The 54,454-nt window shown below is 44.0% G+C and carries 66 protein-coding genes and 1 tRNA gene (1 of these 67 only partly in view); 52 read left to right on the top strand and 15 right to left on the bottom strand.

From position 1 onward, the window contains the following. Positions 1-6: 6 nt before the first annotated feature. The 4 genes from RTL34_RS06945 to gatC all read right to left on the bottom strand — a co-directional run bounded on the left by RTL34_RS06945 (position 7) and on the right by gatC (position 3,494). Positions 7-83: transfer RNA gene (locus tag RTL34_RS06945), tRNA-Pro, on the bottom strand. A 46-nt stretch (positions 84-129) separates the two neighbouring features. Further along, positions 130-1,626, bottom strand: a complete 1,497-nt coding sequence (gene gatB, locus RTL34_RS06940) for an Asp-tRNA(Asn)/Glu-tRNA(Gln) amidotransferase subunit GatB (RefSeq protein WP_159676653.1) — start codon at positions 1,624-1,626, stop codon at positions 130-132. An 11-nt stretch (positions 1,627-1,637) separates the two neighbouring features. After that, a complete protein-coding gene (gene gatA / locus RTL34_RS06935; RefSeq protein WP_312115700.1) occupies positions 1,638-3,134 on the bottom strand; it encodes an Asp-tRNA(Asn)/Glu-tRNA(Gln) amidotransferase subunit GatA in 1,497 nt (498 codons plus the stop codon). Positions 3,135-3,191: 57 nt separating this feature from the next. Next, positions 3,192-3,494 carry an Asp-tRNA(Asn)/Glu-tRNA(Gln) amidotransferase subunit GatC gene (gene gatC / locus RTL34_RS06930; protein ID WP_312115698.1) on the bottom strand — a complete coding sequence of 101 codons (303 nt, stop codon included), beginning with the start codon at positions 3,492-3,494 and terminating at the stop codon, positions 3,192-3,194. A 618-nt stretch (positions 3,495-4,112) separates the two neighbouring features. Here gatC and RTL34_RS06925 point away from each other — a divergent pair. The 4 genes from RTL34_RS06925 (at position 4,113) to RTL34_RS06910 (ending at position 7,278) form a co-directional block, all read left to right on the top strand. After that, on the top strand, positions 4,113-5,144 hold the full coding sequence (locus RTL34_RS06925) for a rod shape-determining protein (RefSeq protein ID WP_312115696.1): 1,032 nt from the start codon (positions 4,113-4,115) through the stop codon (positions 5,142-5,144). Between the two features lie 164 nt (positions 5,145-5,308). Next, positions 5,309-6,136, top strand: a complete 828-nt coding sequence (mreC, locus tag RTL34_RS06920; RefSeq protein WP_309592717.1) for a rod shape-determining protein MreC — start codon at positions 5,309-5,311, stop codon at positions 6,134-6,136. 11 nt (positions 6,137-6,147) lie between these two features. Beyond that, positions 6,148-6,633, top strand: a complete 486-nt coding sequence (mreD, locus tag RTL34_RS06915) for a rod shape-determining protein MreD (protein ID WP_309596543.1) — start codon at positions 6,148-6,150, stop codon at positions 6,631-6,633. A gap of 18 nt (positions 6,634-6,651) precedes the next feature. After that, positions 6,652-7,278, top strand: coding sequence for a Maf family protein (locus tag RTL34_RS06910; protein ID WP_099808461.1), 627 nt, complete (start codon positions 6,652-6,654; stop codon positions 7,276-7,278). 65 nt (positions 7,279-7,343) lie between these two features. Here the strand turns inward: RTL34_RS06910 and RTL34_RS06905 are convergent, their stop codons facing one another. Together RTL34_RS06905 and rpsU are read right to left on the bottom strand one after the other, a co-directional pair. Then, a complete protein-coding gene (locus RTL34_RS06905; protein ID WP_312115691.1) occupies positions 7,344-7,790 on the bottom strand; it encodes a GatB/YqeY domain-containing protein in 447 nt (148 codons plus the stop codon). Positions 7,791-7,920: 130 nt separating this feature from the next. Beyond that, positions 7,921-8,136 carry a 30S ribosomal protein S21 gene (gene rpsU, locus RTL34_RS06900; RefSeq protein WP_007115522.1) on the bottom strand — a complete coding sequence of 72 codons (216 nt, stop codon included), beginning with the start codon at positions 8,134-8,136 and terminating at the stop codon, positions 7,921-7,923. A gap of 524 nt (positions 8,137-8,660) precedes the next feature. Between rpsU and RTL34_RS06895 the strand changes: the two genes are divergently transcribed. The 7 genes from RTL34_RS06895 to RTL34_RS06865 all read left to right on the top strand — a co-directional run bounded on the left by RTL34_RS06895 (position 8,661) and on the right by RTL34_RS06865 (position 16,451). Further along, positions 8,661-9,161 (top strand): c-type cytochrome, encoded by a 501-nt coding sequence (locus tag RTL34_RS06895; protein ID WP_227716811.1) that lies wholly within the window; start codon positions 8,661-8,663, stop codon positions 9,159-9,161. Between the two features lie 208 nt (positions 9,162-9,369). Further along, positions 9,370-9,840: a Cys-tRNA(Pro) deacylase gene (gene ybaK / locus RTL34_RS06890; RefSeq protein ID WP_007115525.1), complete on the top strand. Its 471-nt coding sequence runs from the start codon at positions 9,370-9,372 to the stop codon at positions 9,838-9,840. Between the two features lie 11 nt (positions 9,841-9,851). Then, positions 9,852-10,223 (top strand): 5-carboxymethyl-2-hydroxymuconate Delta-isomerase, encoded by a 372-nt coding sequence (locus tag RTL34_RS06885; protein ID WP_312115686.1) that lies wholly within the window; start codon positions 9,852-9,854, stop codon positions 10,221-10,223. 324 nt (positions 10,224-10,547) lie between these two features. Then, a complete protein-coding gene (fadB, locus tag RTL34_RS06880) occupies positions 10,548-12,704 on the top strand; it encodes a fatty acid oxidation complex subunit alpha FadB (protein WP_312115683.1) in 2,157 nt (718 codons plus the stop codon). A gap of 30 nt (positions 12,705-12,734) precedes the next feature. After that, positions 12,735-13,907, top strand: a complete 1,173-nt coding sequence (gene fadA / locus RTL34_RS06875; protein ID WP_062331903.1) for an acetyl-CoA C-acyltransferase FadA — start codon at positions 12,735-12,737, stop codon at positions 13,905-13,907. Positions 13,908-14,073: 166 nt separating this feature from the next. Continuing rightward, the gene (gene paeA / locus RTL34_RS06870) at positions 14,074-15,396 is read left to right on the top strand and encodes a polyamine export protein PaeA (RefSeq protein ID WP_312115678.1); all 1,323 of its coding nucleotides are present in this window, start codon (positions 14,074-14,076) and stop codon (positions 15,394-15,396) included. A 137-nt stretch (positions 15,397-15,533) separates the two neighbouring features. Beyond that, positions 15,534-16,451 carry a LysR family transcriptional regulator gene (locus RTL34_RS06865; protein WP_099808455.1) on the top strand — a complete coding sequence of 306 codons (918 nt, stop codon included), beginning with the start codon at positions 15,534-15,536 and terminating at the stop codon, positions 16,449-16,451. A gap of 171 nt (positions 16,452-16,622) precedes the next feature. Here the strand turns inward: RTL34_RS06865 and RTL34_RS06860 are convergent, their stop codons facing one another. Then, complete coding sequence (locus RTL34_RS06860; protein WP_099808651.1) at positions 16,623-17,186, bottom strand: DUF2382 domain-containing protein; 564 nt, start codon at positions 17,184-17,186, stop codon at positions 16,623-16,625. A 172-nt stretch (positions 17,187-17,358) separates the two neighbouring features. Beyond that, on the bottom strand, positions 17,359-18,192 hold the full coding sequence (locus RTL34_RS06855) for a DUF2382 domain-containing protein (protein WP_050324662.1): 834 nt from the start codon (positions 18,190-18,192) through the stop codon (positions 17,359-17,361). Positions 18,193-18,688: 496 nt separating this feature from the next. Between RTL34_RS06855 and RTL34_RS06850 the strand changes: the two genes are divergently transcribed. Continuing rightward, complete coding sequence (locus tag RTL34_RS06850; protein ID WP_312115674.1) at positions 18,689-19,330, top strand: DUF1294 domain-containing protein; 642 nt, start codon at positions 18,689-18,691, stop codon at positions 19,328-19,330. 65 nt (positions 19,331-19,395) lie between these two features. Here the strand turns inward: RTL34_RS06850 and RTL34_RS06845 are convergent, their stop codons facing one another. The 3 genes from RTL34_RS06845 to RTL34_RS06835 all read right to left on the bottom strand — a co-directional run bounded on the left by RTL34_RS06845 (position 19,396) and on the right by RTL34_RS06835 (position 23,145). Further along, the gene (locus RTL34_RS06845; protein ID WP_312115672.1) at positions 19,396-20,574 is read right to left on the bottom strand and encodes a thiolase family protein; all 1,179 of its coding nucleotides are present in this window, start codon (positions 20,572-20,574) and stop codon (positions 19,396-19,398) included. A gap of 214 nt (positions 20,575-20,788) precedes the next feature. Continuing rightward, entirely contained in the window at positions 20,789-22,126 is a 1,338-nt protein-coding gene (locus RTL34_RS06840; protein ID WP_099808453.1) for a homoserine dehydrogenase, read from the bottom strand. A gap of 176 nt (positions 22,127-22,302) precedes the next feature. After that, a complete protein-coding gene (locus RTL34_RS06835; protein ID WP_312115669.1) occupies positions 22,303-23,145 on the bottom strand; it encodes a DsbC family protein in 843 nt (280 codons plus the stop codon). Between the two features lie 416 nt (positions 23,146-23,561). Between RTL34_RS06835 and RTL34_RS06830 the strand changes: the two genes are divergently transcribed. Continuing rightward, positions 23,562-24,479 carry a DUF808 domain-containing protein gene (locus RTL34_RS06830; protein ID WP_312115667.1) on the top strand — a complete coding sequence of 306 codons (918 nt, stop codon included), beginning with the start codon at positions 23,562-23,564 and terminating at the stop codon, positions 24,477-24,479. Positions 24,480-24,623: 144 nt separating this feature from the next. Here the strand turns inward: RTL34_RS06830 and RTL34_RS06825 are convergent, their stop codons facing one another. After that, the gene (locus RTL34_RS06825; protein ID WP_312115665.1) at positions 24,624-28,412 is read right to left on the bottom strand and encodes an Rne/Rng family ribonuclease; all 3,789 of its coding nucleotides are present in this window, start codon (positions 28,410-28,412) and stop codon (positions 24,624-24,626) included. 834 nt (positions 28,413-29,246) lie between these two features. Here RTL34_RS06825 and RTL34_RS06820 point away from each other — a divergent pair. The 33 genes from RTL34_RS06820 to RTL34_RS06660 all read left to right on the top strand — a co-directional run bounded on the left by RTL34_RS06820 (position 29,247) and on the right by RTL34_RS06660 (position 48,156). Further along, positions 29,247-30,329, top strand: a complete 1,083-nt coding sequence (locus tag RTL34_RS06820; protein WP_409455447.1) for an RluA family pseudouridine synthase — start codon at positions 29,247-29,249, stop codon at positions 30,327-30,329. After that, the gene (locus tag RTL34_RS06815; protein ID WP_312115663.1) at positions 30,322-30,969 is read left to right on the top strand and encodes an HAD family hydrolase; all 648 of its coding nucleotides are present in this window, start codon (positions 30,322-30,324) and stop codon (positions 30,967-30,969) included. The genes RTL34_RS06820 and RTL34_RS06815 overlap by 8 nt, the downstream gene beginning before the upstream one ends. Positions 30,970-31,039: 70 nt before the next feature. Further along, positions 31,040-32,605 carry an Rne/Rng family ribonuclease gene (locus RTL34_RS06810; RefSeq protein WP_312115660.1) on the top strand — a complete coding sequence of 522 codons (1,566 nt, stop codon included), beginning with the start codon at positions 31,040-31,042 and terminating at the stop codon, positions 32,603-32,605. Positions 32,606-32,939: 334 nt separating this feature from the next. Continuing rightward, a complete protein-coding gene (rpsJ, locus tag RTL34_RS06805) occupies positions 32,940-33,251 on the top strand; it encodes a 30S ribosomal protein S10 (protein WP_007115544.1) in 312 nt (103 codons plus the stop codon). A 54-nt stretch (positions 33,252-33,305) separates the two neighbouring features. Beyond that, on the top strand, positions 33,306-33,944 hold the full coding sequence (gene rplC / locus RTL34_RS06800) for a 50S ribosomal protein L3 (RefSeq protein WP_007115545.1): 639 nt from the start codon (positions 33,306-33,308) through the stop codon (positions 33,942-33,944). 14 nt (positions 33,945-33,958) lie between these two features. Then, positions 33,959-34,561 carry a 50S ribosomal protein L4 gene (gene rplD / locus RTL34_RS06795; RefSeq protein ID WP_007115546.1) on the top strand — a complete coding sequence of 201 codons (603 nt, stop codon included), beginning with the start codon at positions 33,959-33,961 and terminating at the stop codon, positions 34,559-34,561. Continuing rightward, complete coding sequence (gene rplW / locus RTL34_RS06790) at positions 34,558-34,881, top strand: 50S ribosomal protein L23 (protein ID WP_007115547.1); 324 nt, start codon at positions 34,558-34,560, stop codon at positions 34,879-34,881. Before rplD ends, rplW begins: the two co-directional genes overlap by 4 nt. A 10-nt stretch (positions 34,882-34,891) precedes the next feature. After that, complete coding sequence (gene rplB / locus RTL34_RS06785) at positions 34,892-35,722, top strand: 50S ribosomal protein L2 (RefSeq protein ID WP_007115548.1); 831 nt, start codon at positions 34,892-34,894, stop codon at positions 35,720-35,722. Positions 35,723-35,733: 11 nt separating this feature from the next. Continuing rightward, entirely contained in the window at positions 35,734-36,009 is a 276-nt protein-coding gene (gene rpsS / locus RTL34_RS06780) for a 30S ribosomal protein S19 (RefSeq protein WP_007115549.1), read from the top strand. Between the two features lie 10 nt (positions 36,010-36,019). Further along, positions 36,020-36,349 (top strand): 50S ribosomal protein L22, encoded by a 330-nt coding sequence (gene rplV / locus RTL34_RS06775; protein ID WP_007115550.1) that lies wholly within the window; start codon positions 36,020-36,022, stop codon positions 36,347-36,349. Position 36,350: 1 nt separating this feature from the next. Beyond that, on the top strand, positions 36,351-37,103 hold the full coding sequence (rpsC, locus tag RTL34_RS06770) for a 30S ribosomal protein S3 (protein WP_007115551.1): 753 nt from the start codon (positions 36,351-36,353) through the stop codon (positions 37,101-37,103). A 5-nt stretch (positions 37,104-37,108) separates the two neighbouring features. Next, on the top strand, positions 37,109-37,522 hold the full coding sequence (gene rplP / locus RTL34_RS06765; RefSeq protein ID WP_007115552.1) for a 50S ribosomal protein L16: 414 nt from the start codon (positions 37,109-37,111) through the stop codon (positions 37,520-37,522). Then, positions 37,522-37,728 carry a 50S ribosomal protein L29 gene (gene rpmC, locus RTL34_RS06760; RefSeq protein WP_007115553.1) on the top strand — a complete coding sequence of 69 codons (207 nt, stop codon included), beginning with the start codon at positions 37,522-37,524 and terminating at the stop codon, positions 37,726-37,728. The genes rplP and rpmC overlap by 1 nt, the downstream gene beginning before the upstream one ends. Positions 37,729-37,730: 2 nt before the next feature. Further along, positions 37,731-38,015, top strand: coding sequence for a 30S ribosomal protein S17 (rpsQ, locus tag RTL34_RS06755; RefSeq protein WP_007115554.1), 285 nt, complete (start codon positions 37,731-37,733; stop codon positions 38,013-38,015). Positions 38,016-38,131: 116 nt separating this feature from the next. Then, complete coding sequence (rplN, locus tag RTL34_RS06750; RefSeq protein ID WP_007115555.1) at positions 38,132-38,500, top strand: 50S ribosomal protein L14; 369 nt, start codon at positions 38,132-38,134, stop codon at positions 38,498-38,500. 7 nt (positions 38,501-38,507) lie between these two features. Further along, positions 38,508-38,825 (top strand): 50S ribosomal protein L24, encoded by a 318-nt coding sequence (gene rplX, locus RTL34_RS06745; RefSeq protein WP_248107135.1) that lies wholly within the window; start codon positions 38,508-38,510, stop codon positions 38,823-38,825. A gap of 19 nt (positions 38,826-38,844) precedes the next feature. Then, complete coding sequence (gene rplE, locus RTL34_RS06740) at positions 38,845-39,384, top strand: 50S ribosomal protein L5 (RefSeq protein WP_007115557.1); 540 nt, start codon at positions 38,845-38,847, stop codon at positions 39,382-39,384. Between the two features lie 18 nt (positions 39,385-39,402). Beyond that, positions 39,403-39,708: a 30S ribosomal protein S14 gene (rpsN, locus tag RTL34_RS06735; protein WP_007115558.1), complete on the top strand. Its 306-nt coding sequence runs from the start codon at positions 39,403-39,405 to the stop codon at positions 39,706-39,708. A gap of 11 nt (positions 39,709-39,719) precedes the next feature. Beyond that, positions 39,720-40,118 (top strand): 30S ribosomal protein S8, encoded by a 399-nt coding sequence (rpsH, locus tag RTL34_RS06730; RefSeq protein WP_312115643.1) that lies wholly within the window; start codon positions 39,720-39,722, stop codon positions 40,116-40,118. Between the two features lie 73 nt (positions 40,119-40,191). After that, positions 40,192-40,725, top strand: a complete 534-nt coding sequence (rplF, locus tag RTL34_RS06725) for a 50S ribosomal protein L6 (RefSeq protein ID WP_219331651.1) — start codon at positions 40,192-40,194, stop codon at positions 40,723-40,725. Positions 40,726-40,736: 11 nt separating this feature from the next. After that, positions 40,737-41,087, top strand: coding sequence for a 50S ribosomal protein L18 (gene rplR / locus RTL34_RS06720; protein ID WP_007115561.1), 351 nt, complete (start codon positions 40,737-40,739; stop codon positions 41,085-41,087). Positions 41,088-41,089: 2 nt separating this feature from the next. Further along, entirely contained in the window at positions 41,090-41,587 is a 498-nt protein-coding gene (rpsE, locus tag RTL34_RS06715) for a 30S ribosomal protein S5 (protein ID WP_007115562.1), read from the top strand. A gap of 14 nt (positions 41,588-41,601) precedes the next feature. Next, positions 41,602-41,781, top strand: a complete 180-nt coding sequence (gene rpmD, locus RTL34_RS06710; protein WP_007115563.1) for a 50S ribosomal protein L30 — start codon at positions 41,602-41,604, stop codon at positions 41,779-41,781. Continuing rightward, positions 41,781-42,221 carry a 50S ribosomal protein L15 gene (gene rplO, locus RTL34_RS06705; RefSeq protein ID WP_007115564.1) on the top strand — a complete coding sequence of 147 codons (441 nt, stop codon included), beginning with the start codon at positions 41,781-41,783 and terminating at the stop codon, positions 42,219-42,221. Before rpmD ends, rplO begins: the two co-directional genes overlap by 1 nt. A 6-nt stretch (positions 42,222-42,227) precedes the next feature. Further along, positions 42,228-43,565, top strand: coding sequence for a preprotein translocase subunit SecY (gene secY, locus RTL34_RS06700; protein ID WP_065253363.1), 1,338 nt, complete (start codon positions 42,228-42,230; stop codon positions 43,563-43,565). A 19-nt stretch (positions 43,566-43,584) separates the two neighbouring features. After that, complete coding sequence (gene rpmJ / locus RTL34_RS06695; protein WP_040403280.1) at positions 43,585-43,701, top strand: 50S ribosomal protein L36; 117 nt, start codon at positions 43,585-43,587, stop codon at positions 43,699-43,701. A 155-nt stretch (positions 43,702-43,856) separates the two neighbouring features. Further along, a complete protein-coding gene (rpsM, locus tag RTL34_RS06690) occupies positions 43,857-44,213 on the top strand; it encodes a 30S ribosomal protein S13 (protein WP_007115566.1) in 357 nt (118 codons plus the stop codon). A 20-nt stretch (positions 44,214-44,233) separates the two neighbouring features. After that, on the top strand, positions 44,234-44,623 hold the full coding sequence (gene rpsK / locus RTL34_RS06685; protein ID WP_007115567.1) for a 30S ribosomal protein S11: 390 nt from the start codon (positions 44,234-44,236) through the stop codon (positions 44,621-44,623). Between the two features lie 10 nt (positions 44,624-44,633). Then, positions 44,634-45,275 (top strand): 30S ribosomal protein S4, encoded by a 642-nt coding sequence (rpsD, locus tag RTL34_RS06680; protein ID WP_007115568.1) that lies wholly within the window; start codon positions 44,634-44,636, stop codon positions 45,273-45,275. A 29-nt stretch (positions 45,276-45,304) separates the two neighbouring features. After that, on the top strand, positions 45,305-46,312 hold the full coding sequence (locus RTL34_RS06675) for a DNA-directed RNA polymerase subunit alpha (RefSeq protein WP_007115569.1): 1,008 nt from the start codon (positions 45,305-45,307) through the stop codon (positions 46,310-46,312). A 20-nt stretch (positions 46,313-46,332) separates the two neighbouring features. After that, positions 46,333-46,692: a 50S ribosomal protein L17 gene (gene rplQ, locus RTL34_RS06670; RefSeq protein ID WP_036593417.1), complete on the top strand. Its 360-nt coding sequence runs from the start codon at positions 46,333-46,335 to the stop codon at positions 46,690-46,692. 88 nt (positions 46,693-46,780) lie between these two features. Continuing rightward, complete coding sequence (locus RTL34_RS06665) at positions 46,781-47,533, top strand: TSUP family transporter (protein ID WP_312115634.1); 753 nt, start codon at positions 46,781-46,783, stop codon at positions 47,531-47,533. A gap of 53 nt (positions 47,534-47,586) precedes the next feature. Continuing rightward, positions 47,587-48,156 (top strand): DUF4126 domain-containing protein, encoded by a 570-nt coding sequence (locus RTL34_RS06660; protein WP_007115572.1) that lies wholly within the window; start codon positions 47,587-47,589, stop codon positions 48,154-48,156. Here RTL34_RS06660 and radC read toward each other — a convergent pair. Further along, positions 48,153-48,830 (bottom strand): RadC family protein, encoded by a 678-nt coding sequence (gene radC, locus RTL34_RS06655; protein ID WP_007115573.1) that lies wholly within the window; start codon positions 48,828-48,830, stop codon positions 48,153-48,155. The genes RTL34_RS06660 and radC overlap by 4 nt on opposite strands. Positions 48,831-48,917: 87 nt before the next feature. Between radC and coaBC the strand changes: the two genes are divergently transcribed. Both coaBC and RTL34_RS06645 read left to right on the top strand, forming a co-directional pair. Then, positions 48,918-50,249 (top strand): bifunctional phosphopantothenoylcysteine decarboxylase/phosphopantothenate--cysteine ligase CoaBC, encoded by a 1,332-nt coding sequence (gene coaBC, locus RTL34_RS06650; protein WP_312115630.1) that lies wholly within the window; start codon positions 48,918-48,920, stop codon positions 50,247-50,249. A gap of 45 nt (positions 50,250-50,294) precedes the next feature. After that, positions 50,295-51,044 carry a TSUP family transporter gene (locus RTL34_RS06645; protein WP_286130584.1) on the top strand — a complete coding sequence of 250 codons (750 nt, stop codon included), beginning with the start codon at positions 50,295-50,297 and terminating at the stop codon, positions 51,042-51,044. On the opposite strand, the gene rsmI is transcribed toward RTL34_RS06645, so the two are convergent. Together rsmI and RTL34_RS06635 are read right to left on the bottom strand one after the other, a co-directional pair. Then, on the bottom strand, positions 51,041-51,889 hold the full coding sequence (rsmI, locus tag RTL34_RS06640) for a 16S rRNA (cytidine(1402)-2'-O)-methyltransferase (RefSeq protein WP_312115626.1): 849 nt from the start codon (positions 51,887-51,889) through the stop codon (positions 51,041-51,043). The two genes, RTL34_RS06645 and rsmI, sit on opposite strands and share 4 nt — an antisense overlap. A 24-nt stretch (positions 51,890-51,913) precedes the next feature. Further along, the gene (locus tag RTL34_RS06635; RefSeq protein ID WP_007115576.1) at positions 51,914-52,324 is read right to left on the bottom strand and encodes a hypothetical protein; all 411 of its coding nucleotides are present in this window, start codon (positions 52,322-52,324) and stop codon (positions 51,914-51,916) included. Between the two features lie 57 nt (positions 52,325-52,381). Here RTL34_RS06635 and RTL34_RS06630 point away from each other — a divergent pair, with 57 nt between their 5' ends. The 4 genes from RTL34_RS06630 to hisG form a co-directional block, all read left to right on the top strand. Further along, on the top strand, positions 52,382-52,786 hold the full coding sequence (locus RTL34_RS06630) for a YraN family protein (RefSeq protein ID WP_312115624.1): 405 nt from the start codon (positions 52,382-52,384) through the stop codon (positions 52,784-52,786). A gap of 92 nt (positions 52,787-52,878) precedes the next feature. After that, positions 52,879-53,136 carry a BolA/IbaG family iron-sulfur metabolism protein gene (locus RTL34_RS06625; protein ID WP_065263076.1) on the top strand — a complete coding sequence of 86 codons (258 nt, stop codon included), beginning with the start codon at positions 52,879-52,881 and terminating at the stop codon, positions 53,134-53,136. 20 nt (positions 53,137-53,156) lie between these two features. Next, positions 53,157-54,422, top strand: coding sequence for a UDP-N-acetylglucosamine 1-carboxyvinyltransferase (gene murA, locus RTL34_RS06620; protein WP_239743073.1), 1,266 nt, complete (start codon positions 53,157-53,159; stop codon positions 54,420-54,422). Positions 54,423-54,435: 13 nt separating this feature from the next. Beyond that, positions 54,436-54,454 carry the beginning of an ATP phosphoribosyltransferase gene (hisG, locus tag RTL34_RS06615; protein WP_312115616.1) on the top strand. Its footprint extends 644 nt past the window's final position, so the window shows 19 of its 663 coding nt (coding positions 1-19); it begins with the start codon at positions 54,436-54,438; its stop codon lies off the right edge, out of view.

The following is a 54,454-nucleotide window of genomic DNA, read 5'->3' as shown; positions in this document are numbered from 1 at the left end:
TTAATTTGGTCGGAACGGCGGGATTCGAACTCGCGACCCCTTGCACCCCATGCAAGTGCGCTACCAGACTGCGCTACGCCCCGAAAGGTGTACTATTCTACCAAAAATGACAGAATTTGCAATACCAACTTATCCAATTAGTTCTTTTAACAGCTGATTAACTTGAGCCGGGTTGGCTTTACCTTTGGAGGCTTTCATCACTTGACCGACAAGACCGTTAAAGGCTTTTTCCTTGCCTGACTTGTACTCATCGACCATCGCTTGGTTGTTTTTCAACACGTCTTCGACAATGGCTTTAATCGCGCCTGTATCGGTTTCTTGTTTTAAGCCTTTATCAGCAATGATTTTATCCACGGCTGTTTCATCGTCACCGCCTTCGCCAGCGAATAGGGCGATAAAGGCTTGTTTGGCCAGCTTGCCTGATAGCGTATTGTCTTTGATACGCTCGAGCAGTTTGGCAAATTGGCTCACTGAAATCGGGCTTTGCTCAATGGTTTTTTCATCTTTGTTGAGCGCGCCTAGCAGGTCACCCATTATCCAGTTGGCAGCCAGTTTGGCGTTATCATGACCGACTTTTGCCACTACTTGCTCAAAGTAATCAGCGAGCGAACGGCTAGCGGTTAAAATACGGCTATCGTATTCAGGTAAGCCAAGCGCCGATTGAAAACGCTCACGACGTGCCACTGGCAATTCTGGCATGGCGTTTTTGATTTGTTCAAAAGTTGCGGTATCAATATGCACAGGTAAAAGGTCAGGGTCTGGGAAGTAGCGGTAATCATTGGCTTCTTCCTTAGTACGCATTGAGCGCGTTTCATCTTTGTCGGGATCATATAGGCGAGTGGCTTGTATGACTTTGCCACCGTCTTCAATCAAGTCAATTTGACGCTCGATTTCCACCGTGATGGCACGCTCAATAAAGCGAAACGAGTTAAGGTTCTTAATCTCACAGCGAGTACCCAAGTCGGCGCCGGGTTTTCGCACGGAGACGTTACAGTCGGCACGGAATGAGCCTTCCGCCATAATGGCATCAGAAATACCGAGCCAAGTGACCAACTGGTGAATGGCTTTAACATAGGCAACCGCCTCAGCAGCTGAGCGCATATCAGGCTCCGAGACGATTTCAATCAGCGGCGTACCGGCACGGTTTAAATCCACGCCTGTCATTTGTGGCACCGCATCATGCACCGATTTGCCCGCATCTTCTTCTAAGTGAGCACGGGTAATGTGAATACGTTTGGGGTATTCGTTTTTTTCACCTTCATTGACCACAATGTCGATATAGCCTGTACCGACAATCGGGTGCGCCATTTGGCTGATTTGGTAGCCTTTTGGCAAGTCGGGATAAAAATAATTTTTACGGTCAAAGGCGTTCATCATACCGATTTCAGCATTGACGCCAAGCCCAAACATCACCGCTTTTTCTACCACATCTTTGTTGAGTACAGGCAGCGCCCCTGGCATGGCTAGGTCAACGATATTGGCTTGGGTGTTGGGCTCTTGCCCAAATAGGGTGGAAGCCGATGAGAAAATTTTGGTGTTGGTATTGAGTTGGCAGTGGATTTCGATACCGATAACCACTTCATAGCCATCCACTAAAGGCGCTTGCGGTTTATTTTCGTTTGTCATAACAAGGCTCCTTAGGCTTTGGCGATGGGTGATAGTTGTTGGTGAAAATCAGTGACTTGCTGATACGCATCGGCAGTTTTCAGTAGTGTCTCTTCGTCCCATGCCTTTGCAATCAGCTGTAAGCCCACAGGCAGATTGTCACCATCAAAACCCACCGGATGGCTTAATGAAGGTAAACCAGCTAAATTCACGCCAATGGTATAAACATCTCCCATATAAATTTCGGCAGGGCTAAGGCTTGCACCGATTTTATAAGCCGTCGTTGGCGCAGTTGGGGTGGCAATGACATCACAGCTTTCAAAGGCTTTGGCAAAATCTTGGCTGATGAGGCGGCGCACTTTTTGCGCTTTGACATAATAGGCATCAAAATAACCCGCTGATAGCGCATAGGTACCCATCAAAATACGGCGCTGTACTTCGGCCCCAAAGCCTTCAGAACGTGAGCGGGTGTATAAATCTTCCAAGTTTTTTGGGCTATCACAGCGGTAGCCATAACGCACCCCATCATAACGCGATAAGTTAGATGAAGCTTCGGCAGGGGCGAGCAAATAATAAGTGGCAAGGGTGATTTCAGGTTTGGTCAAATTCACATCCACCAAGCTTGCACCCAAGGCTTGGTATTGTTTTAATGCCGCTTCTATGCCAGCTTTAACCTCGCTATTTAAGCCATCAGCAAAATACTCGGTTGGGATACCGATGCGTAACCCTTGAAGCGGTTTATCATGGCTGGCATTGGCTTGGCGTTTGCTGGTCAAACTCGCGACAAAATCGGGCACATCTTTGTTGGCAGATGTTGAGTCTTTACTGTCATGACCTGACAACACTTTGAGCAAATAAGCACAATCCTCTGCGGTTTTACCAAAACTGCCAGCTTGGTCAAAACTTGACGCATACGCCACCATCCCATAACGTGAAACACGCCCGTAAGTTGGCTTAATCCCTGTTAAGCCACAAAATGACGCAGGTTGACGAATCGAGCCGCCGGTATCCGAGCCTGTGGCAAAGGGCGCAAAACCTGCCGCAACCGCTGCTGCGCTACCGCCCGATGAACCGCCTGGTACACGGCTGATATCCCAAGGGTTGTGCACGGCGCCAAAGTATGATGACTCATTGTCCGAGCCCATCGCAAACTCATCCATGCTGGTTTTGCCAAGCATAACTAAGCCTGCATTTTGGCAGTTTTCAACGATGGTGGCGTTGTAAGGCGCCACAAAGTTTTCTAGCATTTTTGAGCCACAAGTGGTTAAAACGCCTTGAGTACAAAAAATATCTTTATGAGCCAGTGGCACGCCCGTCAAGTCTGCGCCTTTGCCTTCTGCCAATAATTTATCGGCGGCGGCAGCTTGCGCTAACGCTTGTTCAGGCGTGACCGTGATAAAGCTGTTGATGGCTTTATCATGCTGGGTAATCCGATTAAGAAAGTGCTTGGTAAGTTCGGTACTGCTAAAGTCTTTATTTTTTAGACCTGCTGCCAATTGGGCAACCGAAAACGTATGTAGTTCAGACATAATTTTCACTTATAATTAATTAACAAAAATTTGACGAGGTATTCGATGAGCGGTGGCTTATTCAATGACCTGTGGCACAAGGTATAAGCCATTGGCAACGCTTGGCGCAATGGATTGGTAAAGCTCACGATTGACTTCAACCCCATCACCGCCAATAATATCTTCACGCAGTGGTTGGGTCATATCATGGACATTGGTAAGCGGTGCGATATTGTCAGTGTTGACCTCTGCCAAAATATCCATCATCGATAGGATTTTGCTTAGGTCATTGGCATAACTATCTGCCTGCTCAGCGGTCACGCCAAGCCGAGCAAGTTTGGCGATGTTCATAATTTCATCAGTTGAAAGCGTCTGCGACATGATGAGTTCCTTAAGTACAAACAAAAATAAAACGGACAAACAAGGCAAATGTTCGATGCGATTTTAAACCAGCCAATTATAGCAACAGGCTATAATAAAAGAGGATAAAACCTGATAAAAACAGTTGCTTTAGTTTAGTTACTTTTAATAACAAATTTGAAAAAATAGGGTGATGTGACCTAAATAATTTGTCACAAAAAATTCGTGAATAAAGATAGAATGTGATTAAATCACTATATTTTGCGATATTTTACCGCTATAATCTAGCACTATTCTTACTAAACGCAAATTAATCGCATTAAAGTCACTATCGCCTAAACTTCTTTAAAATCATCGTCAGCTTTTTTTATGTAAAAAGATAGCCTTTTAACTGTTAATCGTTAAGAGTTTCTTGCTATTTTTTAGGTAAAATACAGGGGCTATAAGCAGCTTGTTTCAGATTTTTTGTTAGTGGGCACGATAGGGCGGTTTTAAAACATCGGCATTAGAAACATCGGCATTAAAAGCTTTTAAATAAACGCTTTTAAAAAATGCGTCGTTGACTCGATGTGCGATTAAACACCCCGCTAATTTCTGCTTTGCTTGCAGTGTAGTTTTGTTATCACTGGGAAATGATACATGAGCCTTTTCGGATTTTTATCAAGTAATATCGCCATCGACCTTGGCACTGCCAACACGTTAATTTTCACCCCAGGTAAAGGTGTGGTCCTCAATGAACCAACGGTTGTTGCGCTTCGTAGTAACCGTACCCAAAATCCTACCGTTGCGGCCGTCGGTCTTGATGCCAAACAAATGCTAGGTCGTACCCCAGATAATATCACTGCGATTCGTCCACTCAAAGACGGTGTGATTGCCGATTTTGAAGTGACCCAAAAAATGCTCAAGCATTTTATCAACAAAGTGAAAGTGAAACGTTTTTTGGCCAATCCAAACGTGATTGTTTGTGTGCCTTGTAAATCTACCTTGGTAGAACGTCGTGCGATTCGTGAAGCGGTTGAATCGGCAGGCGCAAACAAAGCCTTATTGCTTGAAGAGCCTATGGCAGCTGCGATTGGCGCAGGATTACCCGTTCATGAAGCCAGTGGTTCGATGGTGGTGGATATTGGTGGCGGTACCACAGAGATTGCGGTGATTGCACTATCAGGCTGTGTGTATGCCGACTCCATCCGTATCGGCGGTGATGTGTTCGATGAAGCGATTATTACTCATGTCCGCCGTACCCATGGCTGTGTGATTGGTGAAACCACGGCTGAACGCATCAAAACTGAAGTAGGGACGGCAATTGAAGATCCTGAAAACCCCTTGGAAGTGGAAGTGCGTGGTCGTAGTATGGCAGAAGGGGTGCCTAAATCATTTGTGGTGACATCCGCCGAAATCCAAAAAGCCTTAAGCGACCCTATTGCTGGTATTATCTCAGGTGTCAAAGCGGCGCTTGAGCAAACCCCGCCTGAATTATCAGCCGATATCGCAGAGCGTGGTATTGTATTAACCGGTGGTGGTGCACTATTACGCAATCTTGATGAGCTGATTTCGCGCGAGACAGGCTTGCCTGTCACGGTAGCCGAAGACCCTTTGACTTGTGTCAGCCGAGGTGGTGGTAAAGCGTTAGAGTTTATCAATAACAGAGCATTGAATATGATTTTTGTCTGATGTTAACTGATGTGTTACCGTTAACCGCTATTTTTTAATAGCGGTTTTATTGCTTTATTGACAAGATGATTTTACGATAGCTTTGTTTAAAAGATTTTTGCTATCCTGATGGCTTGTTATCGCGCGCTGTATTGGCCGTCACGGATTTTGCTTGGATGTTACTTATGTCACTTACTATTTTTACCCAACAACCGCTCGCCATTCGCAAGACCATTATTGTGGTGTTTGCGGCGATTGTGCTGATGTTATTGGATAGTAAAAATAGCAGTTGGTTTCAGCCAGTACGTACCGCGACCCATGCCGCCATGCAGCCCATCTATCAAGTATCGGCTTATCCAAGTTTTTTTGCAGGCTGGCTTGATAGTACTATGACCGAAAAAGAAGCGTTACGCCGTGAGAATGTCCAGTTAAAAGCTGAGCTTGTGCATGCCAAAGCGCAATTACAGCAGCAAGATTATCTTGTTGCGCAAAATGCCCGACTGCAAGGGATTTTATCCGCCACCACGCCAGACCAGTTTAATTTGCTGTTGTCGCACGTGATTGGTACCGATAGCAATCCACTGCGGCAAATGGTGGTCATCAATAAAGGCAGCAAAGACGGAGTGATTGTCGGGCAAACGGTGATTGATGAAAACGGCATTCTTGGACAAGTCGTCAATGTTTATCCCGATACCTGCCGTGTGGTGCTAATCAGCGATGACCAACAATCGGTTGCCGTGACTATCAAACGTACCGGGCAAAAAGCCATCGTGTCGGGCAAAGGTAATCCACAGTATTTGGTGCTAGATTATATCTTTAAGGCATCGGATGTACGCATTGGTGATGAGCTAATTTCATCGGGGCTTGGTGGTCGTATTCCTGCCGGATTTCCTGTTGGGCGGGTGGCAAAAGTAGAGGCCGAGCAAGCGGGGGGCTATGCCAAGATTATGGTGAAACCCGCTGCCAATTTTATCAATACGTCTTATGTTTTACTGCTTCAGCAAAAGGTTTAAAATCACTGATTATGGTCGTCGTTCAGCGCAAAAAAACCAAACAGCATTTATATATTGTGATGGCAATCAGTTTTATCATCGCATCGCTACTTAGTGTGTATCCGCTGTCGGCAGAGATTGCGCTATTTCGTCCGATGTGGATGATTATGATGCTGATTTTTTGGCTGATATTTCAACCGACTTTGATTGGCATGGGATTGGCGTTTGTGGTTGGTCTGTTTGCTGATTTACTCACAGATAGCCGAATCGGTCAGCAAGCCTTATGTGCGGTGCTGGTGGCATTTTTTATCAAATTTGTCAGTGGTTATTTACGCCAACTGTCCTCAAACTTGGTATGGCTGCTTGCTGGCGCCTGTTTGCTGATTTATCAACTTGCGTTAATTTTTCTGCATTTATTTACCCAAGGGGTGTTTGCACCCCAATTACTTTATACCGTTGCCGTCAGTACCTTAATTTGGCCGCTGTTAGTCGCTGTCATGCTCCGTTATACGCGATAAGCGTATTAAGAAGTTATTATGTATCAATTTAATGCCACTATACCGATTATCTTGGCGTCCACATCACCTAGACGGCGTGAGTTGTTAGATCAAGTTGCGGTGCCACATACTTGTGTGGCAGTCAACATTGATGAAACACGGCGAGCAGAGGAATCGGCGATTGACTATATTGGGCGTATGGTGAGTCAAAAAGCGCAAGCCGCTTTACAAGTTTTGCCAACTGCTATGACCGAGTGTGTGGTGATTACCGCCGATACTATTGGCGTATTGCCGGATGGGTCAGTGCTGCAAAAACCTAACGATTTTGCCGATGCCTGTGCGATGTGGCGGCAAATGAGCAATGCCTCGCACCAAGTATGGACTGCAGTGCAAGTGAGCCGACTGGCGCAGCGTGGCGGTCAATGGCAGATGGATTATGCTGAGCGCACTGTGGTGAGAACTGATGTCAAATTTATCGCACTCACTGACAGCATGATGACGCATTATTGGCATACGGGTGAACCACAAGACAAAGCTGGCGGTTATGCCATTCAAGGGCTGGGCGCTGCGTGGGTCAAAGCGATTGACGGTAGCTATAGCAATGTGGTTGGACTGCCACTGGTAGAAACTTTAGACTTGCTTTCTCAGGTGATGCAAGCCCATTAGTAAAAATAAACTTAAAAAAAGCCATAAGTGCAAATCTTATGGCTTTTTTATCATGTTTTAAAGGGTTAACCCAATGTCGCTTTGACCAACTTTGAGATCAAAGCGGGGTCAGCGCGACCTGCGGTTTTGACTTTTAACGCATTCATCACAGCGCCCATTTGCTGCATTGAAGTGGCACCTTGCTCAGCAATTTCAGCAGCTACCAGATTGGCAATTTCTACTTCACTCATGGGTTGTGGCAAGAATTGACTAATCACATCAATCTCGAATTGTTCTTTTTGTGCCAAGTCTTCCCGACCATTGGCGGCAAAAATCGCGAGCGACTCTTGGCGCTGCTTGGTTTGCTTTTGTAAGATGTCTAGTACACCTGCATCATCGAGCGTTATTTGGCGGTCAATTTCGATTTGTTTTATCACCGCTTGTACGCTGCGTAGCACTTTAACTTTTTCAAGCTCACGCGCTTTCATGGCGGTTTTGACCACATCGGTCAGGGTGTCTTTTATGGTAGTCATGGTTTTAACGCTCCCTAATGTTAGCTAATGGCGTTTTTAAAATTGTGGTTAGCAACATAGCATAAAAAAATCCACTTAACAAAGTGGATTTTATCATTTACTGGTATTGGGTGTCTTGCGACAAATTACCTTAGTAAAGACGAGTCGTGCGTACTGATTCACGTGACATTTTCTTTTTGTAACGTTTTACCGCAGCTGCTTTTTTGCGTTTACGTTCTTGAGTTGGTTTTTCATAGAACTCATGTTTACGTACATCTGCTAAAATACCGGCTTTCTCACAAGCACGTTTAAAGCGGCGAATTGCGATATCTACAGGTTCGTTCTCTTTTACCTTTACTGCTGGCATGTAGACTCCTTAAGTCTGGGCTTATTGATAGACAATGAATGTGCTATCAACAAAGCGGGGTTAGTGGGTCAGGAACATTAATCCGGCTGTATAGGTGATTATTAGCCAACCTACCCATGGTTTGGCATCAGCTCAGATTAGGATAAAAATAGGTGCGAATTTTAACTAAATATTGAATGTAAGTCAATGTAAATTTTAGCTTTTTCATAACCTGTTAAATTAAAAAATCCTCCTCCTAGCCAATTGCCCTATTTTATCTAGCCAGTAAAAAAATTTTTGCCCGTTAGCGTAACAAAATACACAACGATAGTAATGATTTAGCAAGGTGGCTTTAAAATGTTATTTTATTCATACCGCAGTAATGCTAATATAGTCACTAATTCTCATGTGATAACAACATACCGCTAAATGTCGTACTAGCCATTTGCCAGTCGGCATTACCATGCAAAAACAGTTTGTAGGGCTATTAAAAATTTATACATTGATGTGAAATTAGATTTCACCTTATTTGAAAGGAAAAGGTTATGCTACCGATATCAACACGCAATGCCACGCTAGCCAGTCTTATGCTTGCCTTGGGTCTTACCATGAGCGCATGTAGTAAGCATGAGTCAGCCGAAAGCAAACCAACCGAAGAAATTGCCGCACAGCAAGGTGAAATCGCTCGTGCAAACCATCCCATGCCAGTAGCTTCACAGCCTGCTTCATTTGTGCCACCGACAGCCGCCTCAGCCGCTGCCACCACGACGACAGCAACTGCTACCCCAGTTTCTGCTGATGCTGGCGAAAAATTGTTTGGTAGTGTATGTACCACTTGTCACACAGCAGGCTTAATGGGCGCACCAAAACTTGCTGATAAAGCCGCTTGGGCACCTCGCATTGCGCAAGGTAAAGACACGCTTTATAAACACGCCATCGGCGGCTATCAAGGAAAAGCCGGTGTAATGCCAGCCAAAGGTGGTAGTCAAGCCTCGGATGAGGAAGTAAAAGCTGCCGTTGATTATATGGTCTCAAAAGCAAGCTAATAGGTAATGCGCCATTTATAAAATAAAGGCTATATGTTCAAGCCTATGCAACAACTAGTATCTAGCACTTCACTAAATCCAGTCACTAGCAAAATAGTTGGCTGGTTTTTTTTATACGTTTTTTATACCCAATGTGCTTTGTTTTAACCCGCAGTTTGGTTATGATGAATCACTATGTTCAATCACCAAACCCTGTTAAGAAACCGCTATGACACCTGCCGTTAATCTTGCCAAAAAACTAAAAATCAACTTCCAATTACATGAATACCATCATGACGCGCATAGTGAAAGCTATGGGCTTGAAGCGGCAGAAAAACTACAAGTTGAGCCAAAGCGGGTATTCAAAACCTTGGTGGTGCAAGACGACAATGACAAACTCGCTGTTGCGATATTGCCTGTTGAGCATTTGCTAAACCTAAAAAAAATCGCCAAAGCCATCGGTAGTAAAAAAGCACAAATGGCAGATCCCAAATTGGTAGAACGTACCACAGGCTATGTGCTAGGTGGGGTAAGCCCGCTCGGTCAAAAAAAACGCCTGCCCACGGTCATCGATCAGTCGGCACAACACTTTGCAACCATTTATTGTAGTGGCGGTAGACGCGGCTTGGAAATTGAGTTGTCGCCGTCAGATTTAGCAGGCGCAGTAAACGCCAAGTTTGCAGATTTAATTCAAGAATAAAGGAGAACACCATGCCCAATGTCATTATTGAAGTGAGTCACGACCATCTTATTGGTCAGCCCGATAACCTGCTAGCACGGGTCAATGATACGCTATGGCAGTCTGGCAACTTTAAGCTGCAAAGTGATATCAAATCACGTATTTACTACCCAAACCACGTATTGGTGGGACTGAGCGATAGCGGAGATGAAGCTTTTGTTATGGCGCATTTTTATCTGATGCCAGGGCGTGATGACGCTACCATTCAATCATTGGCGCAGCGGATTGCCGATGCTATCAAAGCGCATCTGCAGGAATTCGAAAGTGAGGTGCCTGCTGGCAGTTTACAGATTTGCGTCAATCCCACCACGCTAAGCGCCAATTATGTCAAGCAGTATGTCTAATTCAAATAGAGGGGTTAGGGATAAAAATTGGCTGCTTTAAGGACATTTTTGCTGACTTTTGCCAACTGGTAAGATAGTAAGTTTGGCAACAAAACCCGCAGCAGCGGCCCCGTTGCTAGCCAATGACTAAACAGTCATTTGCGTTATTCTCAACTTATCGCAAACATAGTAAACTAGTCAAGATTTTGTTTTGTCTGCGGTATGTAAAAATTTTAATAAGCATCTTTTCACAAGCATCTTTTAAAGACATCATATAAAGACATCGTGCAAAACATCATTTTTCGGTTTTCCCCGTTGATTTCAACATAACTCAAGGAGTTAGCAATGATTTATCAAGGAAATAGCATCTCGGTATCGCTACTCGAAGACGGTATTGCTAAATTAAACTACGATAATCAAACTGAGAGCGTTAATAAATTTGACCAAGCCACCATCAAAGAATTTGGCGAAGCAGTCACGGCATTAGAACAATCTTCAGACGTTAAAGGTCTAATCGTTACTTCAGGAAAAAAAGTTTTCATAGCTGGTGCAGACATCACTGAATTTGTTGGTAACTTCAAAAAACCAGAAGGCGAGATTGCTTCGTGGGTACTTGACATCAACAAAACATTCAACCGTTTTGAAGACCTGCCTTTCCCAAAAGTTGCGGCAATCAATGGCGCATCCATGGGCGGCGGTACAGAGATGACGTTGGTGTGTGACTACCGTGTCATGAGTGACAAAGCGAGCATCGGTTTACCCGAAGTTAAATTGGGCATCTTCCCAGGCTTTGGTGGTTCAGTGCGCTTGCCACGTATCATCGGTATCGATAACGCGCTTGAAATCATCGCAACTGGCGAAGCACAAAAACCAGCCGCTGCATTGAAAGTCGGTATGGTGGATGCGGTTGTTGCCGCTGACCAGTTAGAAGCTTCAGCGATTGATTTAGTCAAAAAATGTATCGCAGGCGATCTAGATTGGAAAGCACGCCATGACGAAAAAATCAATCCAGTCAAATTAAACGCCTTAGAACAAGCGATGGCATTTAATTCAGCCAAAGGTGCACTGTTCTCAAAAGCCAATCCAGCCCAGTACCCAGCACCAAAAATCGCGTTAGAGTCTATCGAAAAACACGTGAACCTACCCCGTGACAAAGCGTTAGAAATTGAATCTGCAGGTTTTGCAAAAGCAGCAAAAACCCCACAAGCAGAAAGCCTAGTCGGTCTATTCTTAAACGACCAAGCCGTTCGTAAACTCGCTAAAACGCACAGCGCCAAAGCGCATGATATTAAAGAAGCCGCTGTATTGGGCGCAGGTATTATGGGTGGCGGTATTGCTTACCAAGCCGCCTCAAAAGGCTTGCCCATCATCATGAAAGACATCAAGGCAGAGCAGCTTGACTTGGGTATGAGGGAGGCCAGCAAACACCTATCAAGCGGTATGGCACGCGGTAAAGTAACCCCAGCACAAATGGGCGAAACTTTAAGCCGTATCCGTCCTACGCTAAACTACGGTGATTTTGGTGAGACTGACATCGTGATTGAAGCGGTTGTTGAAAATCCAAAAGTTAAACACGCGGTATTAAAAGAAGTTGAAGGGCTAGTTAAAGACAACTGTATTCTAGCATCTAACACTTCGACCATCTCTATCACCTACTTAGCTTCGGTACTAGAGCGCCCAGAAAACTTCGTCGGTATGCACTTCTTTAACCCAGTCCATCGTATGCCGCTGGTTGAAGTAATTCGTGGTGAAAAATCAAGCGAAGAAGCGGTAGCGACTACGGTAGCGTTAGCAGAAAAAATGGGTAAAGTGCCAGTGGTGGTAAATGACTGCCCAGGTTTCTTAGTTAACCGCGTATTATTCCCTTACTTCGGTGCGTTTGACTTATTGATCAAACAAGGTGCTGATTTTGTTCAAATTGACAAAGTCATGGAAAAATTTGGCTGGCCAATGGGTCCTGCCTACTTGATGGACGTTGTGGGTATCGACACAGGGGTTCATGGGGCAGAAGTCATGGCGGAAGGCTTCCCAGACCGTATGAAACCAGACTATAAAGTGAGCGGTCAGATATTGTTTGAAGCCAATCGCTTAGGTCAAAAAAATGGCGTTGGTTTCTACAAATACGAAACGGATAAAAAAGGTAAGCCAGTTAAAACTGCCGATCCACAAACCGTTGAATTATTAAAACCATTTATCGATGCGCCAAAACAGTTTGAAGACCAAGAAATCATCGATCGTCTGATGATTGCATTATGTAATGAAACGGTTCGCTGCTTAGAGGACAACATCGTATCGACGCCTGCAGAAGCAGACATGGCGATGATTATGGGTATTGGTTTCCCGCCATTCCGTGGTGGCCCATGCCGTTACATCGACCAAATCGGTCTACAAAATTACCTAGCCCTTTGCGACAAATACGCAAGCTTAGGTAAAGCCTATGAAGCGCCACAAATGATTCGTGATATGGCGGCAAATGGTAAAACTTTTTACCCACAAGCGTAATCGACGATTATAAATTTTAAGGAGAATAGAATGACTACATTAAGTCCAAAAGATGTCGTGATTGTCGATGGCGTTCGTACCGCAATGGGCAAATCAAAAAATGGTATGTTCCGCAATGTACGCGCTGACAGCATGTCTGCGGAGCTTGTTAAAGCCTTGGTAGCACGTAACCCGTTTGATACCAAACTTGTAGAAGATGTCATCTGGGGCTGTGTCAACCAAACCCTAGAGCAAGGTATGAATATTGGTCGTAACATTGGTTTATTGGCTGAATTACCACGTACTACGGCAGGTCAAACGGTCAACCGTCTATGTGGTTCATCCATGCAAGCGCTTCACACCGCAGCGGCACAAATCATGACCGGTCAAGGTGATGTGTTCATTATCGGCGGTGTTGAGCATATGGGTCACGTGGGCATGATGCACGGTATTGACATCAACCCAGAGGCTTCAAAATATTATGCAAAAGCCTCTAACATGATGGGTTTAACCGCTGAAATGCTCGGACGTATGAATAACATCAGCCGTCAAGAACAAGATGCGTTTGGTGTAGAATCACATCGCCGTGCCTGGGAAGCGACACAGCAAGGTCGTTTCAAGAACGAAATCATCGGCATTGAAGGTCATGACGAAAACGGTAACCTACAACTTTGCACCATCGATGAGGTGATTCGTCCTGATGCCAATATGCAATCATTTGCGGCATTACGCCCCGTATTTGATCCTAAAGGCGGTACCGTAACAGCTGCCACGTCATCAGCCTTATCTGATGGTGCATCTGCGATGCTTATCATGTCTGCACAAAAAGCCAAAGATTTAGGTCTAACACCGCGTGCCCGTATTCGCGGTATGGCAGTTGCAGGCTGTGATGCGGCTATCATGGGTTATGGTCCAGTACCTGCTACCCAAAAAGCCTTAAAACGCGCTGGCATGAGCATCGACGATATGCAAACCATCGAGCTAAACGAAGCATTTGCCGCACAAGGCTTATCGGTTCTTAAGGGCTTAAACCTACAAGACAAGCTAGACATCGTTAACCTAAATGGTGGTGCTATTGCGTTAGGTCACCCTCTAGGCTGTTCTGGTGCGCGTATCACCACCACACTTCTAAATGTGATGGAGCAACAAGACACCCAACTCGGTCTTGCCACTATGTGTATTGGTCTGGGTCAAGGGATTGCCACCATTATTGAACGTGTATAAGCAGTTTGTTGTAACAAAAACCCTTGATTTCAATCAAGGGTTTTTTTACGCGGCCAGTTTTCTTCACCCATGTTTTTTACTAATATTGCTTTACTATAAAGTCTAAGAAATTTTTTACCAAATCTGTTATGTTGTCTAGATAAAAATAGATAAATATAGGTGTATTGTGAGTTTATTCCAAAATCTACTAATTATTTGTATATTAGTGTTGATTTCCAGTTTTTTCTCCATCTCCGAAATTGCCTTGGCAGGTGCTAGACGCATCAAGCTAAAGTTGTTGGCAGAATCGGGTGACAATCGCGCCAATAAAATTTTACATTTACAAGAAAATTCTGCCGAATTTTTTGCTACCTCACAAATAGGGCTAAATGCCGTGGCAATTTTGGGCGGTATTGTCGGTGAGTCTGCGCTTCGTCCCTACTTTATTGACCTTATTTCGCCATTTTATCAAGGTAAAATGCTTGATAATATCGGTTTTATGATGTCATTTTTGCTAGTCACTTTGTTGTTTATTTTGTTTGCCGATTTAATTCCTAAACGCATTGGCATGATTAACCCAGAACGCGTGGCGTTAGCGGTGATTGAGCCTGTCTTGTTGTCAATCAAAGTATTTAAGCCGCTGGCATGGATTATCAACGGGCTGGCAAATCTGATTTTTAGAATTTTCAAAATCAACATGGTAAGAGAAGAAAATATCACCTTTGATGATGTTTCTGCTGTGGTGGATGCAGGAGCGCAAGCGGGGGTATTGCTCAAGCAAGAACATCACTTTATCGAGAACGTTTTTGAGCTTGAAGAACGTAATGTGCCCTCTAGCATGACCACCCGTGAGGATGTGGTGTATTTCACCCTTGGCGAGTCTGAGCAAAGTATCCGCCAAAAAATCGCCAGTTACCCGTATTCAAAATTTTTGGTATGTAAAGATCATATTGATGAAGTGATTGGGTATGTCGATACCAAAGATATTTTGGTAAAACTTCTTAGTAACCAGTCGCAGATTTTGCTCAATGAAACTACGATCCGTAATGTATTAATCATCCCCGATACATTAACCTTATCCGAGCTGTTAGACCGTTTTCGCTCCAGTAAAGAAAAATTTGCTGTGGTGATGAACGAGTATGCGCTTATTGTCGGTGTCATTACGCTATCTGATATCATGATGACAGTGATGGGGGATTGGGTCGCACCGATTGAAGATGAGCAGCAGATTATCCAGCGTGATGAATTCTCATGGCTGATTGAAGGTACCACACCGATTGAAAATGTCAAACATGCGCTCGGTATCGAAGATTTTCCCGATTGGGACAATTATGAAACTTTAGCAGGTTTTATGATGTATAAACTGCGCAAAATTCCTCGCCCTGCGGATTTTGTTGAATATCAAGGTTATAAATTTGAAGTAGTCGATATTGATCATCATAAAATTGACCAATTACTCGTTACCCGTTATATCAAAGATGAAGAAAACCAAATTATCAGCGATAGTTAGTCAAGGTGACTGGGTAATACTGCCGCTTTGACATTGAAACTGATTAACTTTTTTCACGTTTCTTGTTAAAGTAGTTCATGGTTTCACCAAATCGTGAACTTTTTTCTTTTGGGCTTGGCAAATGGTAAAATTATTTTATGCTTGAAATCCGCCACCTTCAATTATTGACCGCACTACGTGAGCAAGGCTCGCTTGCTGCCGCGGCTGAGGACTTGTATGTCACGGCATCAGCAGTCTCCCATCAGCTCAAAGAAATCGAAAATTATTATGGTGTTAGCCTCGTCAATCGCCGCTCAAGACCACTAAGCTTTACCCCGGCGGGCAAAGAAGTACTCAAGCTTGCCGACAGTGTGCTACCGCAATTTAATCGTACCACCGCCAACCTTAAAAGACTGGGTCGTGGTCAAACGGGACAATTACGTTTGGCCTCGGAATGTCATAGCTGTTTTGATTGGTTGATGCCTATTCTTAATCGTTATCGCAGGGAATGGCAAGACGTTGAGCTGGACTTTAGCTCAGGCTTTGAACCTGAGCCCCACCAAATGCTACTCGATGAAGAAATTGATGTGCTTATCACAGCCAGTCGCTTACCCTTGGAGGGAATCAGCTATCTGCCGTTATTCCAATATGAAAGTCGGTTGGTGTTGTCACCGACGCACCCATTAGTCGATAAAAAATCGCCGATTTTGCCAGAAGATTTGATTGATGAAACGCTTATCGTCTATCCTGTGGAAGCCAAGCGGCTCGATATCATCGCGCATTTTTTTGCGCCTGCAGGACTTGCGCCCAAGAAACTAAGAACCACAGAATTGACCGCCATGTTAATTCAGCTAGTTGCGAGCGAACGAGGGGTTGCCTCATTACCGAATTGGGTGGTCAATGAATACGAAAAAAAAGGCTGGGTAATATCAAGGGCATTGGGGGAAGGTGTGTTTTGCCAGCTTTATGCGGCGACCCGTACCACAAGTAAAGAGGTGGCTTATATTCAAGGGTTTTTAGATTTACTGCCAGAGATTACCCATAAACCGATATTACCAGCCCATCATCGAGCCTAATCGATTAAACCTAACCGATTAAAAATGCTGGGTGTGACATTTTGACCTTACTTTTATGTTGATGTATGCCACACCCAAATTACATACTAACACGCGCCATCAAAAGACAAGCCAACAAAAGACACACCAACAGAAGCTAAGGCGAGCTCATCCAAACAAAGTAGAAAGGAATTACTTTGAAACTAGGTTAACCTCTTCAGGGGCGATATGCGTTGTCGCTAATACCGTAGGCTCATCGTATTCAACTTTTTCAGTGACCAATTCTTCATGACGCAATGTCACGGGAATTTGCGTTTCATGACTGACATTTTGGGTCATTAACTGTACTTTTTCCGCCACAATGGTTTCAATATTCACTTTCGCTGTTTGTTGAAGTAGAGGAATCTCAATCGGGGTATCGCCTAAAGTAATCGCTTGCCCATTCACCATCAACTGTGGCACATTGACGTTATTAGTAACCACGCTAACTAAATTATCTTGAGAGGTGCTAGGCTGGGCAAATACATGTTCAATCACCAAAACTTCTTGATTGAGTGTTACAGGAACGTTAACCGTTTGGCTGATGATTTTTTTTGATAATTTAATATTGTCTTTGATAAATCGCTCAATTTGCACTTGGGGGCGTTCAGCCAATAACTCTAAAGTGTTAGTGGTATCTTCACGAAGATCGACGGTTTTAACAATGTTATCATGAGTATGGGTATCATTAGTGTTTAGTTCGGTAGTATTTGTCATCGGTTTTTTCATAAAGTGTTTTCCATTGCAAAGTTATTGTTCCAAAATCCTGTAATAATATATAACAACCACAAAAAAGGCAGATGAAATCATCTGCCTTTTTCAAGCCAATGGCAACACCGTTGGCAGAAGTTAAACTTTATAGTAATCAATTATCTAATGATATTAATTATTAAAGTTTACGGGGCGCATTTGGATCAATTGCAGGTGATACATTACCATCGACGGTATCAACACCTGTTACACGCTCAACGCCATCTTTTTGTACATCTAACTCTTCACGGCGAACGGTTTCATTAAAGGTCTCAGTGCGAGTTTGTGCCACTTTATCTACGTTAACTTCTTCAGTGACATAAGTTTGTTTGTTGACATTTGCACGTTCTGCTTCAAGTTCAACCTCAATAGTAGCATTGTCATTATCACCAATGCTGCGGTCAGTAGGTCTGTTAACTGGCGTACGCTGAATATGCGCTTGTTCTTCAGTTAACTCAACATTGACAGTGCGGGGCTCAGACACAACATGTTTACCAACTTTTAATAAACCCGCTACGATTTTGTCTTTATTGACTGAAATGCGTTCTTCAAGTAACTGTAATGTATTAGGTGATTGGTAATCGTTATCAGTAAGCTTAACAGGTGTGGCCGCACGGTCAAATACGTGACGGTCACGAACCGTTTGTTCTTCAATACTGTAGTTGTAGTCAGGATCGTAGCTATCCATTGTTTCAACAGTATCTCGGCTGAGCGAATCAAAGTATACATTGTCGTCTTGAATACGAGCTAGACCCGCTGGTACTAAAACTTCTTTCGAGCTAAACCAGCCACCTACATCTACAATGAAGTAGCGAATGCGGCCTGTGCTCTCATCAACTAAAGCACCTTGAATACTACCCACTTTGTCGCCATTGGCGCCATAAGCGGTTTTACCAGTTGGATCAAAATAATCGTTACCTAAAAGGTCAACGTGGGTGTCTTGGATATCGCGTAAACGTATTAAACTTGCCATGGAAAAATCTCCTTTAGATATCTTATTGTTTATTTTTTATTAAGGTAGTTAAGTTAAAAACTAAATAAATATAAGATAATTTTTTATAGTTAAATGAAAGTTGTTATAATAAAATTTTTAAAATTCAACAAATTAGATGTTTCACAGCTACTTGGTTGTTGAAACAGATACTTGATTGTTGAAATCGCCGATGAGAAAAACGATGAAAAATGCCATACGCTTAATCGTTCGACTTGCAAACAAGATTACTGAAAAAAGCTCCCATTAAGTAGTAGGATTTGATAAATTTTTGTTTAGAGGGTGTAATTGGCAGTTGTCTTAAGTAACTTTTGCAACCAAGCGTAAAAAAAATTGGCTTTTAGCAATAAATTAAAAACATAGAAAAAAGTCGGGTAGAGTACTTAGCGCGAAACACCATTGCCCGCCCAATAAGGCGTTATAAAAGATAAGTAATAAAAAATAATGAGTTATCAACATATATATTAGGTGATTTTCAATGACAAAATATCAGGGAAAAATAATCCGCTGGAAAGATGACAAAGGCTTTGGATTTATTGAGCAAACCGATAACAATTGGCAAGACCAAGCTATTTTTTTTCATATCAGCGAATACCGAGCGAACCAACGCCCTGTGCTTAATGAAGCGGTAGTTTTTGAAATAGGGCAAGGTAGAGATGGCAAACCCTGTGCTATCAACGTGCAGCAACAGACGTTTGTCAGACAAAAAATTGCCCAGCAACATGCCCGCCAAGTTCGTCAAGCTCAAAATGACCTTAAAAATCAAACATTACTCACGTGGGTGGCTATTGGGGTGCTGTTTTTTGTGTTACTGACCGCTGTTGTACTGGTTAAGCACTTACCCTTATGGATTATTGGTTGGTATTTTGCAATAAGTTTGGCGACCTATCTGCTGTACGCGCATGACAAAAAAGCTGCCAAAAATGGTGATTGGCGTGTGCAAGAAGCGTCACTTCATAAATTGGCTTTTGCTGGGGGCTGGGTAGGGGCGGCGTTTGCCCATTGGTTATTACGCCATAAATCGACCAAGCCAGAATTTCGTAGGGCTTTTTACTTGACAGTCCTAGGGAATCTCTTAGCTTTGGCAATCATAAGTTATATCAACATGAAAATCAGATGATTGCTTGATTGATGCGCAAAAAAAATCCCTAATACAGATTAGGGATTTTTTTTAGCATGAGACAATTAGATTAATTCAATCGCTAAGGCAACCGCTTCACCGCCACCGATACATAGGCTAGCAATGCCTTTTTTACCGCCTGTGCGTTTGAGTGAGTTGATAAGTGTGACTACGATACGCGCACCCGATGCCCCCACGGGATGACCCAATGCACAAGCACCGCCTTCGATATTAACCTTAGCATGATCAAGGTCATTTTCTTGCATAGCAAGCATGGTTACCATAGCGAATGCTTCATTGATTTCCCAAAGATCAACGTCTTCTTTGCTCCAGCCAGCTTTTGCTAAAACTTTTTTCACACACTCGATGGGTGCGATAGTAAATTCGCTTGGGTGTTGTGAATGGGTGGCTTGGGCAACGATACGTGCAAGTGGTTTTAAGCCTTTTTCCTTGGCTTTGTCTTCTGACATCAATACAACGGCGGCTGCACCATCAGAGATTGAGCTTGAGTTAGCGGCAGTGACTGTACCATCTTTTGAGAACGCGGGTTTTAAGGTTGGGATTTTGTCTACATTGGCTTTACCGGGTTGTTCGTCCGTGTCAATGACTACATCGCCTTTACGAGTTTTGACAGTAACCGGAACGATTTCGTTTTTGAAGTGACCTTCATTGATGGCGGTGTTGGCGCGTTTTAGCGATTCGATAGCAAATGCATCCATCGCCTCACGTGTGATACCCCGTTTATCTGCCATTTCTTGCGCAAATGCACCCATTAACTTGCCGGTATCAGCATCTTTAAGACCATCTAAGAACATGGTGTCTTTGATCTCGCCATCTCCCATGCGATAACCACCACGTGCCTTTGGTAGCACATAAGGGGCGTTGGTCATTGATTCCATACCACCTGCTACCACGATATCAAACTCATCACTACGAATTGAGTTGGCACCTAGCATAATGGCTTTCATACCAGAACCACAAAGTTTGTTGACATTGATTGCGCCTGTGGCATCTGGGATACCTGCTTTACGCATCGCTTGACGCGCTGGGCTTTGACCTGCACCCGCGGTTAAAATACAACCCATGATAACTTCGTCAATCTCTTCTGGTTTTACGCCGGCACGGTTGACGGCTTCTTTAATGACGGTTGCACCAAGCTCTGGCATTGATACTTCGTTCAAATCACCTTGGAATCCACCCATTGGGGTGCGAACGCCATCTACGATTACGACTGAATTTTCCATATTAAATTTCCTTTGAGTTAGGGTTTCTGTTGTCACAAGCAAACTACGACCTAAATCACTAGGGTCTATAAACAGGGTTGTAAACGGCAACCATGCCAATCACAATAGATGTTTTAAGTTTTGCTAATGCGATACATTTCATATTATCATAGTTAAAATGTAAATTAAACTACTGAAAATACTGTAAAATATACCAGTCGAGTCTACCTAAATTTTACTGCATTAACTCATCCAACCGAATGCGCACCACCTTATCGGTCACGGTATCTAACGCTTCGATTTTAGCAATCGCTTCATTCATATTGCGCTCAACAACGGGGTCAACCATAATAATGACTGGCAAATCAGTGCTAGTATCATCATGCGCTGGCTGTTGCAAAATTGCATCAATACTAATTTTAGACTCACTTAAAATGCGGGTAACTTCTGCTAGTACACCCAAATCATCTTTGACTTGTAGGCGCAGATAGTAGCCTGTGATCATTTCATCGCTCGATAAAATACGTGTGTTATTGAGTGTCTCAGGCTGGAACGCCAAATGTGGCACCAAATTGGCAGTTGAATCATTGGTCTCTGCAAGGGCGCGTACCATGTCCACCACATCTGCCATCACGGCTGATGCAGTTGCCCCTGCGCCGGCACCCGAACCGTAATACAAGGTTTGTCCAACAGGCTCTGCGTCAACCATGATGGCATTTTTTACCCCATTCACATTGGCAAGTAACACCTGTTTTGGAATCAAAGTCGGATGTACACGTAATTCAATACCTTCTTCGCCACTGTCTAAAATACGACGTTTGGCAAACCCTAAATGCTTGATACGGTAGCCAAGCTCGTTGGCATAACGCACATCTTGCTTGGTGATTTTGGTAATGCCTTCACAGTAAACTTTGTCAAATTGTAGTGGGATACCAAACGCAATTGACGCAAGTAGCGTTAATTTATGCGCAGCATCAATCCCCTCGACGTCAAATGTCGGATCGGCTTCGGCATAACCCAGCGCTTGGGCTTCAGCGAGGACATCTGCAAAGTCCCGCTTTTTATCGCGCATTTCAGTCATGATAAAGTTGCCTGTACCATTGATGATACCTGCAAGCCAATCGATTTTGTTGGCAGCTAAGCCTTCACGTAAGATTTTGATAATCGGAATACCACCTGCAACCGCGGCTTCATACGCCACTTTGACGCCCTTGGCCTCCGCCTTGGCAAAAACCTCATTGCCATGTTCTGCTAGTAAGGCTTTGTTGGCAGTCACAATATGTTTGCCATGCTCGATTGCCGCTAAAATCACCTCTTTAGCCGTGGTGGTACCGCCCATTAATTCCACCACAATATCCACATCATCTTGCTGAACGATATCAAGCAAATCGGCAGATTGTTTGATGTCTGTTGGGATATCGGTACGGTTGCGACGCGTGCCTACGTGGGTAATTTTAATCTCACGTCCTGTGCGACGCGTCATTTCATCAAGGTTGTTTTGTAGTAGTTCAACCACCCCAGTACCCACAGTACCAAGCCCTAAAATCGCTAATTGAATAGGTCGATTATTCATAAAAAAAATTCTCAAATGTCAAAAATATAAAAATAAAAGTTTAAAAATTGGCTAGCTAAATATACCATGCTAACTTGTGATTGGTAAGGTATAAAATCCAATTGCCCAAAAAAATTAAAATAAAAAAACCAGCTAATGAGCACTAGCTGGTTTTTATCCCATCAGGGGTGATGAACTTATTTGAGGTTGAGCGCCTGTGCCAATTCAGCCGGTGGCAGATAACCGCCAAGTTGATGACCTTCTGTGTCAAACACGGCTGGGGTGCCATTGATACCCAAATTTGCGCCTAACTCATAAATTTTACGTACGGGGTTACTGCAAGTCGGTGCATTGATAGGCAGGCCCAATTTGGCATCGGTTAAAGCTTTTTTGCGGTCACTGCTGCACCAGATTTTTTCCATGATAGGCATGGTTTGTTCACTACGTGGCCAAGGTAGATAACGCACTTCGATACCCAGTGCATTTACCTCATCAATTTCACTGTGAAATTTACGGCAATAACCACAATCTGCATCAGTAAACACATAGATTGCTGCTTTCGTCTGCCCCTTGGCAGGGAAGATAATCATGTCTTTTTTATCAATGGTGGCAAGGCTGGCTTTCGCATCTTGCGCTTGCAAGTTCGCTGAGATATGCTCAGGTTTGGCACCACCGACTTTGATGATATCCCCTTGTACCACATATTGACCTGTCGCATCGGTAAAAAACGCCGGTAAACCTTCGGCTTTGACCCAATAGATGTTTGGCATACTGGTCGCTGTCACCGAGGTGATTTTGGCGGTGATACCTGATTTGGCTAAATTTGCCGCCAGCAGTTGCTGTAGCTGTGATTCATTTTTTGCCGCGGGGGCTGAGCTGTTAGTCGCTTCGTGTTTCTGAGTTTCAGAATTGACGGGTGTGCGCGATTGGGCATTATCACAACCTGCCAAACCAACAATGCCAGCCACGGTGATGACACTGGTAATTAAACGGGTAGCTAATGAGGTTTTAGAACGATAAGTTGCAAAACGAATGAGCATGAGAAAACCCACAGAACGTTAATATAGGTTTTTATTTTACCATATTGTTATGGCGTATGAGCGCTACCCCTGTCAACTTATTGTTAATAATCTATCAGGTCTACTAGGTCGGGGCTCACATTTTTGCCCGTTCCAATCTTTCTGCTCGTCTCAATCTTTCCGCTTGTTTCAATCTTTTGGTGCGCTAAAAGCAACCGGCTCAAAGCCAAGTTCTATTAATGGATTAAAAGGTTGTTTAACAAAGTTTGCTTAACTAGGTTTTTTAAAAAAATTCAGCGTTTAAGCAAATAACTTTTGATAAGTTGCAATACAATTTAAACATTGTGTTTGAATGACAAATTTGTAAACTAATAAATCGTCAGCTAGTTATAACTATTATTATTTTTTCATCTTTTACTATTTTTTAGGAATTTATCATGGCAATTGCTAGTTTGTTAACCTTACTCGACGATATTAGCGTCATCCTAGATGATGTATCGGTGATGACAAAAGTCGCTGCCAAAAAAACGGCGGGCGTGTTGGGCGATGATTTGGCACTTAACGCCAATCAAGTGTCAGGGGTAAAAGCCGATCGCGAGTTACCTGTGGTGTGGAGTGTCGCCAAAGGCTCCTTAGTCAATAAAGCGATTTTGGTGCCACTGGCTTTGATTATTAGTGCGATTTCGCAAGCCTTAGTGACCGGGTTATTGATGATTGGTGGTTTATATCTGTGTTATGAAGGGGCAGAAAAAGTGGTGCACAAATTTTGGCCCCACGCTGGCAGCAATGACCCCGAGCAAGCCGAACGGGTAGCAGCCAATGCCAATGAAAGCATAGATTTGGTGGCGCATGAAAAAGAGAAAATCAAAGGGGCAGTGCGGACGGACTTTATTTTATCGGCTGAAATCATTGTGATTTCCCTCGGTACCATTGCGGCAACGGTGCCTTTACTGGATAAGGCAGTAACACTGGTAGTAATTTCACTCATCATGACAGTGGGTGTGTATGGCTTTGTTGCCATGATTGTCAAGATAGATGATTTGGGGTTGCACTTACAACAAAAGTCGTCATCAGCGGCACAAAATATAGGTAAAGCCTTATTAGCCTTTGCGCCTATTTTGATGAAAGTGCTATCAATCGCCGGTACTTTGGCGATGTTCTTGGTGGGTGGTGGTATTTTGGCACATGGCGTTGGCGCATTACATCATGGAATTGAACATTTAGGTGACTTGTCAGGGGCGTTTTCAGGCTTAACCACTAACCTGTTAAATGCACTGGTTGGTTTGCTAGCAGGTTTAGTGGTAGTTGCGATCATGACAGTCATTTCAAAACTTCGTAATAAGCCTGCCCATTAAACGAGTCCGCCCATTCACTGTATCTAAAATTTGTATCTAAAATTTGTAGCTAAAATTTTTAGCTAAAATAAAAAAGCAGTTCATGTCGAACTGCTTTTTTTATTGCTATACAGGCACGCAAACAAGATTGATTTACTGATTAGGCTACGGCGTTACCGACTCATCGTGAGAGGGCGCTACGTCAGTTTGGGCGGTGGTCGTCGATTTTTTAGTGACAACCACGGCATTTTCCACCTTTTTACTGGTACGCGTTTTGGGTTTGGCTGCTGGTTTTTCGCTCGCCTTAGCTTTACGCGTACGGGTTTTCGGTGCTTTTGGGGTTGCCAAGGTCAGCATACCAACGGTTGCCGGTTTCATTTGTTCTGCCACACTTTCAATCATGTTCTTATAACTTACCGGTGTGGTTTTACGTTTTTGCGCCGCTGCTTCTGCGCTATCTTCTACGTCCGTTGCTTCAACACCTTCGCTGTCAGTATTAAAGGCTACTGCGGATTCATCAGCTGTTGGCACTAAGTCAACGTCCTGATTGGCTGTAGCGTCATCTGCTATTGTTGTCACAGAGACCGGCTCGGTTGGTCGGTTAGCGACTGGCGCATTGTGTGCTTGCAAGTAAGCTTCGACCAATTTACCTTGCCCAATCAAAGCATGACCTTGCTCGCCCAAACGCGCCACAATCCATGCGCCTACGCTACCTGCTTGATAGGACAGATGGTTTTGGTTAGGCGACGCTGATTGAGTTGAGGCTGCTTCTACTTGACCTTTGCCACTGTCAGTTTCATTCGAGATAGGCTCAGCAACTGACGGGTTTGAATCAGTCGGCGCTTGAGCGACAGCAGTATTAACCAAAGAACCGCGTGGGTCATTGATGGCGCGTTTAGTTACCGCTGGTAGTGCAGCGTCAGTTTTGCCTGCTTGGCGTTGGAACTGATTGGCTGGCAAAATGGCCGTATGATAATCATCCAAATTTTGCGCGGATAGACTGGCATAGCCATAATTTCTAAAGTACTGCCCAAAACGCTGTTGTTCAGCCACTACGATATTATCTTTTACTGTGGTAGTAGCAGCTTGATGATTAAAGGCATCGATGGCTTGGATAAAGCAGCTAACCACGCTGTCGGTTGCCATTTTTTCAGCGGCATTATCTAAGTACTGGTTAATAAACTGACTCACCGTACCTGAAATTTTTGTCACCGAAGTGCTCACTACAGAGGCAACTGGGCTAAATTGCGCTTGATAAGCCTTATAGACTTCGCGTGGGTCATTTTTGGCACGACCTTGGCTCGGTGTCACTGCCAGCTGTGCAGTTGCTGGCTCAGCTGATGGCTTAGATGGTGTGGATGCTTTAGCAAGCTCTGCTACCTCATCATTGGACACTGTAACGCTGCTAGGGTTAACTGGCGTCTGAGTTTCCTGTTCTGGTGTCGTGGGCTCGGGCATCGTAGCCGATGCTATTGGCTGAACCTCAGGTTTTGCAATTTCCCCTTTGCTGGCATCTAGCGAGAGGTGCGTTGTTTCAACCGCAGCTATAGGTTGCTGTTGTTCAGTTTTAAATACTTGAACTTGCACACTGTTGGGATCACGTTGTTTGGTGCCTTTCGGTTTGTCTGCTCTGGATTGGTTGTTTTTTCTACCATCGACAGGTGCAGCAGCGGTATCAGTCTCTGTTACATCATTGACTACAAACGCGTTGCTATCATCGTTCGCTAGTGTAGCACGACGTTCTTTGACCCCGCGGCTGTCACGGCGACTATTCGGCTCGCGTTTTGGCAGCTCACTAGTTTTGGCAGTTTTTGACGCATCATTTGACTTGTCTTTATTGCTGTCAGTGTCCTGTGATGAAGCTTCCGCCTCACTCGTTTCAGATTGATAACGGTTTGGTTTTTTAGCTTTTGGCTTGCGGTTACCACGTTTACGGCGCTCGGCATCTTTATCGCTTGATTCAGCCGTGGCTGAAGGTTGTTGAGACGCTTCTTGATAAGGATTGGCGCTGGTTTCACTGGTGTTTGCGCTCACCGCAGGGATACTTGCCGTCAATGCGGCGTGATTGATTTGACCTTGCACCCCCAAGCTTTGTGCGCCGGTATTGACGAGACTTTCAATCGCCGAAGCGGCATCTTGACCGCTAAAGTGTGGGGTGACTTGGGCTTGCTGGGTAGGAGCAAACAAGTTCGATAGCCAAGCGACTGCAGAAGTTACAGGGACAGTGGCAGTCGGCTGCACGGGTTGTGGCGCGGCAGCTTTGGGGGCAGTCGTATTGTTGGCAGTTTGCTGAGGTTTGTTGGATGGCGTTGCAGGGCTAGGCGTGGTGTTGGCGGCGTTGCTAGCATTGCTCCAGGCATTATGATTACCTGTCGGTGCTACACGGCTGACTTCATTGTCATCCGTGTGCCAGTTGCTAGTATCGTAGCCACGGTCTTTATATTCTTGTTGTTGGCTTTCGGCGACACGCTCATAGCTCGATGGCGCAAACCCGTCACTGTTATAAGTGATATTAAACTCGGGGGATTCAAGATGGGCATGCGGCAAGATAGTAATGCGCGTGCCACTTTCTTGCTCAAGACACACCAGCGTTTCACGTTTTTCGTTGAGTAAAAATGCCGCGATATCGGTTGGCACTTCTGCTTGCACCTCGCCATGACGTTCTTGTAGCGCGCGCTGTTCAATTTGACGCATGATTGACAAAGCAAGTGAACGCAAGTCACGAATCATACCGGTACCGTGACAACGAGGGCAGAGGTAGCCTGTCGCTTCTTCAAGTGACGGACGCAAGCGTTGACGACTCATTTCCAGTAGTCCAAAACGTGAAATTTCAGCGAATTGGATACGCGCGCGGTCGTTTTTGGTGGCTTCTTTGAGACGATTTTCCACTTGTTTTTGGTGGTCATCGGTTGCCATGTCAATAAAGTCAATAACAATCAAACCACCCATATCACGCAGTCGTAATTGACGGGCGATTTCATCTGCCGCTTCCAAATTGGTATTAAACGCCGTTTCTGAGACATCCGCGCCTTTGGTGGCTTTTGATGAGTTGATATCGATTGATACCAGGGCTTCAGTTTGGTCAATCACAATCGAACCGCCGCTTGGCAAACGTACTTCACGTTGGTAGGCGGTTTCGATTTGTTTTTCAATTCCAAAACGGGCAAACATCGGCTCATAGTCCGTGTATTTGCGCAGTTTATTCGCTTGCTGCGGCATCACCGCTTCAATAAAATTCGCCGCTTCATTATACGCGTATTCATTGTCGACCCAAATTTCCGCGATATCATCACGCAGGTAGTCGCGTACGGCACGGGTGACTACGCCCGCTTCTTGGTGCAACAGGCGAGGTGAGGGGAATTTTTGGCTTTGTTGTTGGATGCCTTTCCAAATGTTTAATAAATGGTCAAGGTCATGTTGTAGCTCATCCGTGGTTTTACCAATCCCTGCAGTACGAATGATAACGCTCATGCCTTTGGGTAGTCTTAGCTCACTTAACGCTTGCTTCATCTCATCGCGCAGCTTGCCAGAGATTTGGCGAGAGATACCGCCGCCACGTGCATTGTTGGGCATCAATACCAAATAACGACCCGCCAATGAAATCAAAGTAGATAACGCCGCGCCTTTATTACCGCGTTCTTCTTTTTCCACTTGCACGATGAGCTCATCGCCTTCTTTAATCAGTTGCTTGATGTTATTGGTAGAGCGAGGGTCACCTGCTAGATACTCTGGGGCGATTTCACGAATCGGTAAAAAACCTTGACGTTGTGAACCGTATTCCACAAATACCGCTTCAAGCGATGGCTCGACACGGGTCACATGGCCTTTATAAATATTGGCTTTTTTTTGCTCGCGGGTACGGTTTTCTAAATCGAAATCATATAAGTGATTGCCATTGCACAGGGCAACACGGATTTCTTCGGCGTGGGTAGCATTGATTAGGATGCGCTTCATGTGTTTTCTCCTAAACACACAAAACATACGAGCGTAGATAAATGTTGCTATCAAACATTTGATGAAACAACGTCAAACAGTCTTGACTAGACTCGCTGATAGCAAGCGTAAGTGGCTTGATAACAAGGTTTGTTGTTCACCAAAAATTGCATGATTAAGTTGGATTATTGCCATAGCGAGGTTGTAAGCCTGTTAGGTAAATACAGCCATCATGCTGGATTGGGGTTTTTTGCCCAAAACAATGTGTGTTTTAGGACAAATGAATGAACCCTTTTCCCTATTGGTCAAAAAGTGTTAGCGTTAGTTTTCGCTTTAAATGGCAAGCCTGATAAGTTAGGTTTTACAAAGGCGTGGGCAATTTAAAATGGTAAATCGTCCAAAACCGTAAACGTTTATCTCAAAATCGTAACTATTGAGTTCATTTACCTAGGCGCATAATACGCTAATCGTTACCAGCAGTTTTGTGGTTGTAAGGCACAAAACCCACCATTTATCTGTTATCTCTATATATCACTAATCTTTACAAACTATTTGAACATGTTTTCAAATGACAATTATCTTCGTTACTCGTATGTCGTGTGCTGATATTGATTAAAATCAGTCTTAAAATCTATAAATATTGGCAGTCAAGTGCGCCCTATCGTGAGTCATACCGCCATGAATAAATTTCGGCTGTATGGGCGACAGCAAAAGCGACAGTTTGATTATCCCGCATACACTACTTTGAAATGAAGCTTAACAGGGTTTAAGTCGAATTGATGGCGCGAATTCATAGCGGCACAGGCACTAAACTGCTAAACTATAGCAAATTTTTATGTAAACGGCTATCAAAATATGACAGAGCACGCGCAGTCTCCCAAACGTCCCGCCCATCCTAACAAAAAACGCGACACCCCATCGCAACAATCGGCTCATCAAACCCCAAAACGCATGCCTAGCAAACAACCGCAGTCTGCAGATGACGATATTTTAGATTTTGCTAAAGTCAATTACTTAACCGTCACGCGCCAGCAGCATGACCAACGTGTTGATAACTTTTTGTTGGGTCGTCTTAAAGGACTGCCGCGCTCACATGTCTATAACATGATTCGTTCTGACGAAATCCGTGTCAATGGCAAACGCTGTAAACCCCACGATAAACTGCAGCGTAATGACGTGGTGCGCATTGCACCCATCAAGCTTGCCACGCGTGAAAAACCCGTGATTAGTCCTGACTTTGCCCAGAGCTTGCTAGAGCGCATTGTGTATGAAGATGAGGGTTTAATCGTGCTCAATAAACCATCGGGTATGGCGGTGCATGGCGGCAGTGGCGAGAGTTTTGGCGTGATTGAAGCCATGCGAGAAGCAACGGGTAAAAAATACCTTGAGCTGGTACACCGCATTGACAAAGATACCTCTGGCTTGCTGATGATTGCCAAAAAACGCTCAACCCTTAAAACTTTACAAGAACATTTGCGAGAAAAAACCTTGCAAAAAACCTATCTGTGTTTGGTGGTAGGTTGGATAAGTAGCGAAACACAAACCATTGATAAACCGCTATTAAAATACACGTTGCCTGCCACACAAGAAGGCAAAAGCGGTGAACGCCGTGTCAAAGTAGATGTAAAATCCGAAGACAGTAAGCCAAGTCAAACCCAAATTAACGTGTTGCAAAAATTTGAGTTAAATGGTCAGAAAGTCAGCTTAATTGAAGCCAAACCGCTCACAGGGCGTACCCACCAAATTCGGGTGCATTTGGCGAGTATCGGGCATCCGCTGTTGGGTGATGATAAATATAATCCGAATGTGGCTAAAGGCGATAAAAGCGTGCGCCGCTTGTGCTTGCATGCTTATCAGCTCGAAATTCCGGAATATGAAACGATTACAGCCGAATTGCCAGTCGATATGCAAAATTTGCTAGAGAATCAACATGATTAACATGAAAAACAAATCGCTAATCATTTTCGATTGGGATGGCACGCTGATGGATTCGGTTGGCTTAATCGTCGATGCCATGCGCTATGCTGCTGAAAAGCACGGTTTAACCGTCACCGATGACGCCACCAAATCTATTATCGGCATTGCGTTAGTCGATGCGTTTCCAATTTTGTTTCCTAATGACAGCGATAAATATGATGAACTTTTAGCCACTTACTCTGAGTATTATGTCAAGCATTGCGACAATGACAAATTGTTTGATGGTGTCAAAGAATTGATTCAAGATTTACACGCACAAGGCAAAACCTTAGCCATTGCAACAGGGAAAAAACGTAAAGGTCTGGAGCGCGTGCTACCCAATTCTGGGATTCAAGCGTTTTTTACGTTCACCAAAACCGCTGACGAAACTGCAGGTAAGCCAAATCCCTTAATGCTTGAGCAAATCTTGGTAGAAACAAGCACAAGAATTGAAGACGCTGTTTTTATCGGTGATAGTATTCATGACATCCGTATGGCAAATGCAATACAGATGGATAGCATTGCTGTAAGTTACGGCTGTGAAAAAGCCGATGTTTTGGCAAAAGAACATCCAACCAAGCTTGTAACAACAATCAATGAACTAAAACAACAGCTAATTTAGTTTAGCTTTGTGCAGATAACTAACTTCGAGTAGAATAACGGCAACTAAAAATTTTAAAAAGCTGTTAATAATGACCGAAGAACTACTCATCAACATCAGCCCATCTGAGAGCCGAGTCGCGGTGCTCGAAGATGGGATACTGAACGAAATCTTTATCGAACGCCATAGCAAACTTGGCTCAGTGGGCAATATCTACCTTGGCACAGTGGTGCGCGTACTGCCAGGAATGCAGGCGGCGTTTATCGACATTGGGCAATCGCGCACCGCGTTTTTGCATGTCAATGATATGCAGACCCTGCGTCCTAAGCTTTCAGCCATTGAACCGTCCAAACCGCAAAACCCCGCGATTGACAACACCTTAGACCCTGACACCACTACGCTGGCGATGACCACAACCACCTATCAGCCACCGCCTAGCGAGTTGATAGAAAACCGCTTGTATGAAGGACAGCGTATCTTGGTGCAAGTGATTAAAGACCAATTAGGCAGTAAAGGGGCACGATTGACGACGGATGTGTCATTGCCTTCGCGTTATTTGGTGTACTTGCCGTATGGTGAACATATCGGCATCTCACAGCGGATTGATGGCGATGAGCGAGAGCGGTTAAAAACACAGCTTGGCGAGCTGATGCACCAAGTCAATCTGCAAGGCGGATTGATTGCCCGTACCGCTGCCGAAAATATCCCGCAATCCAAACTTGAAGAAGATATTTATTATCTACTGCAGCTTTGGCGGATGGTACAAGCCCGCCGTGAGCAAACGCCGACCCATCGTCGTTTTGAGCTGATTTATCAAGACTTGTCGCTACCTTTGCGCGCAATTCGAGATTTGATTGGTGAGCAGACTGAAAGGGTGACGGTCGATAACGCCCGAGTGTTTGACGCTATTCGTCACTTTGCCAAAGAATTTGTCCCACTGATTTATCCACGTATTCAATTGTATGATGGCGAGCAGGCGTTATTTGATGTTCACCGCGTTGAAGATGATTTAAAAGACGCGCTCAATCGCCGTGTTAATCTCAAATCAGGCGGTTATCTTATCATCGATCAAACCGAAGCCATGACCACCATTGATGTCAATACAGGCTCATTTGTCGGAGGGCGTTCTCTTGAAGATACGGTGTATAAAACCAATTTGGAGGCCACCCACGCTATCGCCCGTCAGCTGCGACTGCGTAATTTGGGCGGGATTATCATTCTTGACTTTATCGATATGCAAGAGCAACAACACCGCGATGAAGTGCTAGCAAGCCTGCAAGAACAGCTCAAACGTGACTATGCCAAAACCAACATCAGCGAAGTCTCAGCGCTTGGGCTCATCGAGATGACTCGCAAGCGCACGCGAGAGAGCCTACAACAACAGCTTTGTGAGCCGTGTCCAACCTGTGGCGGTAAAGGCTTTGTTAAAAGTGCCGAAACCGTGTGTCTGGAGATTTTCCGCGAATTGATGCGCTGCGCCAGAACCTATAATGCCCCTAAGAAATTTACCGTGGTCGCAAATAGCGGGGTGATTGATTTGCTTGAAACCATTGAAGCGGATACGGTGGCAGAGATGGAATATTTGCTGGGTCGTCCGATTAACTTGGAGAGTGATAACCGTTTTAATCAAGAACAATATGATATTTTGCTAGATTAGCCTATTGCTTTTACCCAAAAAATCGGTATAATACAGCCCACTTAACTTATTGCAGGGCGACGAAGATGATTCGTCAATTCATAAAAGAATAAGCCCTTTAATACAGTCGCTCCATTGTTTGCGACACGAAATTAAAGAATACAGTTTCACCGACTATTAATAATGCTATCTATGTATTGCAAGTTAATGGTTTGAGTGGGACTGAAATTTTTTTATTTTCAAAAAGTGCCTGTTAAAAACAGGTAAAAAATGCAAGTTAGGTGTTTACTCAATAACAGCTTAACACCCAACGCAAATTAACCCATATCAAACTTTATATTAGGAGCTTACTGGCATGGCTAACCAGAAAATCCGTATCAGACTTAAATCTTTTGACCATCGTCTGATTGACCAATCAGCTCAAGAGATTGTTGATACCGCAAAACGCACAGGTGCACAAGTTCGTGGTCCAGTACCGCTACCAACTCGCATTGAACGCTTTAACATCTTAACCTCACCACACGTGAACAAAGATGCCCGTGACCAATACGAAATCCGCACATTTAAACGTATGGTAGATATCGTTCAGCCTACTGACAAAACAGTCGATGCACTGATGAAGTTAGATTTGGCGGCGGGTGTTGATGTACAAATCGCATTAGGCTAACCCCTTAGGGTAACACCTATATTGAATAACAGTAAAAATTAAGAGGTTAACAACATGGCGATCGGTTTAGTCGGAAAAAAATGCGGCATGACTCGTATCTTCACAGAAGCAGGTGTTTCAATTCCTGTAACTGTTGTTGAAGTTACTGCCAACCGTATCTCTCAAATCAAAACACAAGACACAGACGGCTACCAAGCTATCCAAGTAACAACTGGTGAACGTCGTGATTCTCGTGTTAATGCAGCTCAAAAAGGTCACTTTGCAAAAGCTGGCGTTGCTGCAGGTCGTGGCACTTGGGAATTTCGCGTCGAAGACAGCGAACTTGAAGGCCGCGAAGCAGGTAGTGAAATCGCTGCTGACTTGTTCCAAGTAGGTCAAATCGTTGACGTAATTGGTACCAGCAAAGGTAAAGGTTTCCAAGGTGGTATCAAACGCCACAACTTCCGTTCACAAGATTGGACACATGGTAACTCAGTATCTCACCGCGTTGTGGGTTCTACAGGTCAAAACCAAACTCCAGGTCGTGTATTTAAAGGCAAAAAAATGCCAGGTCAAATGGGTAACAAACGTGTGACCGTACAAGGCTTAGAAGTGATTTCAGTTGATGCTGAAAAAGGTATCCTAGTTATCAAGGGTGCAATTCCTGGTGCCAACGGTGGCGACGTTATCGTACGTCCATCAGTTAAAGCTTAATCAAGGGGATTAACGTGAATCTAAATACAGTAACAGGTTCGGCGGTTGAGCTATCAGACGTAGCATTTGGTCGTGAATTCAACGAAGCACTTGTACACCAAGTAGTTACCGCTTATTTAGCGGGTGGTCGTCAAGGTAGCCGTGCTCAAAAAACGCGTGGTGAAGTATCTGGCGGTGGTAAAAAACCATGGCGTCAAAAAGGTACTGGCCGTGCACGTGCAGGTTCCATCCGTAGCCCAATTTGGGTCGGTGGTGGTCGCGCATTTGCAGCCAAACCACAAGATTGGTCACAAAAAGTGAACCGTAAAATGTACCGTGGTGCCATGCAATGCATTCTTGCTGAATTGATTCGTCAAGACCGTTTAGTATTGGTTGATGACATCAGCATCTCAGCACCAAAAACTAAAGAGCTTATCGCTAAACTTAAAGACTTAAATGCCCCTAAAGCATTAATCGTTACCAATGAAGTTGACGAAAATCTTTACTTAGCTGCTCGCAATATTCCATACGTCAGCGTACTAGGTAGCACTGAAGTTGATCCAGTTAGCCTAATTGCGTTTGACAAAGTCATCATGTCTGTCGCAGCCGCCAAAGAAATTGAGGGAGTGTTAGCATGAATAACGCAAGACTATATCAGGTACTAAAAGCACCTGTATTTTCAGAAAAATCTCAAATCTTGGGCGATACTTTAGGTGTGCAAGTGTTCAAAGTTGACACCAACGCGACAAAAAAAGAGATTAAAAAAGCCGTAGAATTAATGTTTGAAGGTGTTGAAGTAGTTAAAGTTAACACTTTAAATGTTAAAGGTAAGACAAAGCGATTTGGTCGCACGGTAGGTCGTCGTCAAGACTTCAAAAAAGCCTATGTGACCTTAAAAGCTGGTCAAGATGTTCAAGTAGCCGACGTAGCAGAACAACCTGCTGCTGACAACGAATAAGGATTACACAATGCCTATCGTAAAAGCCAAACCGACATCACCAGGTCGCCGATTTGTCGAGAAAGTGGTGCATCCACACCTTCATAAAGGTCGTCCTTATGCAGCATTAGTAGAGTCAAAAGGCAAAACTGGTGGTCGTAACAACAACGGTCGCATCACTACCCGTCATATCGGTGGTGGTCATAAACAGCATTACCGTGTTGTTGACTTCAAACGTAACAAAGACAACATCCCTGCTGTTGTAGAGCGTATTGAGTACGATCCAAACCGTACTGCACACATTGCATTACTTAAATATGCAGACGGTGAGCGTCGTTACATCATCGCACCAAAAAAATTGCAACAAGGCGATACCGTTATTTCTGGTGAAACTGCACCAATTCGCCCAGGTAACTGCTTGCCACTACGTAGCATTCCAGTGGGTACAGTGATTCACAATATCGAACTTAAAATCGGTAAAGGTGCACAAATCGCTCGTTCAGCAGGTGCTGCGGTTCAATTATTGGGTCGTGATGGTATCTATGCAATCGTTCGTTTACGTTCAGGCGAAACTCGTCGTATCCACGTAAATTGTCGTGCGGTTATCGGTGAAGTATCAAACACTGAAAATAACCTTAAATCATTGGGTAAAGCAGGTGCCAACCGCTGGCGTGGCGTTCGTCCTACCGTTCGTGGTACTGCAATGAACCCAGTTGACCATCCACACGGTGGTGGTGAAGGTCGTAACTTCGGTAAACACCCAACCAGCCCATGGGGTCAAAAGGCTAAAGGCCTTAAAACACGTTCTAACAAACGTACTGACCACATGATTATCCGCCGTCGTCGCGTCAATAAGAAATAAGGAATAATTTCATGCCTCGTTCATTGAAAAAAGGTCCATTCATCGATGCGCACTTGTTTGCCAAAGTTGAGAATGCGTTAGAAACTAACTCACGCAAACCAATCAAAACTTGGTCACGTCGCTCAATGATTTTGCCACAAATGGTCGGCTTAACTATTTCTGTTCATAACGGTCGTACACACGTACCTGTTATCGTAAACGAGCAAATGGTTGGTCATAAACTTGGTGAATTCGCCCCAACCCGTACATATCGTGGTCACGGCGTTGACAAGAAATCTAAGAAATAAGGTGCTCATCATGGAAGTAACTGCAAAATTACGCGGTGCCGCCATTTCGGCACAAAAAGTACGCTTAGTTGCTGACGAAGTTCGCGGCAAATCAATCGAGCGTGCATTAGATATCTTAACCTTTAGCAACAAAAAAGCCGCTAAATTGGTTAAAAAATGCTTAGAATCTGCGATTGCTAACGCTGAGCATAACAATGGTTTAGACATCGATACATTGCGTGTTTCTACCATTTATGTGGATGAAGGTATTACGTTAAAACGTGTTTTACCACGTGCCAAAGGTCGTGCTGACCGTATTAGCAAACGTACTTGCCACATCACAGTTAAGGTAGGAGCATAATATGGGACAGAAAGTTCATCCAATCGGCATCCGTCTTGGCGTAATCCGTAAATCAAACGCTAATTGGTATGCAGATCCAAAAAAATACTCTGAATACTTAATCAACGACTTACAAGTTCGTAAATATTTAGAGAAAAAGCTTAAAGCAGCGATGATCAGCGGTATTAGCATCGAACGTCCTACGGGCGCAGCTAAAATCACTATCGCCACGGCACGTCCTGGTATCATCATTGGTAAAAAAGGCGAAGATATTGAAAGCCTACAAAAAGAACTTACCAAATTAATGGGCGTACCAGCACAAGTTAGCATTGAAGAAATCACCCAACCAGACTTAGACGCACGTCTAGTGGCTGATGGTATTGCTTCACAACTTGAACGTCGTGTGATGTTCCGCCGTGCTATGAAACGTGCTGTTCAAAACAGTATGAAAGCTGGCGCACAAGGTATCAAAGTTGAGCTATCAGGTCGTCTTGGCGGCGCTGAGATTGCTCGCTCAGAGTGGTATCGTGAAGGTCGTGTACCATTGCATACATTACGTGCTGACATTGACTACTCAAATGTACGCGCAGAAACCACTTACGGTACTATCGGTGTAAAAGTTTGGATTTTCCGTGGAGAAGTGCTTGATGGCATGAACCGTGTATATAATCCAGTCAAAGAAGAAAAACAAGCACGTGCACCTCAAAAACGTCGTGCTCGTAATGATCGTAGCGACCGCCCACGTAGTGAGCGCCCAGCTAAAGACAGAGGTTAATCGATATGTTACAACCAAAACGTACCAAGTTTCGTAAAGTACAAAAAGGACGTAATACGGGGTTAGCTCACCGTGGTAGTAGCGTATCTTTTGGTACAATCGGACTTAAATCAGTAGAACGTGGTCGCATGACTGCACGTCAAATCGAAGCTGCTCGTCGTACAATTTCACGTCGTATCAAGCGCGGTGGTAAAATTTGGATTCGTGTATTCCCAGACAAACCAATTACCGAAAAACCACTAGAAGTTCGTATGGGTAAAGGTAAAGGTCCAGTAGAATACTGGGTATGCGAAATCAAACCAGGCAAAATGCTTTATGAAATCGAAGGGGTTTCTGACGAGCTAGCAACTGAAGCGTTCACGCTTGCAGCTGCCAAGTTGCCTTTCAAAACCACCATTGTTAAACGGACGATAATGTAATGAAGATCAGTGAACTTAAAGACAAATCAGTCGAAGAGCTGACCCAATTACTAGACGAAAAACAGTTAGAAACATTTCGTCTTCGTATGGCAAAAGCCACTGGTCAGTTAGGCAACACCCATGAGATTAAAGCAAATCGTCGTACGATTGCTCAAATCAAGACTCTTATCTCTGAAAAACAGAACACCGAAAACCAAGGGGCTTAATCATGAGTGAGCAAAATACCAACCAAGCTAACGCTACTGAACAAAGTACAGTCACTGGTAAAGTTGTCAGTGACAAAATGGATAAAACCATTACTGTACTTGTTGAGCGTCGTATTCGTCATGCCAAATATGGCAAAATGATTCGCCGTTCTACCAAACTACATGCTCATGACGAAAATAATGAGTGTGGCGTTGGTGATACAGTTCGTATCAAATCAACACGTCCACTATCAAAAACCAAATCTTGGGTGTTAGTAGACGTCGTAGAAAAAGCAGTTAATATTTAATTTAACTTAAATAGATAGTTATAATTGCAAAGCAAGTCAGTAACTGCTACAATACGCCACCTTAAAAATGGCTTATTGTGGCAAAGACTTGTTTTGCCAATTTATGGAGTAACGCGATGATTCAGACTGAAACAATGCTGGAAGTTGCAGACAACAGTGGTGCAAAACGAGTTATGTGCATTAAAGTGCTAGGTGGCTCACATCGTCGTTATGCATCAGTAGGCGACATCATTAAAGTGACTGTGAAAGAAGCAATTCCACGCGGTCGTGTCAAGAAAGGTGATGTAATGAACGCGGTAGTCGTACGCACGAAGTTTGGTGTACGTCGTCCTGACGGTTCAGTACTACGTTTTGATGATAATGCAGCTGTGTTGTTGAACAACAATAAAGCACCAATTGCAACACGTATTTTTGGACCAGTAACCCGCGAACTACGTGGCGAACAATTTATGAAAATTGTTTCATTAGCCCCAGAAGTATTGTGAGGAAAACATGGCAAAATTACGTAAAGGCGACCAAGTGATTGTAATTGCTGGCAAAGATAAAGGCAAGCAAGGTACAATACTAGCAGTAAAAGAAGACCGTGTAAAAGTTGAAGGCATCAACATCGTTAAAAAACACCAAAAGCCAAACCAACAGACTGGCGTTGAAGGTGGTATTATCGAGAAAGAAGCATTTTTACACATTTCAAATGTTGCAATTTATAATGCAGCAACCCAAAAGGCAGACCGTATTTCTTACCAAGTGAACGACGAAGGCAAAAAACAACGCGTTTATCGTTCATCTGGTGAAGTTGTGGCGACTGCATAACCATCTAAGGGTATCAGTAATGGCAAGACTTAAAACACAATATAACGAACAGCTTAAGCAAAAAATTCAGCAAGAGCTTGGTTTAGCCAACGTTATGGAAATCCCTAAAATCACCAAAATCACCCTAAACATGGGTGTGGGTGATGCGGCGCAAGACAAAAAAGTTCTTGAAGGCGCATTAGCGGATATGACGGCAATTGCCGGTCAAAAACCTGTAGTAACCAAAGCTCGCAAATCAGTTGCAGGCTTTAAAATCCGTGAAGAATGGCCAATCGGCTGTAAAGTAACGTTACGTGGCGAACAGATGTACGAATTTTTAGATCGTTTAATCTCAATCGCTATTCCACGTATCCGTGACTTCCGCGGGTTTACAGATAAAGCATTTGATGGCCGTGGTAACTATTCACTAGGTATCAAAGAGCAAATCGTTTTCCCTGAAGTTGACTTTGACAAAATCGACCGTATTCGTGGTTTAGACATTACTATTACGACTACCGCAAAAACTGATGATCAAGGTCGTGCATTGCTTAAAGCATTCGGCTTCCCATTCAAGGGCTAACAGCAAGGATAAGGCAATATGGCAAAGAAAAGTATGATTAATCGCGAATTTAAACGCGAAGCGACTGTTGCTAAATATGCTGAGAAGCGTGCAAAGCTTAAGGCAATTATCAGCGACATCAACGCAACTGATGAAGAACGTATGGACGCCATGCTGGCATTACAAGCATTGCCACGTGACGCTTCACCTGTACGTTTACGTAACCGTTGTGCATTGACAGGTCGTCCACATGGTTATTTCCGTAAATTTGGTCTTTCACGTAACATGATTCGTGAAAAAGTAATGCAAGGTGATGTACCTGGCGTTCATAAAGCAAGCTGGTAAGGGGAAACAATATGAGTATGCAAGATACCGTTGCTGATATGTTGACTCGTATCCGTAATGCACAAATGGCTCAAAAAGCGTCTGTGACTATGCCAAGCTCAAAACTACGTAAATCAATTGCTGATTTACTAGTGAAAGAAGGTTATGTTGCAACCGCAGAAACTCAAGAAGTTGGCACAGGTAAAGCTGAATTAACCATCGAGTTAAAATATTTTGAAGGTAAACCAGTTATTGAGACGATTAAACGTTATAGTCGTCCAGGTTTACGTCAATACCGTAGTAAAGATGCACTACCAAGCGTCCAAAAAGGTCTAGGTGTAGCAATCATCTCTACCAATAAAGGCATCATGAGCGACCGTGAAGCTCGTGCAGCTGGATTAGGCGGCGAAGTTATTGCGTTCGTAGCTTAATTAACATTAAGAGGGACAGGCATAGTTTGTTGTGCCTGTTCGTTTTTTTATCACTTTTATAGGAATTACCCGTATGTCTCGTGTGGCTAAAGCCCCTGTAGCACTACCAAATGGTACAAGTGTTACTTTGAACGGTCAGCAGGTTGAAGTTAAAGGTAGCAAAGGTACGCTAACTTTACGCCTGCATGATTTGGTCGAGCTAAAACAGGAAGATAATCAAATTATTCTTTCACCAAAATCTGACACCAAAGACGGTTGGATGCACACTGGTACAGTTCGTGCATTATTAAGCAACATGGTTAAAGGTGTTACCGAAGGCTTCGAACGTCGTCTACAATTGATTGGTGTTGGTTATAAAGCCGCTGTTGCTGGCAATAAAGTTAACCTAAACTTAGGTTACTCACACCCAATCGAATATATACTACCTGAAGGTGTTACTGCTGAAACCCCAACTGCGACTGAAATCGTGTTAAAATCTAGCGACAAACAAAAGCTAGGTCAAGCAGCAGCAAACATTCGTGGCTATCGCCCACCTGAGCCTTACAAAGGCAAAGGCGTTCGTTATAGCGATGAGTATGTCGCTCGTAAAGAAGCTAAGAAAAAATAAGGTGAAATGACATGTTTGATAAAAAAGCTGCTCGCCTTCGCAGAGCGAAAAAAACCCGTGCACATATCCGTGGTTTAGGCGTAAATCGTCTATCTGTTAATCGTACTAACACCCACATCTATGCACAAGTTATCTCACCAACGGGTGGTGAAGTATTAGCCCAAGCTTCAACGTTAGATACTACTTTACGTGCTGGTCAAACTAGCAACATCGAAGCTGCAACTGCCGTTGGTAAATTAATTGCAGAACGCGCTAAAGCTGCCGGTATTACTAAAGTTGCGTTTGATCGTAGCGGTTTTAAATATCATGGTCGTGTTAAAGCATTAGCTGAAGCCGCTCGTGAAAATGGATTGGAGTTCTAATCATGGCAAAAGTTGAACAAACAGACGGTTTAGTAGAGCGCTTAGTCACAGTTGGCCGTGTATCTAAAGTTGTAAAAGGTGGTCGTATCTTTTCTTTCACCGCACTCACAGTGGTAGGTGATGGTAATGGTCGTGTTGGTTTTGGTCGTGGTAAAGCGCGTGAAGTGCCTGCAGCGATTCAAAAAGCACTAGAAGCTGCCAAACGTAATATGATTACCGTTGATTTAGCAGGTACAACCCTTCAACATCCTATTACTGCTAGCCACGGTGCAAGCCGCGTGTATATGCAACCAGCCTCTGAAGGTACTGGTGTTATCGCGGGTGGTGCAATGCGTGCAGTATTAGAAGTTGCAGGCGTAGAAAACGTATTAGCAAAATGCTATGGTTCAACCAATGCCGCTAACGTTGTACGTGCAACTTTCAACGGGTTAAAAGAAATGTCTTCTCCTGAAAAAGTTGCGGCAAAACGCGGCAAATCAGTTGAAGAAATCTTGGGCTAAGCTAAGGTGATAACATGAAAAAAATGAAAGTTACTCAAGTAAAATCGAGTGCCCATCGCCTAGCAAGCCATAAAGCTTGTTTGAAAGGTTTAGGGTTGCGTCGTATTGGACATACTGTCGAAGTTGAAGATACCCCTTCGACCCGTGGTATGGTAAACCGCGTTAACTACTTAGTTAAAGTGGAGGAAGTATAATGGGTCTACGTTTAAATGAATTGAGCCCAGCTGAAGGTTCAAGAAAAAATAAACTTCGCCGTGGTCGTGGTATCGGTTCTGGTATCGGTAAAACCGGTGGTCGTGGTGTCAAAGGTCAAACCTCACGTACAGGTTCTGGTATTCGCTCAGGTTTTGAAGGTGGTCAAATGCCTTTATACCGTCGTTTGCCAAAATTTGGTTTCACCAGTAAACTTGCAATGGTAACCGCAGAAGTGCGTTTATCAGAATTGAACCAAGTTGATGGTGACGTGGTAAGCGTTGAGTCTTTAAAAGCAGCGAATATCATTCGCCACGATATGCAACGTGTTCGTATCATCCTTTCAGGTGACGTAACCAAAGCATATACTTTTAAAGGTGTTAAAGTGACTAAAGGTGCTAAAGCGGCTATTGAAGCAGCTGGTGGTACTGTTGAGGAGTAATCCTACATGACTAAGCATTCAACATCGATGAATCCTCTAGCATTTATTCGTAAGTACGATGAATTATTTAATCGTTTACTATTTTTGTTGGGTGCTTTAGTCGTCTATCGTTTCGGTTCACACGTACCTATTCCTGGTATGGATCCAGAAAGCTTATCGAAATTTTTTCAAACCAATGAAAATACTATTTTAGGTTTGTTTAATATGTTTTCTGGTGGGGCATTAGAGCGGATGTCAGTCATGGCACTCGGGATTATGCCTTATATTTCTGCTTCAATCATTGTCCAGATGATGACAGCAGTTATACCATCACTGGATGCATTAAAAAAAGAAGGTCAAGCCGGTCAACGCCAAATCAACAAGTATACACGCCAATTAACCCTTGCCTTAGCTTTGGTTCAATCAATTGGTATGTGTACAGGTCTGATTAGTCAGAATCTTACATTGACCAGTGGTCTTGGTTTTTATATTCCTGCGGTAACCTCGTTGGTTGCAGGGTCGATGTTTTTGATGTGGTTAGGTGAACAGATTACTGAACGTGGTATTGGTAACGGTATTTCAATGCTAATCTTAGCGGGTATCGTAGCGACTTTTCCACAAGTGGTCACACAGTCAATTAACTCTGTCCAGCAAGGTCAAATGAATATGATTGCCTTGTTGATATTTAGTTTATTGGCATTAGCGGTGGTGGCGGGAATTGTGTTTATTGAGCGCGCACAGCGCCGTATCCCAGTCAACTATGCCCAAAAGCAATCGCAAGAACGAAAAATATATGCACAGCAGCAATCGCATTTGCCATTAAAAATTAATATGGCAGGGGTCATTCCAGCGATTTTTGCCAGTTCACTGTTGTTATTCCCAGCGAGTTTGGGACAGTGGGTGGGTCAATCCCCCAATCCCAATATTTTTCAAAGTTTCTTGCAGAATATGGCATTAGTGTTATCACCGGGTCAGCCGCTGTATTTGGTAATTTTTGCAGCCTTGATTATTTTCTTTTGTTATTTTTATACCGCGTTGGTGTTTAGTCCAAAAGAAGTATCAGAGAATTTGAAACGAAGTGGGGCGTATATTCCAGGTATTCGTCCAGGTTTACAAACTCAACGTTATTTAGATCATGTATTAAATCGCTTAACCTTTATTGGTGCGATTTATATGACAATTATTTGTTTGATGCCGATGATATTGCAATCTGCGTTTGGTATTCCGTTTCATCTAGGCGGTACCTCAGTACTGATTAGTGTGGTCGTAATTATGGACTTTATTGCCCAAGTTAAAGCGCACCTAATGACTCACCAATACCATGATTATTCGCTGATTCAAACCATGGAAGTCAAGCATTCATAACTACTACTAGGAGCTGAAAATGAAAGTTCAAGCATCTGTAAAAAGAATCTGCGGTAGCTGCAAAATTGTACGCCGCAAAGGCGTTGTTCGCGTTATTTGTAGTGCAGAACCGCGTCATAAACAACGTCAAGGTTAATCTAAATTGTTAGATTGGACTTGAAATCAGGTAGCGGATACTGTATTATCCGCTACTTGTCGTTATTTTGAAACATTTGTAGATAACCAAATGTCTCAAAATGCTACATCAGTAGATGATTAACTCATCTTTTCCTTATAATTGGAGAAATGTCAATGGCTCGTATTGCCGGTGTAAACATTCCGGACAACAAGCATGCTATCATTTCACTCACTTATATTTTTGGTATTGGTCGTACCACTGCTGCTAAAATTTTAGAAGCGGTAAACATTGCGCCAACTACTAAAATCAGTGAACTAAATGATACTCAGCTTGATGCTGTCCGTACCCAAGTTGCAGAATATGCGACTGAAGGTGACTTGCGTCGTGAAATCTCGATGAATATTAAACGTTTAGTAGACTTAGGTTGCTATCGTGGCTTGCGTCATCGTCGCGGTTTACCAGTAAATGGTCAACGCACAAAAACAAATGCGCGTACTCGTAAGGGTCCACGTAAAGCAATCAGAAAATAATTAACTTAGGAAGCTAAAAGATGGCAAAAGACACTCGTAGTCGCAAAAAAGTGACTCGCCGCTCGGTAGCTGAGGGCGTAGCGCACATCCATGCGTCTTTTAATAACACCATTGTAACGATTACCGATCGTCAAGGTAATGCTTTGGCTTGGGCCACCGCTGGTGGACAAGGCTTCCGTGGTTCACGTAAATCTACACCATTTGCTGCACAGGTTGCGGCTGAAGTTGCTGGTAAAGCAGCACAAGAATATGGTGTCAAGAATGTTGATGTCTTGGTTAAAGGTCCAGGACCTGGTCGTGAGTCTGCGGTAAGAGCCTTAGGTGCATTGGGTTATAAAATAAACAGCATTAGCGATATAACCCCGATTCCTCATAACGGAACTCGTCCACCGAAAAAACGTCGCGTATAAGGAGACTTTCATGGCCCGTTATCTAGGTCCAAAATTAAAACTTTCTCGTCGTGAAGGTACTGATTTACAATTAAAATCAGGCGTAAAAGCGTACGAAGAAAAAACCAAAAAAGCTGACCGTGCCCCTGGTCAACATGGTAATCCACGTAGCAAAACGTCAGAGTATTCTGCACAGCTTCGTGAAAAACAAAAAGTAAAACGCATTTATGGTGTGTTAGAGCGTCAATTCTCAAACTACTATAAAGAAGCTGCGCGTATGAAAGGCGCAACTGGCGAAAACTTGCTTCAAATGTTAGAACGTCGCCTCGATAATGTTGTTTATCGTATGGGTTTTGGTGCAACTCGCGCAGAAGCTCGCCAATTAGTTAGCCACCGTGCTATTCTAGTAAAAAAAGCGGGTCGTGATGAGTTTGTTCGTGTGAACATTCCTTCAATCCAATTGCAAGATGGTGATGTGATTGCCGTACACGAAAAAGCCAAAGAACAATTACGTATCAAAAACGCAATTGAATTGGCGGGTCAACGTGGTACACCTGTATGGTTGGAAGTTGATCACAGCAAATTGCAAGGTACTTTTAAACAAGCGCCAGAGCGTGCTGATTTACCAACCGAAATCAACGAAAGCTTAATCGTTGAGTTGTACTCTAAATAATTAATTTTACTATAAAGTCGAGGTGACAAATGATGCTAAATGCTACTGAGTTTCTTACACCGAATGCCATTCATGTGGACACGGTCAATGAAACACACGCCAAAGTCACGCTCGAACCGTTAGAACGAGGTTTTGGGCATACATTAGGTAATGCCCTACGTCGTATTCTATTATCTTCATTGCCTGGTGCAGCTGTAATCGAGGCTGAAATCGAAGGCGTTGATCATGAGTATTCAACCCTTGAAGGGTTGCAAGAAGATGTGCTAGATCTATTATTAAATTTAAAAGGTTTAGCGATCCAATTGCATGATCAAAATGAAGTATTCTTGACCCTTGACAAACAAGGTCCTGGCACTGTACTAGCATCAGATATTGAGTTACCTCACAATGTAGAGATTATCAATCCTGATTTAGTTTTAGGTACTTTAAGTGATCGTGGTCATTTAAAAATGCGTTTACGTGTAGCAGTAGGTCGTGGTTATGAGCCTGCCAATGTACGTAAAGATTCTGGTGATAACAAAGTTATTGGTCGTTTAAAATTGGACGCTAGCTATAGCCCAATTTTACGCGTGGCATACCAAGTTGAAAATGCCCGTGTCGAACAGCGCACTGACTTAGACCGTTTGGTTATCGAACTTGAAACCAATGGCACCATCGATCCAGAAGAAGCGATTCGCAAAGCAGCAACGATTTTGCAGCAGCAAATTGCCGTATTTGTTGACCTTGAAGCGGAAGCTACCCCAGAACCTGTTAAGGAAAAAGAAGAAGTTGACCCTGTGCTACTTCGCCCAGTGGATGACTTGGAATTAACGGTTCGCTCAGCAAATTGCTTGAAGGCGGAAAATATCTATTACATTGGCGATTTGGTACAACGCACCGAAACTGAGTTGTTAAAAACCCCAAATCTCGGTAAGAAATCATTAACTGAAATCAAAGACGTCCTTGCTTCTAAAGACTTAGAGCTTGGTATGCGCCTTGAAAATTGGCCACCTGCTGATTTACGTGTTGATGACCGCTTCTCTTACCGTAGCCGTTAAAATTTAAAGGAAGTTTGACCATGCGACATCGTAACAGTGGAGTTAAGTTGGGTCGTACCAGCAGCCATCGTAAGGCCATGTTCCAAAATATGACCAACTCACTATTTGAACATGAACTCATCAAAACTACTCTTCCTAAAGCTAAAGAGCTTCGCCGTGTGGCAGAGCCGCTAATTACTTTGGCAAAAGAAGATTCAGTTGCTAACCGTCGTCTAGCGTTTAACCGCTTACGTAATAAAGCGACTGTAGGTAAATTATTCACGACACTAGGCCCACGCTACAAAGCGCGTCCAGGTGGTTATTTACGTATCATCAAATGTGGTTATCGCGATGGCGATGCTGCACCGATGGCATACGTTGAATTAGTAGACCGTGACTAATCATACTGATTAAAAAAACCCCATAGGTTCGCGCTTATGGGGTTTTTTGTTTATAGTGATAAATCTTCAATTTACCTTTGGAAAGACGATGCAGCTGAGTTTTGATGTACTAGTGATGTTAACGTTGGTCGCAGGGATTGCAGGGTTTTTAGATGCCATGGCAGGGGGTGGCGGCCTATTGACCATTCCTGCCCTGTTAATGGCAAATGTTCCTACGCTTTATACCTTGGGCACCAATAAGCTGCAAGCGACTGCAGGTTCGCTTTCTGCCTCTATTACCATGATACGCAAAGGCAAAATTCACCCTAAGCAAATTTGGCGTTCGCTTATCGCCTGTTTTGTGGGAGCCGTGCTAGGCGCCATGGCTGTACAACTTTCTCCGCCAGTGTTATTAGCCAAAGGCATTCCTTTTTTAATCGCGCTTATTGGTATTTATTATCTGTTTGCACCCGCTATTGGTGAGGTCAAATCTGCACCAAGAATCAGCAAAAATAAATGGCAATATGGGATGTCACCCTTGATTGGCTTTTATGATGGCTATTTGGGTCCTGGTACAGGGATGTTTTTTGCACTAAGCGGTATCACCATGCGGGGTTTGGATATGATTACCGCGACTGCCAATGCCAAATTACTCAACTTTACCAGCAATGCCGCATCGTTGATGTTTTTTATATTGGGTGGAAAAGTGCTTTGGTCAGTGGGGCTTGCTATGATGGTGGGGCAATTTATCGGTGCTTCATTGGGCGCGCAGATGGTGGTCAAAGGCGGTACCAAGTTTATTCGACCGGTGATTGTGGTGATGTGTTTTGCGATGCTAATTAAATATGTGTTTTTTTCTTAATAATTTTTATTTATGATAGTGGTAGCATTATTCATACTTTGAGTATCGAGAATATGACAACTGAAATGATTTTAAGTATCTTTCTTGGGATTGGCTTAGCGGCAAGTAGCGGGTTTCGTGTATTTGTACCGCTGTTTGCGCTCAGTTGTGCCGCGTATTTTCATATTATTCCCCTTAATGATAGCTGGCAGTGGGTGGCATCTACGCCTGCGTTAATTATTTTGGGTGTAGCCAGTATTGCAGAGTCGATCAGTTATTTAATCCCGTTGGTTGATCATCTGTTAGATACGGTTGCTGTACCGCTCGCAGGGATTGCAGGAACATTGGTCATGGCTTCGACATTGACCGATATGAGTCCTGCCATGACTTGGGCGCTAGCGATCATTGCTGGCGGCGGCGCCGCGGCTACGATAAAAGGTACAGCTGCCACCACGCGCGTGGCTTCGACTGCCACGACGGGCGGTTTGGCAAATCCCGCTGTTTCAGTGGCAGAAACCGGGACAGCGATAGGGCTGTCGGCTTTGTCGATTTTTTCACCCATGTTTGCGATGATTGCGTTAATCATTGGTTTACTGATGATGATTTGGGTGGTAATAATGGTTAAAAACCGCGTCAAACGCTAAGGCATCTTGCCTGTTTCTTGTAAAGAAAGCGTGCCATCTTGACCCACGATAATATGGTCAATCAAAGTCATATCGACAAGCTGACACGCTTTTGCCAAACTGCGAGTAATTTCCAGATCTGCCTGTGACGCTGTGGCAGAGGTGCTTGGATGATTATGGGCAATAATAAGCTGACTTGCCCCGTATTTTAACGCACAGCGCAACACTTCCCGCACACACACCGAGCACGATGAAATACCACCTGTGAATAATACCTCATACTGGATTAAGGTGAGTTGATTGGTCAAAAACAGCACCGCAAACACTTCGCGATTGAGCGGTCGCAGCTGCGTAGTAAGATAGTCTTTGACTAACTGACTGGCGTTAAGGGTAGGGGCTTGTTTGACTTGGCTGGCAAGGTAGCGTTTGCCCATCTCAAGGCTTGCCAAAATCTGCGCGTATTTTGCCATGCCGATACCATGACACGCCATGACTGCTTCACTAGGCGCAGCTAGTAACTGAGCTAGACTACCAAATTTTTCAATCAAGCCACGAGCCAGTTCGATAGCGGATTGGTCTTTGGTGCCTGTGCGTAAAAATATTGCCAAAATCTCGCTATCTGATAGACTCTCAGCGCCTTTTTGCAGTAGCTTCTCTCTGGGGCGCTCGTCTTGGTGCCAGTCTTTGATTGCCATAGGCATTTCCTAATAAATGATGATTAATCATACCTAAAATGGCAGAAAATTGTTACTATAGGCGAAATTTTTTAGTGCTATTATCTTATGAAAAATATCCTTCTTGGTATCACAGGCGGTATTGCTGCCTACAAATCTGCCTCGTTTGCCCGACTATTGATTAAAAATGGCTATGATGTCCGTGTTATTATGACGGCAAGCGCGCAAGCCTTTATCACACCGTTAACGCTGCAGGCCTTGACGGGCAACCCAGTGCATATCGACTTATTGGATGAGACCGCTGAGCTAGGAATGGGGCATATTGAACTGGCAAAATGGGCGGATTTGTTGATTATCGCGCCTGCTACCGCGAATACGATTGCTAAACTGGCCATGGGAATAGCGGATGATTTACTCACTACCGTTTGCCTTGCTACCGCTGCTCCGATTTTGGTGGCACCTGCTATGAATCAGCAAATGTGGCAACATCCATCGGTCAAACTTAATTTGCAGACGTTAACCGATTATGATTATGAGATCATCCAACCAGCCAGCGGTGAGCAAGCCTGTGGCGATATCGGTGAGGGAAGATTGCCAGAGCCAGAGCAGTTGCTTGAATACGTGCAATATTTCATCGCAGCGCAAATCACCCCGCAAGTATTGGCGGGTAAAAATGTGACAATCACCGCAGGTCCGACGATTGAAGCCATAGACCCTGTGCGCTATCTATCCAATCATTCCACGGGCAAAATGGGTTTTGCGCTGGCAAAAGCGTGCCGTAATGCAGGCGCGAGGGTAACCTTGATCGTTGGGGGTAAAGTACCGCTGCCAACGCCACTACTGGTCAATCGTATCGATGTGTTATCGGCTGAAGAAATGCTAATGACCGCTCGCCAATGCGCCAGTGACGATATATGTGAGTGCCATGACCACCATCATCATCATGACCATGATCATCACCACCATCATGACCATGATGAATTCGGCAATGATATTGAAGTCGAACCTGTTAGCACAGCGACTGATATTTTTATTGCCACGGCTGCGGTCGCTGATTATCGTACGCGTGATGTCGTGCCGCAAAAGATTAAAAAAACGCAAGATCAGATGTCGCTGGATTTGGTGAAAAACCCTGATATTTTGGCGACCATTGCCGAAGAATTCCCTGCGGTTTTTGTGGTAGGATTTGCGGCAGAAACCCAAGATATCGAAAAATATGCTCGTGGCAAGCTTGACGCCAAAAACTTAGATATGATTGCTTGTAATGATGTTTCCCGCACCGATATTGGTTTTGGCAGTGATGACAATGCCATGACGGTGTTTTTTAAGGGCAAAGATGCCGCAGTCAGTCTCGAAAAAGCCAGCAAGGATATCATTGCCAATCAGCTGGTCAGCTTAATCGGTAAGCAATTAGCGGGTAAGTTTACCTTGGTAAGATAGTCGCTGATGGCGATTTTTTCCGTTCAGCAAGGCGTTATGCTTTCGATGCTCATGATCCCCGCGATATTTGCCATCGCCAGTATGTTTCATGGGCTGACAGGGATTGGCGTGACGCTGATTGCAACTACAGCATTGGCAAGTTTTTATCCGATGTCGCATGTGCTGCTGCTGACGGTCGTGCCGTGTTTAGTGATTAACTTGGTGGTGTTTTTGGAGGGTGGCAATATTGGCTACTACCTCAAAAAATATTGGCTATTGGTGTTTACTAGTTTTGTGGGCAGTCTGATCGGCACAAAGTTGGTGTTTCTCATCGCACCGCATTATTTGCTGATCGGGCTTGGGCTATTGATTGTCGGATATGTGCTGCCCCAGTTTTTGGCAAGTCAAACAGGCAAAAATATTCGACTGCCCAATAATCAACCAAGTTTAATCTTCAGTGGGCTGGTGGCAGGCGTGCTCGGCGGTGCGACCAATGCCATGTCGCCACTTTTGGTGATGTATTTATTGCCTGCAACTGAAGAAAGTGATAACCCAAAAATTGAGCTGATTAAAGCCAGTAATCTATGCTATGTGGTGGGCAAAATTGCTCAGCTCATCGTGCTGTGGCAAGGGTTTGTGAGCCTACCAACGACAGAATTGGGCGTGATTGGCGTAGCGACGCTGTTGTCGTTGCTGTGTTTGTATATCGGGTTTTATTTTCGTCATAAAATCTCACAAAAAATGTTCAAAAATATGACGTTGGTGATTTTATTACTGTTAGGTGTTAACGCCTTATTCAAAGCTTTTAGTAGTTAATCATTATCGTCTTTTAACATCAACGCCCGTTCATACAAAGCATTTTTTTTCGTCCCTGTGATATCGCTGGCGAGCTGTGCGGCTTTTTTCACTGACAAATCTTGCAATAGTCGTTTTAGCAATTCATCGTGCTGATTATCATGATTCTGTAATTCACTTGCCCCAGCGACCACCAGTACCATTTCCCCTTTTTGCTGATTGGCATCGCTTGCAACAAACTGCTTTAGTTCGCCGAGCGTTGATGGATAAATGGTTTCAAACGTTTTGGTTATCTCACGGCAAAACGTCACTTGTCGATTGTCGCCAAGCACCGTAATCATGTCATCGATACACTCAACAATACGATGGGGCGCTTCATAAAAAATCAGCGTGGCAGTTAAATCCTTGATTTTAGTCAATTCGCTTTGGCGTCCTGCGGTTTTGGCAGGCAAAAAGCCATAAAAATAAAACTTGTCTGAGGGTAATCCTGCGACCGATAGGGCGGCTATGGCAGCACTGGCGCCGACAACCGGCGAGACTTTGATACCGGCTTGGTGACAGGCGCGCACCAGTCGAAAACCAGGGTCGCTAATGAGTGGGGTGCCGGCATCACTGATAATCGCGATACTTTGCCCTGACTGTAATATCTCAATCAGTTTAGGGGTCTGTACTTCGGCATTGTGATCGTGATAAGCCCAAGTTTTGGTGGGGATGTTAAAGTGGTTGAGCAGTTTGCCCGAGGTACGGGTGTCCTCACAGGCGATGATAGCCACGGTTTTTAGGCAGTCGATGGCGTGGGCGGTGATATCGGATAAATTACCAATCGGGGTGGCGACGATATAGAGTGTGCCTTGATTTGAAGTCATATTTTTCTCGTTTTCTTTATAAAATTATCGTTCAATGAAAGTTATTTTTGGAACATCTGTGAGACTCGTTAAAACACTAATACAATCACTTTCACCCAGAATAAAGAATTCATTTGGGCGGTTACCCTTCATGTCAAAGACATATTGTGAAGTAAAGCCTTTTCGTAATTTTTCCTGTTCATACCAGCCATTTTCTGAAACAGATAATAACCAATTTTTAGGGTATTCATCATTTGGAAAGTCTAGTAAATCTCCTTCTCTAAGCATTCTAAAACCCATGACATATTCAAAGTCTAAATATACTAACTCATAATCTTGTGGTTTAAATAGCAATGTTACTCGCAATGTACGGCCGTCATAATGAATCGCATCAATGGCGGGAATGAGATTTTCAAAGGGAAGGTTAGGATAAACTTGGCATTTTGGATTTTGCATTGTTTAATTCTCAAAGTATAATAAATTTCATTTTAACATAGTCAATCATCCTTCAAAATGAAACTCACCTCACCAAAACAACGCCAAGGCGACCACTTTGAGACCCTCGCCAAATACTACCTTGAAGCGCAAGGTCTAACGTTTTTTGCCAAAAACTGGCACTACAAAAACTTGGGCGAGCTTGATTTGGTGATGCTTGAGCCGACGCAAAAAATCCCTTGCTTAGTCATTGTCGAAGTGCGTCAACGAAAAGCCAGCCAATTTGGCACAAGTTTAGACAGTATCACCCCCGCCAAACAACGCAAAATCGTTAAAACTACCGCCGCTTTTTTACAAGCGCATCCGCAATTTGATAACTTTGACATTCGCTTTGATGTGGTAAGTTATGAAGGCGCTGCAACTGCAGGGCAGGCTGTTATGCCAACGCCTACGTGGATCAAGGACGCTTTTAGCGTGAATTAAGCATTTTGTATAACGTATAAACTTAGCAAAAATTATGCTATGCTACGCAGCAAAATAGTATAATTTTACCCCTCTTTTATTAGGTATTTCCCATGAACGCACAAGATTTAATTACTTTACTACAACCCCATTTTCCGAGTGGCAAAATCGAAGCTGCCAATCAAGGCAACAAATTTGATGTGCGCGTGGTGGATGACAGCTTTGAGGGTAAACGTCCTGTCGCACGTCAACAAGCCGTATTGGGGTTGGTGTCTGATAAATTTGCGTCAGGTGAAATCCATGCACTCAATATCCAAGCGTTGACCTATGCCCAGTGGCATGAGATGCAAGCCAAACAAGCTGCGCAATAAGCCATTTTTAGGAGAAACACATGGATAAATTTTTAATCACGGGTGGCACCCAGGTCAAAGGTGAAGTGGTCATCTCTGGTGCAAAAAATGCGGCATTACCCTTGCTTGCGGCAATGATTTTGGCAGAAACCCCAGTCACCCTGCACAATGTACCGACACTCAAAGACGTCAATACCTTGGTCAAATTGATTGCGGGCACGGGTATTACCATTGAAAAGAACGGCGATACGGTGACCTGCGATACCAGTACCATCAATAGCTACTATGCCCCGTATGAGCTAGTCAAAACCATGCGTGCATCGATTTTGGTATTGGGACCGCTGCTTGCGCGCTTTGGGCAGGCTGAAGTGTCGCTGCCCGGTGGCTGCGCAATTGGCTCACGCCCTGTCGACCAACATCTAAAAGCCTTGGAAGCGATGGGAGCGACCATTACCGTTGAAAATGGCTATGTCAAAGCCAAAGCACCCGCTAGCGGTCGGCTAAAAGGTTGTCATTTTACCTTTGATGTGGTCACGGTTGGCGGTACTGAAAACACCATCATGGCAGCGGCATTGGCAGAAGGAACCACGCACTTAGAAAACTGTGCGCGTGAACCAGAAGTGGTTGATCTGGCTAATATGCTTGTCAAAATGGGCGCAAAAATTGAAGGCATTGGCACCGCTTATATGACCATTGAAGGCGTTGACAAATTAAATGGCTGTGAGTACTCAGTCGTACCAGACCGTATCGAAACCGGCTCATATCTTGCGCTTGCCATGATGACAGGCGGGGAAGTGACTGCCAAAAAAACCGAAGCCAGCTTGATGCAATCGGTGCTTAAAAAATTTGAAGAAATGGGCGCCCAAGTCACTGTTGGCAGCGACTGGATTAATGTCAAAATGGCAGGTCGTCCAAAAGCGGTTGATATCCGCACATTACCACACCCGGCGTTTCCAACCGATATGCAAGCGCAGCTCATGACAGTTTGCTGTATTGCAGAAGGCACCAGTACCATTATTGAAAATATTTTTGAAAATCGTTACATGCATGTGCCTGAGCTGCAACGTATGGGGGCAAATATCAAAGTCGATGGCCATACTGCCGTTGTTCAAGGCGTCGATAAGCTCAATGCCGCGCCTGTCATTGCAACCGATTTACGCGCCTCTATGTCACTGGTAATGGCAGCGGTGGCAGCCCAAGGCGAGACCTGTATCGAGCGCATTTACCACATTGACCGTGGTTATGAGTATGTGGAAGATAAACTGCGCGGCTTGGGCATCACCATTGAGCGGGTAAAAGGCGAATAACAGGTATAAGACAATGACACAAGCAAATGATG

The sequence above is a fragment of the Moraxella sp. CTOTU47915 genome, from assembly GCF_031986685.1.
GTDB classification, from domain to species: domain Bacteria; phylum Pseudomonadota; class Gammaproteobacteria; order Pseudomonadales; family Moraxellaceae; genus Faucicola; species Faucicola tetraodonis.
This window is presented reverse-complemented; position numbering and strand designations above follow the sequence as displayed.

Excerpts from the sequence above, each read along its gene's own strand:
- gatB (WP_159676653.1), bottom strand. The coding sequence starts at position 1,626 with ATGACAAACGAAAATAAACCGCAAGCGCCTTTAGTGGATGGCTATGAA.
- gatA (WP_312115700.1), bottom strand. The coding sequence starts at position 3,134 with ATGTCTGAACTACATACGTTTTCGGTTGCCCAATTGGCAGCAGGTCTA.
- gatC (WP_312115698.1), bottom strand. The coding sequence starts at position 3,494 with ATGTCGCAGACGCTTTCAACTGATGAAATTATGAACATCGCCAAACTT.
- RTL34_RS06925 (WP_312115696.1), top strand. The coding sequence starts at position 4,113 with ATGAGCCTTTTCGGATTTTTATCAAGTAATATCGCCATCGACCTTGGC.
- mreC (WP_309592717.1), top strand. The coding sequence starts at position 5,309 with ATGTCACTTACTATTTTTACCCAACAACCGCTCGCCATTCGCAAGACC.
- mreD (WP_309596543.1), top strand. The coding sequence starts at position 6,148 with ATGGTCGTCGTTCAGCGCAAAAAAACCAAACAGCATTTATATATTGTG.
- RTL34_RS06910 (WP_099808461.1), top strand. The coding sequence starts at position 6,652 with ATGTATCAATTTAATGCCACTATACCGATTATCTTGGCGTCCACATCA.
- RTL34_RS06905 (WP_312115691.1), bottom strand. The coding sequence starts at position 7,790 with ATGACTACCATAAAAGACACCCTGACCGATGTGGTCAAAACCGCCATG.
- rpsU (WP_007115522.1), bottom strand. The coding sequence starts at position 8,136 with ATGCCAGCAGTAAAGGTAAAAGAGAACGAACCTGTAGATATCGCAATT.
- RTL34_RS06895 (WP_227716811.1), top strand. The coding sequence starts at position 8,661 with ATGCTACCGATATCAACACGCAATGCCACGCTAGCCAGTCTTATGCTT.
- ybaK (WP_007115525.1), top strand. The coding sequence starts at position 9,370 with ATGACACCTGCCGTTAATCTTGCCAAAAAACTAAAAATCAACTTCCAA.
- RTL34_RS06885 (WP_312115686.1), top strand. The coding sequence starts at position 9,852 with ATGCCCAATGTCATTATTGAAGTGAGTCACGACCATCTTATTGGTCAG.
- fadB (WP_312115683.1), top strand. The coding sequence starts at position 10,548 with ATGATTTATCAAGGAAATAGCATCTCGGTATCGCTACTCGAAGACGGT.
- fadA (WP_062331903.1), top strand. The coding sequence starts at position 12,735 with ATGACTACATTAAGTCCAAAAGATGTCGTGATTGTCGATGGCGTTCGT.
- RTL34_RS06865 (WP_099808455.1), top strand. The coding sequence starts at position 15,534 with ATGCTTGAAATCCGCCACCTTCAATTATTGACCGCACTACGTGAGCAA.
- RTL34_RS06860 (WP_099808651.1), bottom strand. The coding sequence starts at position 17,186 with ATGACAAATACTACCGAACTAAACACTAATGATACCCATACTCATGAT.
- RTL34_RS06855 (WP_050324662.1), bottom strand. The coding sequence starts at position 18,192 with ATGGCAAGTTTAATACGTTTACGCGATATCCAAGACACCCACGTTGAC.
- RTL34_RS06850 (WP_312115674.1), top strand. The coding sequence starts at position 18,689 with ATGACAAAATATCAGGGAAAAATAATCCGCTGGAAAGATGACAAAGGC.
- RTL34_RS06845 (WP_312115672.1), bottom strand. The coding sequence starts at position 20,574 with ATGGAAAATTCAGTCGTAATCGTAGATGGCGTTCGCACCCCAATGGGT.
- RTL34_RS06840 (WP_099808453.1), bottom strand. The coding sequence starts at position 22,126 with ATGAATAATCGACCTATTCAATTAGCGATTTTAGGGCTTGGTACTGTG.
- RTL34_RS06835 (WP_312115669.1), bottom strand. The coding sequence starts at position 23,145 with ATGCTCATTCGTTTTGCAACTTATCGTTCTAAAACCTCATTAGCTACC.
- RTL34_RS06830 (WP_312115667.1), top strand. The coding sequence starts at position 23,562 with ATGGCAATTGCTAGTTTGTTAACCTTACTCGACGATATTAGCGTCATC.
- RTL34_RS06825 (WP_312115665.1), bottom strand. The coding sequence starts at position 28,412 with ATGAAGCGCATCCTAATCAATGCTACCCACGCCGAAGAAATCCGTGTT.
- RTL34_RS06820 (WP_409455447.1), top strand. The coding sequence starts at position 29,247 with ATGACAGAGCACGCGCAGTCTCCCAAACGTCCCGCCCATCCTAACAAA.
- RTL34_RS06815 (WP_312115663.1), top strand. The coding sequence starts at position 30,322 with ATGATTAACATGAAAAACAAATCGCTAATCATTTTCGATTGGGATGGC.
- RTL34_RS06810 (WP_312115660.1), top strand. The coding sequence starts at position 31,040 with ATGACCGAAGAACTACTCATCAACATCAGCCCATCTGAGAGCCGAGTC.
- rpsJ (WP_007115544.1), top strand. The coding sequence starts at position 32,940 with ATGGCTAACCAGAAAATCCGTATCAGACTTAAATCTTTTGACCATCGT.
- rplC (WP_007115545.1), top strand. The coding sequence starts at position 33,306 with ATGGCGATCGGTTTAGTCGGAAAAAAATGCGGCATGACTCGTATCTTC.
- rplW (WP_007115547.1), top strand. The coding sequence starts at position 34,558 with ATGAATAACGCAAGACTATATCAGGTACTAAAAGCACCTGTATTTTCA.
- rplB (WP_007115548.1), top strand. The coding sequence starts at position 34,892 with ATGCCTATCGTAAAAGCCAAACCGACATCACCAGGTCGCCGATTTGTC.
- rpsS (WP_007115549.1), top strand. The coding sequence starts at position 35,734 with ATGCCTCGTTCATTGAAAAAAGGTCCATTCATCGATGCGCACTTGTTT.
- rplV (WP_007115550.1), top strand. The coding sequence starts at position 36,020 with ATGGAAGTAACTGCAAAATTACGCGGTGCCGCCATTTCGGCACAAAAA.
- rpsC (WP_007115551.1), top strand. The coding sequence starts at position 36,351 with ATGGGACAGAAAGTTCATCCAATCGGCATCCGTCTTGGCGTAATCCGT.
- rplP (WP_007115552.1), top strand. The coding sequence starts at position 37,109 with ATGTTACAACCAAAACGTACCAAGTTTCGTAAAGTACAAAAAGGACGT.
- rpmC (WP_007115553.1), top strand. The coding sequence starts at position 37,522 with ATGAAGATCAGTGAACTTAAAGACAAATCAGTCGAAGAGCTGACCCAA.
- rpsQ (WP_007115554.1), top strand. The coding sequence starts at position 37,731 with ATGAGTGAGCAAAATACCAACCAAGCTAACGCTACTGAACAAAGTACA.
- rplN (WP_007115555.1), top strand. The coding sequence starts at position 38,132 with ATGATTCAGACTGAAACAATGCTGGAAGTTGCAGACAACAGTGGTGCA.
- rplX (WP_248107135.1), top strand. The coding sequence starts at position 38,508 with ATGGCAAAATTACGTAAAGGCGACCAAGTGATTGTAATTGCTGGCAAA.
- rplE (WP_007115557.1), top strand. The coding sequence starts at position 38,845 with ATGGCAAGACTTAAAACACAATATAACGAACAGCTTAAGCAAAAAATT.
- rpsN (WP_007115558.1), top strand. The coding sequence starts at position 39,403 with ATGGCAAAGAAAAGTATGATTAATCGCGAATTTAAACGCGAAGCGACT.
- rpsH (WP_312115643.1), top strand. The coding sequence starts at position 39,720 with ATGAGTATGCAAGATACCGTTGCTGATATGTTGACTCGTATCCGTAAT.
- rplF (WP_219331651.1), top strand. The coding sequence starts at position 40,192 with ATGTCTCGTGTGGCTAAAGCCCCTGTAGCACTACCAAATGGTACAAGT.
- rplR (WP_007115561.1), top strand. The coding sequence starts at position 40,737 with ATGTTTGATAAAAAAGCTGCTCGCCTTCGCAGAGCGAAAAAAACCCGT.
- rpsE (WP_007115562.1), top strand. The coding sequence starts at position 41,090 with ATGGCAAAAGTTGAACAAACAGACGGTTTAGTAGAGCGCTTAGTCACA.
- rpmD (WP_007115563.1), top strand. The coding sequence starts at position 41,602 with ATGAAAAAAATGAAAGTTACTCAAGTAAAATCGAGTGCCCATCGCCTA.
- rplO (WP_007115564.1), top strand. The coding sequence starts at position 41,781 with ATGGGTCTACGTTTAAATGAATTGAGCCCAGCTGAAGGTTCAAGAAAA.
- secY (WP_065253363.1), top strand. The coding sequence starts at position 42,228 with ATGACTAAGCATTCAACATCGATGAATCCTCTAGCATTTATTCGTAAG.
- rpmJ (WP_040403280.1), top strand. The coding sequence starts at position 43,585 with ATGAAAGTTCAAGCATCTGTAAAAAGAATCTGCGGTAGCTGCAAAATT.
- rpsM (WP_007115566.1), top strand. The coding sequence starts at position 43,857 with ATGGCTCGTATTGCCGGTGTAAACATTCCGGACAACAAGCATGCTATC.
- rpsK (WP_007115567.1), top strand. The coding sequence starts at position 44,234 with ATGGCAAAAGACACTCGTAGTCGCAAAAAAGTGACTCGCCGCTCGGTA.
- rpsD (WP_007115568.1), top strand. The coding sequence starts at position 44,634 with ATGGCCCGTTATCTAGGTCCAAAATTAAAACTTTCTCGTCGTGAAGGT.
- RTL34_RS06675 (WP_007115569.1), top strand. The coding sequence starts at position 45,305 with ATGATGCTAAATGCTACTGAGTTTCTTACACCGAATGCCATTCATGTG.
- rplQ (WP_036593417.1), top strand. The coding sequence starts at position 46,333 with ATGCGACATCGTAACAGTGGAGTTAAGTTGGGTCGTACCAGCAGCCAT.
- RTL34_RS06665 (WP_312115634.1), top strand. The coding sequence starts at position 46,781 with ATGCAGCTGAGTTTTGATGTACTAGTGATGTTAACGTTGGTCGCAGGG.
- RTL34_RS06660 (WP_007115572.1), top strand. The coding sequence starts at position 47,587 with ATGACAACTGAAATGATTTTAAGTATCTTTCTTGGGATTGGCTTAGCG.
- radC (WP_007115573.1), bottom strand. The coding sequence starts at position 48,830 with ATGGCAATCAAAGACTGGCACCAAGACGAGCGCCCCAGAGAGAAGCTA.
- coaBC (WP_312115630.1), top strand. The coding sequence starts at position 48,918 with ATGAAAAATATCCTTCTTGGTATCACAGGCGGTATTGCTGCCTACAAA.
- RTL34_RS06645 (WP_286130584.1), top strand. The coding sequence starts at position 50,295 with ATGCTCATGATCCCCGCGATATTTGCCATCGCCAGTATGTTTCATGGG.
- rsmI (WP_312115626.1), bottom strand. The coding sequence starts at position 51,889 with ATGACTTCAAATCAAGGCACACTCTATATCGTCGCCACCCCGATTGGT.
- RTL34_RS06635 (WP_007115576.1), bottom strand. The coding sequence starts at position 52,324 with ATGCAAAATCCAAAATGCCAAGTTTATCCTAACCTTCCCTTTGAAAAT.
- RTL34_RS06630 (WP_312115624.1), top strand. The coding sequence starts at position 52,382 with ATGAAACTCACCTCACCAAAACAACGCCAAGGCGACCACTTTGAGACC.
- RTL34_RS06625 (WP_065263076.1), top strand. The coding sequence starts at position 52,879 with ATGAACGCACAAGATTTAATTACTTTACTACAACCCCATTTTCCGAGT.
- murA (WP_239743073.1), top strand. The coding sequence starts at position 53,157 with ATGGATAAATTTTTAATCACGGGTGGCACCCAGGTCAAAGGTGAAGTG.